Genomic DNA, 56,586 nt, shown 5'->3' with positions numbered 1-56,586 from the left:
AATTAACGCCTCTTCAAAGGAGAGTATTAGTTGAAAAGCATTTAATTAGTCCTAACCTTGCAGGCACAGAATATGGAGCATGTCTATTATCAGAAAGCGAACATATTAGTGTTATGCTTAATGAAGAAGACCACATTAGGATACAGTGCTTATTTTCAGGGTTGCAGTTATCAGAGGCCCTTCAAAGTGCCAATCAAATAGATAATTGGATAGAGGAAGAGGTTGAATATGCTTTTGATGAATCACTTGGATATATAACGAGCTGCCCTACTAACGTTGGTACAGGATTGAGGGCTTCCGTAATGCTTCACTTACCGGGACTCGTTTTAACGAAAAGAATTAGCCGCATTATACAAGTAATTCAAAAATTAGGGTTAGTAGTAAGAGGAATATACGGTGAAGGTAGCGAAGCGTTAGGTAATATATTTCAAGTGTCAAATCAAATGACGCTAGGAAAATCTGAAGAAGATATTATTGCAGATTTAAAGAGTGTCATTCAACAAATCATACAGCAAGAAAAAATGGCTAGAGAATTAATTGTACAAAATTCAAGTATTGAGCTTGAAGATAAAGTTTATCGCTCTTATGGCATACTAGCAAACAGTCGTTTAATTCAATCTGCAGAAGCGGCCACTTGCTTATCAGATGTACGACTTGGTATTGATTTAGGATATATAAAAGGTGTATCGAGAAATATTTTGACTGAGCTAATGGTTCTTACACAACCAGGCATTTTACAACAATATGCAGGCGGACCTTTAGGACCAGAAGAAAGAGATTATCGAAGAGCAACCTTAATCCGTGAGCGATTACGTATTGAAAAAAACTAAGCGCAAGTAGGAGGCGATTTCTATGATGTTTGGAAGATTTACAGAAAGAGCACAGAAAGTATTAGCTTTATCTCAAGAGGAAGCAATTCGTATTGGGCATAATAATATTGGAACAGAACACATTTTACTTGGGCTTGTACGCGAAGGTGAAGGAATTGCAGCAAAAGCGTTAATTGCTCTTGGATTAAGTCCAGAGAAGGTTCAAAAAGAGGTAGAAGCGTTAATTGGACGCGGAACAGAAGCTTCTCAAACTGTACATTATACACCGCGTGCTAAAAAGGTTATTGAGTTGTCTATGGATGAAGCTCGTAAATTAGGTCATTCTTACGTTGGAACAGAACATATCTTACTTGGTTTAATCCGTGAAGGTGAAGGTGTAGCAGCACGTGTTTTAAATAACTTAGGTGTTAGCCTAAATAAGGCAAGACAACAAGTATTGCAACTTCTCGGAAGTAATGAAGCAAGTTCAGGTCACCAAGGTGGTTCTTCAACGAATGCAAATACACCAACACTGGATAGCTTAGCACGTGATTTAACAGTTGTTGCACGTGAAAATCGTCTAGATCCTGTTATCGGTCGTGGTAAAGAAATTCAACGTGTAATTGAAGTTTTAAGCCGTAGAACAAAAAACAATCCTGTATTAATTGGAGAACCTGGTGTAGGTAAAACGGCAATTGCAGAAGGATTAGCACAACAAATTGTAAATAATGAAGTTCCTGAAACATTAAGAGATAAGCGTGTTATGACACTAGATATGGGTACAGTTGTAGCTGGAACGAAATATCGTGGTGAATTTGAAGATCGTTTAAAGAAAGTTATGGATGAAATCCGTCAAGCTGGAAATATTATTCTATTTATTGATGAACTTCATACATTAATTGGTGCAGGTGGAGCAGAAGGTGCAATTGATGCATCGAACATTTTAAAACCATCTTTAGCACGCGGAGAGTTACAATGTATCGGGGCGACAACCTTAGATGAATATCGTAAATATATTGAAAAAGACGCGGCTTTAGAAAGACGTTTCCAACCAATTCATGTTGATGAGCCAAGTTTAGACGAATCAACTCAAATCTTGAAAGGTTTACGTGATCGTTACGAAGCGCATCACCGTGTATCTATTACAGATGATGCAATCGATGCAGCTGTAAAGCTTTCAGACCGCTATATTACAGATCGTTTCTTACCAGATAAAGCAATTGATTTAATTGATGAAGCCGCTTCAAAGGTTCGCTTACGCTCTTATACAACACCACCAAATCTAAAAGAGCTTGAAGTAAAGCTTGAGGAAATTAGAAAAGAAAAAGATGCAGCTGTGCAAAGTCAAGAATTTGAAAAAGCTGCTTCCTTACGTGATATGGAACAACGCTTACGTGAAAAGTTAGAAGATACGAAGCGTCAATGGAAAGAGCAACAAGGAAAAGAAAACTCAGAAGTGACAGTAGAAGATATTGCAAATGTCGTTTCTACGTGGACTCGTATACCGGTTTCTAAACTTGCACAAACAGAGACTGATAAATTATTAAACTTAGAATCCATTCTTCACAACCGTGTTATTGGTCAAGATGAAGCGGTAGTAGCTGTAGCGAAAGCTGTTCGTCGTGCTAGAGCAGGATTGAAAGATCCGAAACGTCCGATTGGTTCATTTATTTTCTTAGGACCAACAGGTGTAGGTAAAACAGAACTAGCAAGAGCATTAGCAGAATCTATGTTCGGTGATGAGGATGCAATGATTCGCATCGATATGTCTGAGTACATGGAGAAGCATTCGACTTCTCGTTTAGTTGGATCTCCTCCAGGATATGTTGGATATGAAGAAGGTGGACAATTAACAGAAAAGGTTCGCCGTAAGCCATATTCAGTTGTCCTATTAGATGAAGTAGAGAAAGCTCATCCTGATGTGTTTAACATTTTACTACAAGTATTAGAAGATGGTCGCTTAACGGATTCTAAAGGGCGTACAGTTGATTTCCGTAATACAATTGTTATTATGACATCTAACGTTGGTGCAGATGCGTTAAAACGTAATAAACATCTTGGATTTAACGTACAAGATGAGAGCCGCGATTATTCAGATATGAAAGGTAAAGTAATGGATGAACTGAAAAAGGCATTTCGTCCAGAATTCTTAAACCGTATTGATGAAATTATCGTGTTCCATATGCTTGAGAAAAAACATATTCAAGAGATTGTAACACTTATGGTGAATCAGTTAGTGAAGCGCTTAAAAGAGCAAGAGATTGAATTGCATTTAACAGAAGGAGCGATTTCAGCCATTGCTGATAAAGGATTTGACCGAGAATACGGTGCTCGTCCGCTTCGTAGAGCAATTCAGAAACATGTAGAAGATAGACTATCGGAAGAACTTTTAAAAGGTGCTATTGAGAAAGGACAAAAAGTTATCTTTGATGTTGAAGGGGAATCATTTGTCATTCATAGTGCTGAAAAGGTAAAATAAGTATAGACAAACTAAGAGGGCTACGAGATAGCCCTCTTTCTTGTACGAGAAGGATAAATTGTTTATAGATGAAAGTGAAGTGAAATATAAAACGATATGGCTAAAAAGAAAACAAAATTCACATGTCAAGAGTGTGGTTATCAGTCACCAAAATATATGGGGAAATGCCCTGGTTGTGGTCAATGGAATACGCTTGTTGAAGAGATGGAACCGGTTGTATCATCAAGACGCCTTAATTATGCCAATGCAATTCAATCGGAAGTAACAAAACCAAGACGCCTAACAGAAGTAGAAACAAAATCTGAGGCACGTATTGAAACAAAATTCCAAGAGTTTAACCGTGTACTTGGTGGTGGGATTGTAGATGGATCCTTAGTACTTATTGGTGGAGATCCTGGGATTGGGAAATCAACATTGTTATTACAAATTTCATCGCAATTAGCAGATTCTTCATATGATGTACTATACATATCAGGTGAGGAGTCAGCAAAGCAGATTAAACTTCGTGCAGATCGTTTGCATGTAAAGGGTAGTAATCTATTTGTTGTAGCAGAAACGGATCTACAGCGAATTGCAGCGCACATTGAAGAGATGAATCCAGCTTTTGTTGTTATTGACTCTATTCAAACGATACATTTACCTGAAGTGACGTCAGCCCCAGGAAGTGTAGCGCAAGTACGTGAATGTACAGCGGAATTAATGAAACTTGCAAAAACGAAAGGAATTCCTATTTTTATCGTCGGACATGTAACAAAAGAGGGGGCAATTGCAGGACCTCGTATGTTAGAACATATGGTCGATGCAGTTCTTTACTTTGAAGGAGATCGTCATCATACATATCGTATTTTGCGAGCTGTGAAGAATCGTTTTGGTTCCACGAATGAAATGGGTATTTTTGAAATGAAAGAGCTTGGTCTTGCGGAAGTCTTAAACCCTTCTGAAATTTTTCTTGAGGAAAGACCCGTTGGAGTCGCAGGATCAACAGTAGTTGCCTCAATGGAAGGAACAAGACCAGTTTTAGTAGAAATACAAGCATTAATCTCCCCTACTAGTTTTGGAAACCCTCGAAGAATGGCGACGGGAATTGATCATAACCGTGTATCGCTTATTATGGCAGTGCTAGAAAAAAGAACAGGTTTATTATTGCAAAACCAAGACGCATATTTAAAAGTAGCAGGTGGTTTGAAATTAGATGAACCAGCAATTGATTTAGCTGTGGCTTTAAGTATTGCTTCAAGTTTTAGAGATAAACCTACGACACCAACTGATGCAGTAATAGGAGAAGTAGGATTAACTGGAGAAATAAGAAGAGTATCAAGAATTGAACAACGTGTACAAGAAGCAGCTAAATTAGGATTCCAACGTGCTATTATTCCTAGAAAAAATTTGGGGGGATGGACAATTCCGGATGGGATTGAGGTAGTAGGTGTATCTAATTTAGGGGAAGCGCTTCGTTTGACATTAGGAGGCTAGGCTATGGAAGAAAACAAGCAACGTGTCAAAAGTATGATTAATATTTTACAGCTCGTGGCCCCAGGAACACCACTGCGCGAAGGGATAGATAATGTGCTTCGCGCACAAACAGGGGGACTAATTGTTCTTGGGTATAATGAACAAATTAAAAGTATTGTTGATGGGGGATTTCACATTAATTGTGCATTCTCTCCTGCTAGTTTATACGAATTAGCAAAAATGGATGGGGCACTTATTTTAAATGAAACTGGAAGTAAAATTTTAATTGCAAATGCACAGTTAGTTCCAGAGGCATCTATTGATTCTATTGAAACAGGTATGCGCCACCGGACGGCAGAGCGTGTAGCAAAGCAGACAGGTAGTCTCGTTGTGGCTATTTCACAAAGACGTAACGTAATTACACTATATCAAGGGAATTTACGTTATACACTAAAGGATATAGGTGTTATTTTAACAAAGGCAAACCAAGCTATTCAAACGTTAGAAAAATATAAGGCTGTATGGAATGATGGTATTACGAATTTGGGCATTCTAGAATTTGAAGAAGTCGTTACAATGTCCGAGGTGGTTCATGTGTTACATAGTGTTGAAATGGTACTGCGGATTAAAAATGAAATATTGAGCTATATTCATGAGCTAGGAACAGAAGGTAGGTTAATTCGTTTACAACTTACAGAACTACTAGCTGATTTAGAGGCAGAGGCAGCGTTATTAATTAAAGATTATTATCAAGAAAAAACACAAGACCATCATCAAATTTTGAAAAAGTTACAAGATCTTGCGAATACACAACTTCTAGAGGATAGCGATTTAGTTAAATTGCTTGGCTACCCAGGACAAATGAGTTTAGAAGAAAGTGTGACGCCGAGAGGATACCGAATCACAAGTAAAATTTCGCGCGTTCCGCCACTTATCATTGAAAATTTAATTAATCGATTTAAGACCTTGCAAGGTGTTTGTCGAGCAACTATTAATGAATTGGATGATGTGGAAGGAATTGGAGAAGTCAGGGCGAAGAAAATACGAGAAGGCCTAAAAAGAATCCAAGAGCATCTCTATATGAGTAGACACAATTAAGAATATTACATTGATTCCATAATATAACGACACTAGAACATTTTTGGTATATGATATGGTATATTGGTAAATAAAACTATTTATAAAAAAACACGTCCGCTTTTGCATTCGGCGTTTTGATTAGCGAAACAATGGTTAATAATGAGTAGGAGGTGGTTCGATGTTAAAACGGATTGTACAGCTCTTCTTTCTAGTAATTGGCGGAGCGTTAGGGATTTACTTAATCCCAAAAGTTATTAATGTATTAGACATCGGTGCTGTTCCATTATTGGAAGGATCGTATGTTCGTGCAATTATTGGTGCAATTATTTTATTTTTAACAACATTTTGGCTTGTAGATTATATTGTTCAACTTATTAAGCATATTGAAGAGGCTCTTGTAAAGGCGCCTGTAGCGGATGTTTTATTTGGTACATTAGGATTAATCTCTGGTCTTATTGTTGCATATTTAATTTTAATACCAATTCGTGAATTTACAATTCCAGTTATTAGTACAGTGTTGCAAGTGTTCTTTACTCTTTTACTTGGATATTTAGGATTCCAAGTAGGGTTTAAAAAGAGGAATGAATTGCTAGGATTATTTACATTACCACAACGTGGGAAGAAGAAAAATAATAATAGTGAGAATGAAGAAACTGAGGTAGAAGAATCTACAACTCATTGGAAAATTCTCGATACGAGTGTAATTATCGATGGGCGTATTGCTGATATTTGCCAAACAAAGTTTTTAGAAGGAACAATTGTGATTCCACAATTCGTGTTAGAAGAACTTCAGCACATTGCCGATTCTTCTGATGCTTTAAAGCGTAATCGTGGTCGCAGAGGATTAGATATTTTAAATCGTATTCAAAAAGAGATGCCAATTCCGGTAGAAATTTATGAAGGCGATTTCGATGATATTCAAGAAGTGGATAGCAAACTTGTAAAGTTGGCGAAAATCACTGGTGGAACGGTAGTAACGAATGATTTCAACTTAAACAAAGTTTCTGAATTACAAGGGGTAACGGTGTTAAATATTAACGATTTAGCTAATGCAATTAAACCTGTTGTACTCCCAGGTGAAGAACTGAGTGTTTATGTTGTCAAAGATGGAAAAGAACAAAATCAAGGTGTTGCATATTTAGATGATGGCACGATGATTGTAGTAGAAGATGGTAGAGAATATGTAGGTTCACAACTCAATGTGCTTGTTACTAGTGTGTTACAAACATCGGCTGGGCGTATGATTTTCGCCAAACGTAAATTATTAGAAAAAGCATTATAAGTAGAGGATTATTAATATGTATACATTAATTATTCCAGCAGCTGGTCAAGGTAAGCGGATGGGTGCTGGTAAAAACAAGTTGTTCTTACTTATTAATGAAGTACCGATTATTGTGCATACGTTACGTGCTTTTGAAAAAGATAAAGCATGCAAAAGTATTATTATGGCAATTAACGAAGAAGAACGTCCGTATTTTGAAGAATTAATGCAGAAGTACCCGATTGAAAAGCCAGTACAATTTATTCAGGGCGGAGCCGAAAGACAAGATAGTGTATATAACGCCATTCAGTATACTAGTGATGTTGAGTATGTTCTTGTACATGACGGCGCGCGTCCATTTGTAACGAATAAAGTAATTCAAGATGTATTAACTGCAGCGGAAAAATATGGAGCGTCCATTTGTGCGGTACCAGTGAAAGATACAGTTAAGAAAGTAGAGCAGGGTATCGTTGTCGAAACGGTAGAAAGATCTCAGCTTAAAGCTGTACAAACACCACAAGGGTTCGCTGTTTCTCTTTTGTTAGAAGCTCACAGAAGTGCAAAACAGGGTTGTTTCCTTGGTACAGATGATGCAAGCCTCGTAGAACGTATCGGGAAGCAAGTAGGTGTAGTAGAGGGGAGTTACTATAATATTAAAGTGACGACTCCAGAGGATTTATTAATTGCTGAAAGTTTTCTTCATGTTCAAAAGAAATGACAGTGATGATTATAGCGAAAAAAAGCTCGGCAACAGCCGGGCTTTTCTTTATAAGGATAGCGATATAATATAGAATCATAAAGCACTGTAGTTTAGCTTGAGGAGGATGTAAAAAATGTTTCGAATTGGACAAGGTTTTGATGTGCATGAGTTTGCGGAAGGTAGACCGTTAATTATTGGTGGAATTACAATTCCTCATGAGAAAGGATTAATTGGTCATTCAGATGCAGACGTATTGTTACATACGATTGCGGATGCGTGTTTAGGTGCAATTGCAGCTGGGGATATTGGAAAGCATTTCCCTGATACAGATCCTGCTTTTAAAGATGCTGATTCAGCTGTATTGCTGCAAAAGGTTTGGGAATTTGTACGTGAACAAGGTTACGAGTTAGGGAATCTAGATTGTACAATTATTGCTCAAAAGCCAAAGATGGCACCACATATTGAAAGTATGCGTAAACGTATTAGTGAACTATTAGAAACGTCTATTGACAATATCAATGTAAAGGCAACAACAACAGAAAAATTAGGATTTACAGGTAGAGAAGAAGGAATCGCTTCTCAAGCAGTTGTTTTATTACAGAAAAAATAATGGTTTTTAATTCGTAAGATGGATAATCACATTTTTTTGGTGTACAATTATAGAATGTGTTGACATTAAGAATGGAAGGTGTACCAATTATGGAAAAGCAAGTGAGAGTGCGCTATGCGCCAAGTCCAACAGGACACTTACATATCGGAAATGCGCGTACGGCATTATTTAATTATTTATTTGCTCGTCATCAAGATGGTAAGTTTATTATTCGTATTGAAGATACTGATGTGAAACGTAATGTTGCTGGTGGAGAAGAAAGCCAATTAAAATACTTGAAATGGCTCGGTATGGACTGGGATGAAGGTGTTGATGTTGGTGGTGAATTTGGACCATATCGTCAAACAGAGCGTTTAGATATTTATAAAAAATTATATGAAGATTTATTAGAGCGCGGTTTAGCTTACAAATGTTATATGACAGAAGAAGAGCTAGAAGCAGAGCGTGAAGGGCAAATCTCTCGTGGTGAAACACCGCGTTATGCTGGAAACCACCGTGATTTAACTGAGGAGCAAATGAAGGGATTTGAGGCTGAAGGCCGCATTCCGAGTATTCGTTTCCGTGTACCGGTTGATCGCGACTACACGTTTAAAGATATCGTAAAAGATGAAGTTGCATTCCATTCAAATGATTTCGGTGATTTCGTTATCGTGAAAAAAGATGGAATTCCAACTTATAACTTTGCGGTAGCAGTAGATGATCACTTAATGGAGATTACACATGTACTTCGTGGTGATGATCATATTTCAAATACGCCAAAACAAATGATGATTTACGAAGCTTTCGGTTGGGATATTCCGCAATTTGGTCATATGACTTTAATTGTAAACGAAAGCCGTAAAAAGTTAAGTAAGCGTGATGAATCTATTATTCAATTTATTGAGCAATATAAAGAGCTTGGATATCTTCCAGAAGCAATCTTTAACTTTATTGCACTATTAGGTTGGTCGCCAGTAGGAGAAGAGGAAATCTTCTCTCAAGATGAGTTTATCAAAATGTTCGATGCAGCTCGTTTATCAAAATCGCCTGCATTATTTGATTCTCAAAAACTAAAATGGATGAACAACCAATATATGAAAAAGCAAGACTTAGATATGGTGGTAGAGTTAAGTTTACCGCATCTAGTGAAAGCTGGACGTATAGGTGAAACTCTAAGTGAACAAGAACAAGCTTGGATTCGTGATGTAATTGCGTTATATCATGAACAAATGAGTTTTGGAGCTGAAATTGTAGAGCTTTCTGAAATGTTCTTCAAAGATCATGTTGATTATGAAGAAGAAGGACAAGAAGTATTAAAAGGTGAACAAGTACCAGAAGTACTTCGTGCATTTGCGGGTCAAGTAGAAGCACTAGAAGCGATGGAACCAGCAGCAATTAAGGCGGCTATTAAAGCAGTGCAAAAGGAAACAGGTCATAAAGGTAAAAACTTATTTATGCCAATCCGTGTTGCAACTACTGGTCAAACACATGGCCCAGAGCTTCCTAATGCTATTGCACTTCTTGGAAAAGAAAAAGTTTTAAATCGTCTTCAAAAAGTAATTGGTTAACATTTTCTAGATTTAGAAATATAATAAGTATACTTAAAACCTAATAAGGAAAAGCGACGAGAAGGAGAAGTAGAAAATCAGGCTTTTTACAGAGAGAACCACCTTTAGGCTGGAAGTGGTTTATAAGCGGATTTTTGAAATGCCCCTTCGAGTCTTCTGCTGAACAGCGAATTGTTTTGTGAAACGTCTTAGGGCGTAAAGTAAGCAGAAGCGGTGTACACCGTTATCATAGATGAGTTTGAGGCTTTTTTTAGCCTAAACAGAGTGGAACCGCGCTTATAAGGCGTCTCTGTCAATATGACAGAGGCGTCTTTTTTTATACCGTAAAAGTGGATATGAGTATAAGTTTTATCCCTGTGTATAAAGGTTTAGGGGGATAAGTAGGGAGTAAAGGGAGTTAGTTCACTCGAAAAAGCAGCCCATAAAGGGGAGGGAACATCGATGTTTAAGAGGCTTCGGGAAGATATTGAAGTCGTTTTTGAACAGGATCCAGCGGCAAGAAGTTATTTCGAAGTCATTTTGACTTACTCTGGATTACATGCAGTTTGGGCCCATCGAATTGCACATGCTTTTTATAAAAAGAATTTCTTCTTTATTGCACGTTGGATCTCACAAGTTAGTCGTTTCTTTACTGGTATTGAGATTCATCCAGGAGCAACAATTGGTCGTCGTTTTTTCATAGACCATGGAATGGGGGTTGTAATTGGAGAAACGTGCGAAATTGGTGATAATGTAACGATCTATCAAGGTGTTACATTAGGTGGTACGGGTAAAGAAAAGGGGAAGAGGCATCCTACAATTCAGGATAATGTACTAATTGCAACAGGTGCTAAAGTACTAGGTTCTATTACAGTTGGGGAGAATTCTAAAATTGGAGCAGGGTCTGTCGTATTAAAAGAAGTGCCTGCACATTCTACAGTTGTAGGTATACCTGGCCGAGTCGTTATTCAAAATGGAGTAAAGATCGGTCAAGAATTAAATCATTCTGACCTTCCAGACCCAATTTTTGATAAGTTAAAGGTCATGGAAGTAGAACTTGATAAATTGAAAAAACAACTTGAAGTAAAGGTAGAAAGGAAGGATAAAAATGACTATTCACATTTATAATACGTTAACGCGTCAAAAGGAAGAGTTTACTCCATTAGAAGAAAATAAGGTAAAGATGTATGTGTGTGGACCTACAGTTTATAACTATATTCACATTGGGAATGCAAGACCACCTATGGTATTTGATACGGTACGCCGTTATTTAGAATATAAAGGGTATGATGTGCAGTATGTATCTAACTTTACTGACGTAGATGATAAATTAATTAAAGCAGCAAATGAATTAGGTGAAGATGTGCCGACAATTGCTGACCGTTTCGTTGAAGCGTATTTTGAAGATGTAACGGCACTAGGTTGCAAACATGCAACAGTTCATCCGCGTGTAACGGAAAATATGGATATCATTATTGAATTTATTCAAGAACTTGTGAATAAAGGATATGCATATGAATCAGAAGGTGATGTGTACTTTAGAACGAAGGAATTTGAAGGATACGGTAAATTATCGCATCAACCAATCGCCGACTTACGTCACGGTGCGCGCATTGAAGTAGGAGAAAAGAAACAAGACCCTCTTGATTTTGCTTTATGGAAAGCTGCGAAAGAAGGAGAAATCTTCTGGGAAAGCCCTTGGGGGAAAGGTCGTCCAGGCTGGCATATTGAATGCTCAGCAATGGCGCGTAAATACTTAGGAGATACAATCGATATTCATGCTGGTGGTCAAGACTTGGCATTTCCTCATCATGAGAATGAAATTGCGCAGTCTGAGGCATTAACAGGAAAAACATTTGCACGTTATTGGATGCACAATGGATATATTAATATTAATAATGAGAAGATGTCTAAGTCACTGGGGAACTTCATTTTAGTTCACGATATCATTAAGCAATATGATCCACAGCTAATTAGATTCTTTATGCTATCGGTACATTACCGTCACCCAATTAATTTCAGTGAAGATTTACTACAAAGCACAAATAATGGACTGGAAAGAATTAAAACGGCTTACGGTAATTTAAAACACCGTATGGAAAGTAGTACTGATTTAACAGATCATAATGAAAAATGGTTAGCGGAACTGGAAAAATTCCAGACTGCATTTGAAGAAGCAATGAATGATGACTTCAACACTGCTAATGCAATCACTGAGTTATATAATGTAGCAAATCATGCAAATCAATATTTACTGGAAGAACATACGTCTACAGTTGTAATTGAAGCATACGTAAAACAACTTGAAACATTATTTGATATTTTAGGGTTAGAATTAGCGCAAGAAGAGTTGCTTGATGAAGAAATTGAGGTACTTATTCAAAAGCGCATTGAAGCTCGTAAAAATCGTGATTTTGCGTTATCGGATCAAATTCGCGATGATTTAAAAGACCGTAATATTATTTTAGAAGATACCGCTCAAGGTACAAGATGGAAAAGAGGATAAGAATGATTGATGCAAAGCAATTAAACAGCTTAGCGTTAGCATATATGGGTGATGCGGTATATGAACAATATATCCGCTATCACCTACTTCAAAAAGGGAAAGTTCGTCCTAATCAATTGCATCGATTAGGGACAAGCTTTGTTTCGGCAAAAGCACAGGCGAAAGTTGTTTATCATTTATTAGAGACAGCATTTTTAACAGAGGAAGAAGAGGCGGTACTAAGAAGAGGGCGTAATGCAAATTCAGGTACTGTCCCGAAAAATACTGATGTACAAACATATCGATATAGTACAGCCTTTGAAGCGCTAATTGGCTATCATCACTTATTAAATAATCGTGAAAGATTAGACGAAATTGTATATAAGGCAATTGCTGTTTTAGAAGAAAAGGAAGGGGGCACATCATCATGAGTAGTGAATATATTATCGGACGTAACCCTGTAATTGAAGCGTTACGCTCAGGAAGAGATATTAATAAAATTTGGATCGCGGAAGGTGCTGCCAAAGGACAGATACAAATTGTACTAGCACTAGCGAAAGAAAATAAGATTATTTTACAACATGCACCAAAGAAGAAATTAGATCAATTAGTTGAGGGGAACCATCAAGGTGTAATTGCTCAAGTGGCTGCATATCAATATGCTGAGCTGGAAGATCTATTTAAAGTGGCAGAGAAGCGTAACGAAGATCCGTTCTTCTTAATTTTAGATGAAATTGAAGACCCGCATAACCTAGGTTCTATTATGCGTACTGCGGATGCAACAGGAGCTCATGGAATTATTATTCCGAAAAGAAGAGCTGTGGGACTTACTGCATCAGTTGCGAAAGCATCGACTGGAGCAATTGAATATATTCCTGTTGCACGTGTAACGAATTTATCTCGTACAATCGATGAATTAAAAGAACGTGGACTTTGGATTGCTGGTACAGATGCAAAAGGGAAAACGGATTACCGTAATTTAGATGGTAAAATGCCAATTGGATTAGTAATTGGAAGTGAAGGAAAAGGTATGAGTCGTATTATTGGTGAAAAATGTGATTTCTTAATTACTTTACCGATGGTCGGTAAAGTTACATCCTTAAATGCTTCAGTAGCCGCAAGTTTGTTAATGTATGAGGTATATCGTAAGCGTCACGAAATTGGTAAATAAAAAATGAACGATATTTTAATCGTTGACGGTTACAACATTATCGGAGCTTGGGGAGACTTGAAGAAACTACGGGATGTAGATTTGCAATCATCAAGAGATGCACTGATTGATAAGATGGCGGATTACCAAGGATACACAGGTACAAAGGTAATGATAGTCTTTGATGCTTATACAGTCCAAGGTATTGAAAAAAAGATGAAACAATCGCGTGTGGAAGTCATATTCACGAGGAAGAATCAAACTGCAGATGAAAAGATAGAGCAGCTTGCGATTGAGCTTAGAAATATAAATACGCAAATATATGTTGCGACTTCTGATTATACGGAACAATGGGTTATATTTGCGCAAGGTGCTCTTCGGAAATCTGCACGTGAATTGGAGTTGGAAGTACAAGCGATGGAGCAACAAGTAAGAAGGCGTACACAAGACACAAAAGAAAAGCAACCCGCCATGCGAAAGATATTTAGTAAAGATATTACAGAAAAATTAGAAAAATTAAGAAGAGGAGAGCGTTGAAGCATTGACGCTCTTTATCTTTTTACTGTATAATATTGCTAAATAAATAGCGGTCGGAGGGATCAAGGTGGAAGCAGGCTTCGTAAGTGTAGGCGACGTTACATTTCGTGATTTAGAGGATGAGGCAATCGTTGAGTTAGTTCGAAAAGGTAATACTGACGCTCTAGAATATTTGATTCACAAATATAAGAACTTTGTTCGCGCGAAATCAAGATCTTATTTCTTAGTGGGTGCCGATCGAGAAGATATTGTTCAAGAAGGTATGATTGGATTGTTTAAAGCGATTCGTGATTATAAAGAGGACAAGCTGTCTTCATTCAAAGCATTTGCTGAACTGTGTATCACTCGGCAAATTATTACCGCTATTAAAACAGCAACAAGGCAAAAACATATTCCGTTAAATTCATATGTGTCTTTAGATAAGCCGATTTATGATGAGGAATCTGATCGGACATTATTAGATGTTATTTCGGAAGCGAAGGTAACGGATCCTGAAGAAATGATTATAAGTCAGGAAGAATATACAGACATAGAATCTAAAATATCTGAATTATTAAGCGATTTAGAAAGAAAAGTGCTTTCTTTATATCTAGATGGTCGTTCTTATCAAGAGATTTCGGAACAGTTAAATAGACATGTGAAATCTATTGATAACGCTTTACAGAGGGTGAAGCGGAAATTGGAACGATATATGGAAATGAGAGAGAGTACCACTTTAAATTCATAACAAATGCTACAGGTGTAAAAAATCACCTGTTTTCTTTTTGTAGAGAGTGCAAAAGGCATGTCATTGACATTGTCTTTTGTTGTATGATACATTTTTAGGGACATAATGTTACAAGGTTGGTGTAACTAATGAGAAAAAAAGTTGTACTCTCATGTGAAGAGTGTAAAAATCGAAACTACTCTACGATGAAAGATACGAGCTCAGTAGAGCGACTTGAAATAAAGAAGTTTTGTAAAACATGCAATCAGCATACAGTTCACAAGGAAACAAAATAAATAATTGAAATAATAAACTGGAGGTCCCGTAGATGCGTTTAACGAACTTTTTCGGCGATGTAGGTCGCGAAATGAAAAAAGTAAGTTGGCCTAAAAAAGATGAATTACTCCGTTCAACAGCGACTGTTATCGCTACAGTTGTCTTCTTTGCGATTTTCTTCGCAGTGGTTGATATGGGCATTTCTTCTTTAATTCGGTTAATTCTTGGTTAATTCTTGAATAAGAAGCACTTATCCATGATATAATGTTATTTATAAGAACTGTGTAAAAGCCCGGTGAACGGGTTTTTTCATTTGCGCAAAAAAATGTACGTCAGGGAGGGAAGGACGCTCGTCCTAAATGAATGGAAAAAAGTTGGTATGTTGTCCATACTTATTCTGGATATGAAAATAAAGTAAAAGCAAACCTAGAGAAACGTGTAGAATCAATGGGTATGCAAGATAAAATTTTCCGTGTTGTTGTCCCGGAAGAAGTAGAAGTAGAAATGAAAAACGGTAAAGAAAAATTAATGAAAAGAAAAGTGTTCCCAGGTTATGTATTAGTAGAGTTAATCATGACTGATGACTCTTGGTATGTTGTACGTAACACGCCAGGTGTAACTGGGTTCGTTGGTTCTTCTGGTTCTGGATCTAAACCATCACCTTTATTAGAAGAAGAAGTGGTTACCATTATGAAGCATATGGGAATGGACAACGAAGTGGTTGATTTCGACTTTGAACTTCATGAGACAGTGCGTGTAAATGAGGGGCCATTCGCAGATTATACAGGTGCTATTGAAGAAATTGATGTGGAGAAGAAAAAGGTTAGCGTGCTTGTGGACATGTTTGGTCGCGAGACTCCAGTTGAGCTTGACTTCCATCAAATTGAAAAATTATAAAATGAAACTTGAAATGAATTGTAAAAAGTGATAATATCTTTTAAGTCAGTACGTCTTCGTTATCGGAGACGTTTTTTGAAAGATTTTATCCTTACAGATAAAATATGACGTGGGAGGGCAAATCACTGTCCAATTGACCACATCACGGACTTAAGGAGGTGTGTCTCGTGGCTAAAAAGGTAATTAAAATGGTAAAGCTTCAAATTCCTGCAGGTAAAGCTAACCCAGCTCCACCAGTTGGTCCAGCATTAGGACAAGCAGGTGTTAACATCATGGGCTTCTGTAAAGAGTTTAACGCTCGTACAGCTGATCAAGCTGGTCTTATCATCCCTGTTGAAATTACGGTATTTGAGGACCGTTCATTCACTTTCATTACTAAAACTCCTCCTGCTGCTGTTCTTCTTAAGAAAGTAGCTGGTATTGAGTCTGGTTCTGGTGAACCAAACCGTAATAAAGTGGCAACTGTTAAGCGTGATAAAGTACGCGAAATCGCTGAAACTAAAATGCCTGACCTAAACGCTGCTAGTGTAGAAGCTGCAATGCGTATGGTTGAAGGTACTGCACGCAGTATGGGCATCGTTATCGAAGACTAATTCGATTTGTTTTTAAAAAAGGTTGCGGGTCTGGAATTCCAATTCGCAACCTTTATTATCGTAAATGATTATCGTTTTTAAATAAATGGATGGCGCGCATCCTCAGGTTATACCTGAAAATAAGCGTAAACGTGGGAGGTTATTCCGCTAAAACCACATTCGAGGAGGAAATAAAAATGGCTAAAAGAGGTAAAAAGTACGTAGAAGCTGCAAAGCTTGTTGATCGTGCAACTGCTTACTCTGCAACAGAAGCAGTAGAATTAGTAAAGAAAACAAACACAGCTAAATTTGATGCGACTGTAGAAGTTGCATTCCGTTTAGGTGTTGACCCTAAGAAAGCTGACCAACAAATCCGTGGTGCAGTTGTTCTTCCACACGGTACTGGTAAAGTACAACGTGTATTAGTATTCGCTAAAGGTGAAAAGGCTAAAGAAGCTGAAGCTGCTGGAGCTGACTTCGTAGGCGATGCTGATTACATCGGTAAAATCCAACAAGGTTGGTTCGATTTCGATGTAGTAGTAGCAACTCCTGACATGATGGGTGAAGTTGGTAAACTTGGTCGCGTATTAGGACCTAAAGGTTTAATGCCAAACCCTAAAACTGGAACAGTTACTTTCGATGTAACTAAAGCTGTTAACGAAATCAAAGCTGGTAAAGTTGAATACCGCGTTGATAAAGCTGGTAACATCCACGTTCCAATCGGTAAAGTATCTTTCGAAGATGCTAAATTAGTAGAAAACTTCGGAACAATTGCTGACACTTTACAAAAAGTTAAGCCAGCTGCTGCAAAAGGTACTTACATGAAGAACGTAACAGTTGCTTCTACAATGGGACCTGGCGTACGTGTAGACGTTTCTACATTAGCGTAAAATTTGGAAGTTGACTTCATAAAGAAGTTTTTATATAATCATTTATGTTGTGAATTTAATTAGTGTACCGTAGACAGTAGGTGTCAATAGACTTAATTTCCTACCTAGGTGTTAATATACGAAACGGAAATTTTTTCTGTGACTATATGCCTCCATGTCTACAAGTTGGGCATGGAGGTTTTTAGTGCACTTTCGGTACATCTTCTATATAATCTACAGGAGGTGTAATAACATGAGCAAAGTAATCGAAACTAAACAACAAGTTGTAACTGAAATCGCGGACAAACTTCGCGAAAGTAAATCTACAATCGTTGTTGACTACCGTGGTTTAACAGTTTCTGAAGTAACAGAATTACGTAAAAACTTACGTGAAGCTGGCGTTGAGTTCAAAGTTTACAAAAACTCTTTAACTCGTCGTGCTGCAGAGTCTGCTGAAATGGCTGAGTTAAACGAATTCTTAACAGGACCAAACGCAATCGCGTTCAGTAACGAGGATGTAGTTGCTCCTGCGAAAGTATTAAATGACTTCGCTACAAAACATGAAGCTTTAGAAATTAAAGCTGGTGTAATCGAAGGTAAACTTGTAACACTTGATGAGGTTAAAGCTATCGCTACTCTTCCATCACGTGAAGGCTTACTTTCTATGCTTCTTAGCGTTCTTCAAGCTCCAATCCGTAACCTTGCACTTGCTACTAAAGCAGTTGCAGAACAAAAGGAAGAGCAAGGCGCTTAATTTTTTAAAAGATAATTACTTGTTATCTATAAAACAATACAAACCTATTTAAGGGAGGATATTTACAATGACTAAAGAACAAATCATTGAAGCAGTTAAATCTATGACTGTATTAGAACTTAACGACTTAGTAAAAGCTATCGAGGAAGAATTCGGCGTAACTGCTGCTGCTCCTGTAGCTGTAGCTGGTGGCGCTGGTGAAGCTGCTGCTGAGAAAACTGAATTTGACGTAGTACTTGCAAGTGCTGGCGCTCAAAAAATCAAAGTTATCAAAGCTGTACGTGAAATCACTGGTCTTGGCTTAAAAGAAGCTAAAGAATTAGTTGACAACACTCCAAAAGCAATCAAAGAAGGCGTTTCTAAAGAGGAAGCTGAAGAAATGAAAGCTAAACTTGAAGAAGTTGGCGCTGCTGTAGAAGTTAAGTAATTAACTTTTGATGCTTTAAAAAAAGCTCGCTCTCATGCGAGCTTTTTTTTTAACTGTAAAGAAAAGAGGTGGCCATATGGCAGACCATTATTTTTCTAACGACCCTTCTAGTAAAAGTGATCGTAAGCGATGGGAATTTACACTTCGTGGATCTCGATTAACTTTCTTATCTGACCGTGGGGTGTTCTCGAAAAACGAAGTGGACTTTGGTTCTCGTCTTTTAATTGAAGCGTTTCAAGTGCCAGATATTAAAGGTGATATATTAGACGTAGGTTGTGGATATGGACCAATTGGTTTATCGTTGGCGAAAGAGTTTCAAGACCGTAAAGTTCACATGGTGGATGTGAATGAAAGGGCGCTTGAGCTTGCGAAAGAAAATGCCGCTAACAATAGAATTGGAAATGTACACATTTTTCAAAGTAGCGTCTATGAAAATGTAGATGGTATGTATGCTGCTATTCTATCTAATCCTCCAATTCGTGCAGGTAAAGATATCGTGCATGAGATTTTAGAAAAGGCTGTAGAGTATTTAGTTCCAGGTGGAGAGTTGTGGATTGTTATTCAAAAGAAGCAAGGTGCACCATCTGCGCTGAAGAAACTAGAGGAAGTATTTTCTGAAGTCGAAGTTGTAGAAAAGAAAAAAGGATATTATATCATAAAATCAAAAAAACGTTGACGGTTATTTTTGGCTATGTTAACATTATACAATGCCAATATATGATTTTCTGCGTTGAGAAAGATGTATATTTTTGTTTCTCTTGGAAAAGATAGTAAAATCAGCAGATTATGAAACAGAATGATGGTTTTCTTATAGAAGCCATTTTTCTTTTTTGAGCAGGTAGAAAGACTCAACGTATTTATCTTTAAGAGAAAAAAACTACGCTAATAGCAGTAGTTGTATTTATTTGTGATTTTGCACAAATTTTTTTGTGCATTTATAATACTCATGATTTGAGGGGTGAAGCAGTTGACAGGTCAACTAGTTCAATACGGACGCCACCGCCAACGAAGAAGTTATGCCCGTATTAGTGAAGTATTAGAGTTACCAAATCTTATCGAAATTCAAACCTCTTCTTATCAGTGGTTTCTTGATGAGGGTTTGCGAGAAATGTTCCAAGACATTTCTCCGATCGAAGACTTTACGGGAAATCTATCGCTTGAATTTATCGACTACAGCTTAGGTGAACCTAAATACTCTGTAGACGAATGCAAAGAGCGTGATGTGACGTATGCAGCACCACTTCGTGTAAAAGTGCGTCTAATCAACAAGGAAACTGGTGAAGTAAAAGAACAAGATGTGTTCATGGGAGATTTCCCACTCATGACAGAGACTGGAACATTCGTAATTAACGGTGCAGAACGTGTTATCGTTTCCCAGTTAGTTCGCTCTCCAAGCGTATACTATAGTGGCAAAGTGGATAAAAACGGAAAACGTGGTTTTACTGCTACTGTAATTCCAAACCGCGGAGCTTGGTTAGAGTATGAGACAGATGCTAAGGATGTTGTATATGTGCGTATTGACCGTACGCGTAAACTTCCTGTAACTGTTTTGTTACGCGCATTAGGGTTTGGCTCTGATCAAGAAATCACCGAGCTTTTAGGTGATAACGAATACTTAAGCAACACATTAGAAAAAGACAACACAGATAGCACAGAAAAAGCATTGCTTGAAATTTATGAGCGTCTACGTCCTGGTGAACCACCAACAGTAGAAAATGCTAAGAGCTTACTTGTGTCTCGTTTCTTCGATCCAAAGCGCTACGATTTAGCAAATGTAGGTCGCTATAAGATCAACAAGAAGTTACACATTAAAAACAGATTGTTTAATCAACGTTTAGCTGAAACATTAGTGGATCCAGAAACTGGTGAAATTTTAGCGGCGGAAGGAACAATCTTAGATCGTCGTACACTTGATCGCATTTTACCTTACTTAGAGAAAAACATTGGATTCAAAACAGCGAAACCAATGGGTGGAGTGGTAGAAGGCGATGTTGAGCTGCAATCTATTAAGATTTATGCTCCTGAGTCAGAAGGCGAACGCGTAATTAATGTAATTGGTAATGCAAATATTACTCGTGATGTAAAACACATCACACCGGGTGATATCCTTGCTTCTATCAGTTACTTCTTCAACCTACTATACAAAGTGGGGGATACAGATGATATCGACCATTTAGGAAACCGTCGTCTGCGTTCTGTTGGAGAACTATTACAAAATCAATTCCGTATCGGTCTTTCTCGTATGGAACGTGTTGTTCGTGAGAGAATGTCGATTCAAGATACAAATGCAATTACACCACAAGCGTTAATTAACATTCGCCCGGTTATTGCATCTATTAAAGAGTTCTTCGGAAGTTCTCAGTTATCTCAGTTCATGGATCAAACAAACCCATTAGCAGAGTTAACTCACAAACGAAGACTATCTGCATTAGGACCCGGTGGTTTAACGCGTGAGCGCGCAGGCTTTGAAGTACGTGACGTTCACTACTCTCACTATGGTCGTATGTGTCCGATTGAAACACCAGAGGGACCAAACATCGGTTTGATTAACTCATTATCATCGTTCGCGAAAGTAAATGAGTTTGGTTTCATTGAAACACCATACCGTCGTGTTGATCCAGAATCTGGTCTTGTAACAGGGCAGGTTGATTACTTAACAGCAGATGAAGAAGATAATTATGTTGTAGCCCAAGCGAATATGAAATTATCTGAAGAAGGAGAATTCCTTAGCGAAGATATCGTAGCTCGTTTCCGTGGTGAAAACATTGTCACAAATAAAGAACGCATCGACTACATGGATGTATCTCCAAAACAAGTAGTGTCAGCAGCGACAGCTTGTATTCCGTTCTTAGAAAACGATGACTCTAACCGCGCACTTATGGGAGCGAACATGCAACGTCAGGCGGTTCCGTTAATGAATCCGGAATCTCCGATTGTAGGTACAGGTATGGAGTACGTATCAGCAAAAGACTCAGGTGCTGCAGTAATCTGTAAACACCCTGGTGTTGTTGAACGCGTAGAAGCACGTGAAGTTTGGGTACGTCGCTATGTAGAAGTTGACGGTCAAACAGTAAAAGGCGACTTAGATCGCTACAAAATGCAAAAATTCATTCGTTCTAACCAAGGAACTTGCTACAACCAACGTCCAATCGTAAGTGTTGGAAATGAAGTTGTAAAAGGTGAGATTCTTGCGGATGGTCCTTCTATGGAATTAGGTGAACTAGCACTTGGACGTAACGTGCTTGTTGGCTTCATGACTTGGGACGGTTATAACTACGAGGATGCGATCATTATGAGTGAGCGCCTTGTAAAAGATGATGTGTACACTTCTATTCATATTGAAGAATATGAGTCAGAAGCTCGTGATACGAAGCTTGGACCAGAAGAGATTACACGTGACATTCCAAACGTTGGGGAAGATGCATTACGCAACCTTGACGAGCGCGGTATCATTCGCGTTGGTGCGGAAGTAAAAGATGGAGATTTACTTGTTGGTAAAGTAACACCTAAAGGTGTAACAGAATTAACAGCTGAAGAACGTCTATTACATGCTATCTTTGGAGAAAAAGCACGTGAAGTACGTGATACATCACTACGTGTACCACACGGTGGTGGCGGTATTATCTTAGACGTAAAAGTATTCAACCGTGAAGATGGCGATGAATTGCCACCAGGCGTGAATCAACTTGTACGTGCATATATCGTTCAAAAACGTAAAATCTCTGAAGGTGATAAGATGGCCGGACGTCACGGTAACAAAGGTGTTATCTCTCGTATTTTACCAGAAGAAGATATGCCTTACTTACCAGACGGTACGCCAATCGATATCATGTTAAACCCATTAGGGGTACCATCTCGTATGAATATCGGTCAGGTATTAGAGCTTCATCTTGGTATGGCAGCAAGATACCTTGGTATTCACATTGCAACACCAGTATTCGATGGTGCTCGTGAGGAAGATGTTTGGGGCACGATTGAAGAAGCTGGTATGGCAAATGACGCGAAAACAATCCTGTATGACGGACGTACTGGTGAACCATTCGATAACCGCGTATCTGTTGGTGTCATGTATATGATCAAACTTGCGCACATGGTTGACGATAAACTTCATGCTCGTTCTACTGGACCATACTCACTTGTAACGCAGCAGCCTCTTGGAGGTAAAGCTCAGTTCGGTGGACAGCGTTTCGGTGAGATGGAGGTTTGGGCACTTGAAGCTTACGGTGCTGCTTATACTCTTCAAGAAATCTTAACAGTGAAGTCTGATGATGTTGTTGGACGTGTTAAGACGTATGAAGCAATTGTTAAAGGCGAAAATGTTCCAGAACCAGGCGTTCCTGAATCATTCAAAGTATTGATTAAAGAGCTGCAAAGTTTAGGTATGGACGTTAAAATGATGTCTAGCGACGATAAAGAAATCGAAATGCGTGATACAGAAGATGACGATGATCATCAATCAGCAGATAAATTGAATGTCGAAGTTGAGACAACTAAAGAATAATTGGGATAACCTGTAGACTAAAAGGGAGGTAGGCCCCTTGATAGATGTAAATAACTTTGAATATATGAAGATTGGACTTGCTTCACCTGACAAGATTCGTTCTTGGTCATACGGTGAAGTTAAGAAACCAGAAACAATTAACTATCGTACGTTAAAGCCTGAAAAAGATGGCTTGTTCTGTGAGCGTATTTTCGGACCACAAAAGGACTGGGAATGTCATTGCGGAAAATACAAACGTGTACGTTATAAAGGTGTAGTTTGTGATCGATGTGGCGTTGAAGTAACGCGTGCAAAAGTTCGTCGTGAACGTATGGGTCATATCGAATTAGCTGCTCCTGTATCTCATATTTGGTATTTCAAAGGTATCCCGAGCCGCATGGGACTTGTCTTAGACATGTCCCCTCGCGCGCTTGAAGAAGTAATTTATTTCGCTTCTTATGTTGTAACAGAAAGTGGAGATACACCACTTGATAAGAAGCAATTACTTTCTGAAAAAGAATACCGTGCATATCGTGATCGATATGGTAGCACATTCCAAGCTGCTATGGGTGCGGAAGCGATTAAAAAGCTACTACAAGACATCGATTTAGATAAAGAAGTAGACTTCTTAAAAGAAGAATTAAAAACAGCGCAAGGACAACGCCGTACTCGTGCTATTAAACGTCTAGAAGTATTAGAAGCATTCCGTAACTCTGGAAATCACCCATCTTGGATGATCCTAGATGTTCTTCCAGTTATCCCGCCAGAACTACGCCCAATGGTACAGTTGGATGGTGGACGTTTTGCTACTTCTGACTTAAACGACTTATACCGTCGTGTAATTAACCGTAATAATCGTTTAAAACGTCTATTGGACTTAGGTGCACCAAGCATCATCGTTCAAAACGAAAAACGTATGTTACAAGAAGCTGTAGACGCATTAATCGATAATGGTCGCCGTGGCCGTCCAGTTACTGGACCAGGTAACCGTCCATTAAAATCACTATCTCACATGCTTAAAGGTAAACAAGGACGTTTCCGTCAAAACTTATTAGGTAAACGTGTTGACTACTCTGGCCGTTCTGTAATCGTTGTAGGACCGAACTTAAAGATGTACCAATGTGGATTACCGAAAGAAATGGCGCTTGAATTGTTTAAGCCTTTCGTTATGAAAGAGTTAGTTGGAAAAGGTTTAGCACACAACATTAAGAGTGCTAAACGTAAAATCGAGCGTGTACAACCTGAAGTTTGGGACGTTTTAGAATCTGTGATCAAAGAGCATCCAGTACTTCTAAACCGCGCACCAACACTTCACCGTCTTGGTATCCAGGCGTTTGAACCTACATTAGTAGAAGGTCGCGCAATTCGTCTTCACCCACTTGTATGTACTGCATACAACGCGGACTTTGACGGTGACCAAATGGCAGTTCACGTACCGTTATCATCAGAGGCACAAGCAGAAGCTCGTATTCTTATGTTAGCGGCACAAAACATCTTGAATCCAAAAGACGGAAAACCAGTTGTTACTCCATCTCAGGATATGGTATTAGGTAACTACTACTTAACACTTGAGCGTGAAGGCGCAATCGGTGAAGGTATGGTCTTCAAAGATGCAAACGAAGCAATACTTGCATACCAAAATGGATATGTACATCTGCACACACGTGTTGCAGTTGCTGCAAGTTCAGTAAATAATGTAACATTTACTGAAGAGCAAAAAGGTAAGCTTCTATTAACAACAGTTGGTAAATTAATATTTAACGAAATTTTACCAGAGTCGTTCCCTTATATTAATGAACCGACAAACTCAAACCTTGAAAAAGAAACACCAGCGGAGTATTTCGTTGAAAAAGGTGCGAACATTAAAGAAATTATTGCTAGTCGCGAAGAAGTGGCGCCATTTAGCAAGAAGATCCTTGGTAACATCATTGCGGAAGTATTCAAACGTTTCCAAATTACGGAAACATCTCGCATGCTTGACCGCATGAAAAACTTAGGATTTAAGTACTCTACAAAAGCTGGTATTACAGTTGGGGTATCTGACATTCTTGTATTAGGCGAAAAAGATGAAATTCTCCATGAAGCACAAGCAAAAGTAGATAATGTAATTAAACAATTCCGTCGCGGTTTAATCACGGAAGAAGAACGTTACGATCGCGTTATCTCTATTTGGAGTAATGCAAAAGATGTTATCCAAGGAAAACTGATGAAATCCTTGAATAAACGCAACCCAATCTTCATGATGAGTGATTCCGGTGCCCGTGGTAATGCATCAAACTTTACTCAGCTTGCTGGTATGCGTGGTCTGATGGCCAATCCATCTGGTCGTATTATCGAACTTCCAATTAAATCAAGTTTCCGTGAAGGTTTAACAGTACTTGAGTACTTCATCTCTACGCATGGTGCGCGTAAAGGTCTTGCCGATACAGCACTTAAAACTGCCGATTCTGGTTACTTAACACGTCGTCTTGTAGACGTTGCACAAGATGTAATTGTCCGTGAAGATGATTGTGGAACAGATCGTGGTCTATTAATTGGTGCGATTAAAGAGGGTAATGAAGTAATTGAGTCATTATATGATCGTCTTGTTGGACGTTTTGCAAGAAAAACTGTAAAACATCCTGAAACAGGTGAAGTATTAGTTAGTGAAAACCAACTAATTACTGAAGATATCGCTCATATCGTTGAAAATTCGGGTGTTGAAACTGTAAACATTCGTTCAGCGTTCACGTGTAACACTCGCCACGGTGTATGTAAGAAGTGTTACGGTCGTAACTTAGCAACTGGTACAGACGTAGAAGTAGGAGAAGCGGTAGGTATTATCGCAGCTCAATCTATCGGTGAGCCAGGTACACAGTTAACGATGCGTACGTTCCATACAGGTGGGGTTGCCGGAGATGATATCACTCAAGGTTTACCTCGTATCCAAGAGATCTTCGAAGCTCGTAACCCGAAAGGTCAGGCAGTTATCAGTGAAATCGATGGTGTTATCGCAGCGATCAACGATGTTAAAGATCGCCAAGAAGTAGTTGTACAGGGTGAAGTTGAAGCTCGTACGTATGCTATTCCTTACGGTGCGCGTCTGAAAGTAACTTTAGGACAGCCGATTAGCCACGGTAAAGAGTTAACAGAAGGTTCTATTGATCCGAAAGAATTACTAAAAGTAACGGACATTACGGCGGTTCAAGAATACTTACTACGTGAAGTTCAAAAAGTATACCGTATGCAAGGGGTAGAAATTGGTGACAAACACGTAGAAGTAATGGTACGTCAAATGTTACGTAAAGTTCGTGTAAGTGACGCGGGTGAAACAGATGTATTACCAGGAACACTACTAGATATCCATCAGTTTACTGATGCGAATGCGAAGGTGTTACTGAAAGGTAAACAACCAGCAACGGCTAGACCTGTTCTGCTTGGTATTACAAAAGCTTCACTTGAAACTGATTCATTCTTATCTGCAGCATCGTTCCAAGAAACGACACGTGTCTTAACTGATGCAGCGATTAAGGGTAAACGCGATGAGCTTCTAGGATTGAAAGAAAATGTTATTATCGGTAAACTTGTTCCTGCTGGAACGGGTATGAATCGTTATCGCAAAGTGGATCTTGTAAAAACAACACAAGGTGACATGAATGTAGAAAACGATGAAGTTTATGTGGAACAGTAAAATTTTCCGTCGTAAATTTTGTATAAAAACAGTTAATCCTAGTTGACATTGTATGAGTCAAAATGTTACTATAATCAAGGTTGCTCCTGAACGATGCTTTGGAGGATATTTATATGTCTTATCAAAAAGTGTCAAATGCTGAAAATGTAGTCGTTGGTCATAAACGTACATTGGAGGCAATCAAAAATGGTATAGTTAAAGAAGTTGTTATTGCGGAAGATGCTGATATGCGGTTAACCCATATGATCATTCGTACTGCCTTGCAACATAACATACCCATAACCAAAGTTGAATCAGTTCGTAAGCTTGGAAAAGTTTCGGGGATTCAAGTGGGAGCTTCAGCAATAGGAATAATAAGTTAAAACTGTTTTTGTGAGGAGAGAGCATTTGCTCTTCCTTGCAAAAACTTTGTTTTCAACTAATAATGAACCACCTGGATATGTGGTCATACAAACATGCGAAGGGAGGATAATCAAATGCCTACTATTAACCAATTAGTGAGAAATGGTCGTACTGATAAAGTATGGAAATCTAAATCACCTGCGTTAAACAAAGGGTTCAACTCTTTAAAGAAAAAATCAACTGATATCTCTGCACCTCAAAAACGTGGTGTATGTACTCGTGTTGGTACAATGACTCCAAAGAAACCTAACTCAGCGTTACGTAAATACGCTCGTGTACGTTTAACAAACGGTATCGAGGTTACAGCTTACATCCCAGGTATCGGTCATAACCTACAAGAGCATAGCGTAGTATTAATTCGCGGTGGTCGAGTAAAGGATTTACCAGGGGTACGTTACCACATCGTTCGTGGTGCGCTTGATACAGCTGGTGTTGACAAACGTATGCAAGGACGTTCTAAATATGGTACTAAGCGACCAAAACCTGCTAAAAAATAATAAACTTATAATGAAAGGAGGAACTCAATATGCCTCGTAAAGGACCTGTTGCGAAACGTGACGTGTTACCAGATCCAATGTACAAGTCTAAGCTAGTAACACGCCTTATCAACAAAATGATGGTTGACGGTAAAAAAGGTAAATCTCAAACAATTCTTTATAACGCTTTCGATATCGTTCGTGAACGTTCAGATAAAGACCCTATGGAAGTATTCGAGCAAGCTCTTAAGAACATCATGCCTGTTCTTGAAGTACGTGCTCGTCGTGTTGGTGGTGCTAACTACCAAGTTCCAGTTGAGGTTCGTCCAGAACGCCGTACAACTTTAGGTCTTCGCTGGTTAGTAAACTATGCTCGTCTTCGTGGTGAAAAAACTATGGAAGAGCGTCTAGCTTACGAAATCTTAGATGCAGCTAACAACGCTGGTGCATCTGTTAAGAAACGTGAAGACACTCATAAAATGGCAGAAGCTAACAAAGCATTTGCTCATTACCGTTGGTAGGATTCAACGTAAAATAAATGTAAGCATAAACCGCTTTATTTGTCGCTTATGGAAGTGTGGAGAGGGAGAATGCCTCTCCCTTTCGTTGGGCGCTCGTTTTACATAATGAGGGTACTGGACATACTGACATGTGTAACAATATAAAGTGGCTTTTTTGCTACTTAAAATAAAAAAATCCAATCCATATATGGAAGGAGCAAGACACCAAATGACAAGAGAGTTCTCTTTAGAAAACACTCGTAATATTGGTATCATGGCTCACATCGATGCTGGTAAAACAACAGCAACTGAGCGTATTCTGTATTATACAGGACGTATTCATAAAATCGGTGAAACTCATGAAGGTGCATCTCAGATGGACTGGATGGAGCAAGAGCAAGAGCGTGGTATCACAATTACTTCTGCTGCAACTACAGCTCAATGGAAAGGTCACCGTGTAAACATCATTGACACTCCAGGACACGTAGACTTCACAGTAGAAGTAGAACGTTCTTTACGCGTACTTGATGGTGCGGTAGCAGTACTTGATGCACAATCTGGTGTAGAACCACAAACAGAAACTGTTTGGCGTCAGGCTACTACTTACGGTGTACCTCGTATCGTATTCGTTAACAAAATGGATAAGATTGGTGCAGATTTCTTATACTCTGTAGGAACAATCCACGATCGTTTACAAGCAAACGCACACCCAATTCAGTTACCAATCGGTGCTGAAGATGAGTTCAATGGTATCATTGACCTTGTTGAAGAATGTGCTTACATGTACGGTAACGATTTAGGAACAGACATCGAGCGTGTTGAAATTCCTGAAGAGCACAAAGAATTAGCTGCAGAATACCGTGGAAAACTTATTGAAGCGGTAGCTGAGCTTGATGAAGAAATGATGATGAAGTACCTAGAAGGTGAAGAAATCACTGTAGAAGAGCTTAAAGCTGGTATCCGTAAGGCTACAACTTCTGTAGAATTCTTCCCAGTAATCTGTGGTTCTGCATTCAAAAATAAAGGTGTTCAAATTCTGTTAGACGCAGTTATCGACTACCTACCATCTCCATTAGACGTACCAGCTATTAAAGGTACTCTTCCGGATACAGATGAAGAAATCGAACGTAAGTCTAGCGATGAAGAACCATTCGCAGCTTTAGCATTCAAAATCATGACTGACCCTTATGTTGGTAAGTTAACGTTCTTCCGTGTGTATTCTGGTGTGTTAAACTCTGGATCATACGTGAAAAACTCAACTAAAGGTAAGCGTGAGCGTGTAGGTCGTATCCTACAAATGCACGCTAACAGCCGTGAAGAGATTTCAACAGTTTACGCTGGTGATATCGCTGCTGCTGTAGGTTTAAAAGATACTACTACTGGTGATACTCTTTGTGATGAGAAGAGTCTTGTTATCCTTGAGTCTATGGAATTCCCAGAGCCAGTTATCTCTGTAGCTATCGAACCAAAATCTAAAGCTGACCAAGATAAAATGGGTACAGCATTATCTAAGCTTTCTGAAGAAGATCCAACATTCCGTGCTCACACTGACCAAGAAACTGGCCAAACAATCATCGCTGGTATGGGTGAACTTCACCTTGATATCATCGTTGACCGTATGCGTCGTGAATTCAAAGTGGAAGCAAACGTTGGTGCTCCTCAGGTAGCATACCGTGAGACTTTCCGCGCTGCTGCGAAAGTTGAAGGTAAGTTCGCTCGTCAATCTGGTGGTCGTGGACAATTCGGTCACGTTTGGATTGAGTTTGAACCTAATGAAGAAGGTAAAGGTTTTGAATTCCAAAACAAAATCGTCGGTGGTGTAGTTCCACGTGAATACATCCCAGCTGTTGGAGCGGGTCTTGAAGACTCACTTAAAAATGGTGTACTAGCTGGTTATCCACTAGTTGACATCAAAGCTGCGTTAGTTGACGGATCTTACCATGATGTCGATTCATCTGAGATGGCGTTCAAAATCGCTGCATCTATGGCACTTAAAGCTGCGGTTTCTAAATGTAGCCCAGTAATTCTTGAGCCAATGATGAAAGTTGAAGTTGTAATTCCTGAAGAGTACATGGGTGACATTATGGGCGACGTAACATCTCGTCGTGGACGTGTAGAAGGTATGGAAGCTCGCGGTAACGCACAAGTTGTTCGCGCTATGGTTCCACTTTCTGAAATGTTCGGTTATGCAACGGCATTACGTTCTAACACTCAAGGACGCGGAACATTCTCAATGACATTTGATCATTATGAAGAAGTACCGAAGTCTGTTTCTGAAGAAATTATTAAAAAAAATAAAGGTGAATAATTGATTTTTATCGATTGTTCAAGTATAACTACTTATGTAAGCTTAGAAAGTGGGACGTAAGTTTCACTTTCTAGTCTAAATATAAAATAACCTATATAAACTAAGGAGGAATTTAGAATGGCTAAAGCTAAATTCGAACGTTCTAAACCCCATGTTAACATCGGTACAATCGGCCACGTTGACCATGGTAAAACTACATTAACTGCTGCGATCACTACAGTTCTTGCAAAAGCTGGTGGTGCTGAAGCACGCGGATACGATCAAATCGACGCTGCTCCAGAAGAAAGAGAGCGCGGAATCACAATCTCAACTGCACACGTTGAGTACGAAACTGAAACTCGTCACTATGCACACGTTGACTGCCCAGGTCACGCTGACTATGTTAAAAACATGATCACTGGTGCTGCTCAAATGGACGGCGGTATCTTAGTAGTATCTGCTGCTGATGGCCCAATGCCTCAAACACGTGAGCACATCCTTCTTTCTCGTCAAGTAGGTGTTCCTTACATCGTTGTATTCTTAAACAAATGCGACATGGTAGACGACGAAGAATTATTAGAATTAGTAGAAATGGAAGTTCGCGACCTATTATCTGAATACGGATTCCCAGGCGACGACATTCCTGTAATCAAAGGTTCTGCTCTTAAAGCTCTTCAAGGAGAAGCTGATTGGGAAGCAAAAATCATTGAATTAATGACTGAAGTTGATGCTTACATCCCAACTCCAGAACGTGAAACTGACAAACCATTCTTAATGCCTATCGAGGATGTATTCTCTATCACAGGTCGTGGTACAGTTGCAACTGGTCGTGTAGAGCGCGGAATCGTTAAAGTTGGTGACGTAGTAGAAATCATCGGTCTTGCTGAAGAAAATGCTTCTACAACTGTAACTGGTGTAGAGATGTTCCGTAAACTTCTTGACCAAGCTCAAGCTGGAGACAACATCGGTGCTTTACTTCGTGGGGTTGCTCGTGAAGACATCCAACGTGGACAAGTTCTTGCTAAAACTGGCTCTGTAAAAGCTCACGCTAAATTCAAAGCTGAAGTTTTCGTATTATCTAAAGAAGAAGGTGGACGTCACACTCCATTCTTCGCTAACTACCGTCCTCAGTTCTACTTCCGTACAACTGACGTAACTGGTATCATCCAATTACCAGAAGGTACTGAAATGGTAATGCCTGGTGACAACATCGAAATGACTATCGAACTTATCGCTCCAATCGCTATCGAAGAGGGAACTAAATTCTCTATTCGTGAAGGTGGACGTACAGTAGGTTACGGTGTAGTTGCTACTATCGTTGAGTAATCTTAACTGATATAAAAAAACCCAAGGGATTTTCCCTTGGGTTTTTTGTTTGTATTTATATGATGAATGAAATGATTTTTTTATATTTTGACGAGTTTCTTCTATAATAATACAAAATCAATAAAACTAAAATCCAGAAACTGTAAAAAGAATTCTGTGGGATGAAAACTTGAAATTCTTTAAAGTGCCATGTATAATAGCAAAAGTAGAGAAAAGCAGATGCAAACAAAAAGATGCTTGCATCTAGACGAATAACATTGTATAATAGACAATGTTGGTCTTTGACTGCGATGAAGTGGAAGGTTGCTGACACACCCGGCCGCTTTGCCATGGCATGGTGTGGGGAAATTTCCATGGAGAAGGTCTATTTTAGAAATAGGCGAACGAAGGAGGGAAAATAATGGCAAAAGAAAAAATTCGTATCCGTTTAAAAGCTTATGATCACCGTATTCTTGATCAATCAGCTGAGAAAATTGTAGAAACAGCTAAGCGTTCTGGGGCAACAGTTTCTGGTCCGATCCCATTACCAACTGAGAAGACTATTTACACAATTCTTCGTGCTGTTCATAAGTACAAAGATTCTCGTGAGCAATTCGAAATGCGCACACACAAACGTTTAATCGATATCGTGAGTCCTACTCCACAAACAGTAGATTCATTAATGCGTTTAGACTTACCGTCTGGTGTAGATATCGAAATCAAACTATAATTCATATAACTTAAAAATGTAGGAGGTGTAACTCATGACCAAAGGAATCTTAGGAAGAAAGATCGGTATGACTCAAGTATTTGCTGAGAACGGTGAGTTAATCCCAGTAACAGTTATCGCTGCTAATCCAAACGTTGTTCTTCAAATGAAAACAACTGAAACTGATGGCTACAATGCAATCCAGTTAGGATTTGAAGATAAACGTGAAAAGTTAACTAACAAACCTGAACAAGGCCACACTGCTAAAGCATCTACAACTCCTAAGCGCTTCATTCGCGAAATCCGCGATGCAGACGTGGACGGATTAGAGGTTGGTCAAGAGGTAAAAGTTGAAGTTTTCGCTGCAGGTGAAATCGTTGACGTAACAGGAATTTCTAAAGGTAAAGGTTTCCAAGGTGTTATCAAACGCCACGGACAATCTCGCGGACCTATGTCTCATGGTTCTCGCTATCACCGTCGTCCAGGTTCAATGGGCCCAGTTGCTCCGAACCGTGTATTCAAAGGCAAAAAACTTGCTGGACGTATGGGTGGAGACCAAGTTACTATCCAAAACTTAGAAATCGTTCAAGTTGACGCTGAGCGCAACTTATTACTAGTAAAAGGTAACGTTCCAGGTGCTAAGAAATCTCTTGTAGTTGTTCAAGGCGCTGTGAAGGTTAGCAAATAATTCACAATAGGAAGGAGGAATTCCAATGCCAAAAGTTACTGTATATAACCAAACTGGTTCACAGGTTGGTGAAATCGAATTAGCTGAAGCTATTTTCGGTATCGAACCAAATGAAGCTGTACTTTTCGAAGCTGTAATGATGCAACGTGCATCTTTACGTCAAGGTACACACAAAGTAAAAACTCGTTCTGAAGTTCGTGGTGGTGGTCGTAAACCATGGCGTCAAAAAGGAACTGGACGTGCTCGTCAAGGGTCTATCCGCTCTCCTCAATGGCGTGGTGGTGGTACGGTATTCGGACCTACACCAAGAAGCTATGCGTACAAACTTCCTAAGAAGGTTCGTCGTTTAGCAATCAAATCTGCATTAGCTACTAAAGTAGTTGAGAACAACATTGTAGTTCTTGAAGACCTAGTGTTAAATGCACCAAAAACAAAAGACATGCTAGCAGTACTTAAAGGATTAACTGTTGAGAAGAAAGCTCTTATCGTAACTGCTGATGCAAACGAATCTGTAGAGTTATCTGCTCGCAATATCCCTGGAGTAACAGTAATCACTGCTGATGGCGTAAACGTTTTAGACGTGCTTCATCATGATAAGCTAATCATGACAAAAGCGGCAGTGGAAAAAGTAGAGGAGGTGCTTGCATAATGAGAGATCCTCGTGATATCATTAAGCGCCCAGTTATCACTGAACGTTCTATGGAAATGATGGCTGAAAAAAAATACACGTTCGATGTGGACGTTAAATCTAATAAAACAGAAGTTAAAGATGCTCTTGAAGCGATCTTTGGTGTTAAAGTAGAAAAAGTGAACATCATGAACTACAAGCCGAAAGCAAAACGCGTTGGTCGTCACGCTGGTTTTACTAGCCGTCGTCGTAAAGCAATCGTTAAGCTAACTGCTGACAGCAAAGAAATCGAAATCTTCCAAGGTGTTTAATTCTTACTAAAGAAGGAGGGAAATTGAGATGGGAATTAAAAAGTATAATCCAACTACTAACGGTCGTCGTAATATGACTACGAATGATTTCGCTGAAATCACGACTGACAGACCAGAAAAGTCATTACTTGCTCCTTTAAGCAAGAAGGCTGGTCGTAATAACCAAGGTAAAATTACTGTACGTCATCAAGGTGGCGGACATAAGCGTCAATACCGTATCATCGACTTTAAGCGTAACAAAGATGGAATTCCAGGACGCGTTGCTACGATCGAATACGATCCAAACCGCTCTGCGAATATCGCATTAATTAACTACGTTGACGGTGAAAAACGTTACATTCTTGCTCCTAAATCTTTAGAAGTAGGTATGGAAGTTATGTCTGGCCCAGAAGCTGACATCAAAATCGGTAACGCATTACCATTAATCAACATTCCAGTAGGTACTGTTGTTCATAATATCGAGCTTAAGCCTGGCCGTGGCGGACAATTAGTTCGTTCTGCTGGTACTTCTGCTCAAGTACTTGGTAAAGAAGGTAAATACGTACTTGTACGTTTAACTTCTGGTGAAGTACGTCTTGTATTATCTGCTTGTCGCGCTTCAATCGGTCAAGTAGGTAACGAACAGCACGAACTTATCAAAATCGGTAAAGCAGGTCGCTCTCGCTGGTTAGGTAAACGCCCAACAGTTCGTGGTTCTGTAATGAACCCGGTTGATCACCCACACGGTGGTGGTGAAGGACGTTCTCCAATCGGACGTAAGTCTCCAATGTCTCCATGGGGTAAACCAACTCTTGGATTCAAGACTCGTAAGAAAAACAAAGCGTCTGACAAATTCATCGTTCGTCGTCGTAAAAAATAATGGGATTGTAGTACGGTTCATTTCTAGAACCGTACGCCAATCACGAAGGGAGGCACCAAAATGGCTCGTAGCTTAAAAAAAGGACCATTTGTCGATGATCACTTAATGAGCAAAATGGAAAAATTAGTTGCATCTGAGCAAAAACAAGTTGTTAAAACTTGGTCTCGCCGTTCAACAATCTTCCCTCAGTTCATCGGACACACAATCGCTGTATATGATGGTCGTAAACACGTACCTGTGTACATCACTGAGGATATGGTTGGCCATAAGTTAGGTGAATTCGCACCAACTCGTACGTATAAAGGTCACCTTGCTGACGATAAGAAAACTAGAAGATAATGAGAGGAGGCACTTCAATGCAAGCTAAAGCAGTAGCGAGAACAGTTCGTATTGCTCCTCGTAAAGTTCGTTTAGTAGTAGACTTAATCCGAGGTAAGCAAGTGGGTGAAGCGATTGCTATCCTTAACCACACACCAAAAACTGCTTCTCCAGTTGTAGAGAAAGTTTTAAAATCTGCAATCGCAAATGCAGAGCACAATTATGAGATGGATATTAACAACCTAGTTGTTGAAAAAGTTTTCGTTGACGAAGGTCCAACGTTGAAACGTTTCCGTCCACGTGCAATGGGTCGTGCAAGCCAAATTAACAAACGCACAAGCCACATTACAGTTGTGGTATCAGAAAAGAAGGAGGGATAATCGATGGGTCAAAAGGTTAATCCAATTGGTCTTCGTGTCGGCGTTATCCGTGACTGGGAATCTCGTTGGTTCGCAGAGAAAGATTATGCTACATTACTACATGAAGACATCAAAATCCGTGAGTACATTACTGTACGCTTAAAAGATTCTGCTGTTGCTAAAGTAGAAATCGAACGTGCAGCAAATCGTGTAAATGTTACAATTCACACTGCAAAACCTGGTATGGTAATTGGTAAAGGTGGTACTGAAGTTGAAGCACTTCGTAAAGCTCTTAACCAATTAACAGGCAAGCGTGTACACATCAACATTTTAGAAGTTAAGAGAGCTGATCTTAACGCTAAATTAGTAGGCGAAAACATCGCTCGTCAATTAGAAAACCGTGTATCATTCCGTCGTGCACAAAAGCAAGTTATTCAACGTGCTATGCGTGCAGGTGCTAAAGGTATTAAAACACAGGTTTCTGGTCGTCTTGGCGGAGCTGATATCGCTCGTGCAGAATCTTACAGTGAAGGAACTGTTCCACTTCATACACTTCGCGCTGATATTGACTATGCAGCAGTTGAAGCTGATACAACATACGGTAAATTAGGCGTAAAAGTATGGATCTACCGTGGAGAAGTCCTTCCTACAAAAAAGAAAGCTTCTGAGGAAGGAGGAAAATAATATGTTAATGCCAAAACGCGTAAAATATCGTAGAGAGCATCGTGGTAAAATGCGTGGTCGTGCAAAAGGTGGAACTGAAATTGCTTTCGGTGAATTCGGTTTACAAGCACAAGCTGCTTCATGGATTACAAACCGTCAAATCGAAGCTGCTCGTCGTGCAATGACTCGTTACATGAAACGTGGCGGTAAAGTATGGATTAAAATTTTCCCTTCTAAACCTTACACTGCAAAACCTCTAGAAGTACGTATGGGTTCCGGTAAAGGGGCACCAGAAGGCTGGGTAGCAGTAGTAAAACCTGGGAAAATTATGTTCGAAATCGCGGGTGTATCTGAAGAGGTAGCACGCGAAGCATTACGTCTTGCAGCTCACAAGTTACCTGTGAAATGTAAATTCGTAAAACGTGAAGAAAATGGTGGTGAATCTAATGAAAACTAATGATATTCGTGAATTAACCACTGCCGAAATCGAAACAAAAGTTAAAGCTTTAAAGGAAGAATTGTTCAATCTTCGCTTCCAACTTGCTACAGGACAATTAGAGAATCCAACTCGCATTCGTGAAGTGCGTAAAGCAATTGCTCGTATGAAAACTGTAGTTCGTGAAAGAGAGATCGGAATTAATCGATAAATTGAGGGGAGGTTTGCATAGTGAGCGAACGTAACCAACGCAAAGTTTATACTGGTCGTGTTGTGTCTGACAAAATGGACAAAACGATTACAGTTTTAGTTGAAACTTACAAAACTCATTCCTTGTACGGAAAACGTGTTAAGTATTCTAAGAAGTACAAAGCCCATGATGAGCAAAACCAAGCGAAACTTGGCGATATCGTTAAAATCATGGAAACTCGCCCGCTTTCTGCTACTAAGCGTTTCCGTTTAGTTGAAATCGTTGAAGAAGCGGTTATTATCTAAATAGACGAATCGGAATTTTTAGTCCGAAGGGAGGTTTCATAACATGATCCAACAAGAATCTCGTTTGAAAGTTGCTGACAACTCTGGTGCACGTGAACTTTTAACAATTAAAGTATTAGGCGGCTCTGGTCGTAAATATGCTAACATTGGTGACATTATCGTTGCTACGGTAAAACAAGCAACACCAGGTGGCGTTGTTAAAAAAGGTGACGTTGTTAAAGCAGTAGTGGTACGTACGAAGAGCGGAGCTCGTCGTCCGGACGGTTCTTATATCAAATTTGATGAAAACGCAGCGGTTATCATCAAAGACGATAAGAGCCCACGTGGTACTCGTATCTTCGGACCAGTAGCTCGTGAATTACGTGATAGCAACTTCATGAAGATCGTTTCTTTAGCTCCAGAAGTTCTATAATTTAAGGTATTGCCTTGCTAAGGAGGTGCAGAATTAAGATGCATGTAAAAAAAGGTGATAAAGTACAGGTAATCACTGGAAAAGACAAAGGAAAACAAGGCGTTATCCTTGTGGCTTTCCCAAAGCAAAACCGTGTTATCGTTGAGGGTGTTAACATCGTTAAAAAACACTCTAAGCCATCTCAATTAAATCCACAAGGTGGAATTATTACTAAAGAAGCACCTATTCACGTTTCTAACGTTATGGTTTTAGATCCGAAAACAGGTGAACCTACTCGCGTAGGCTTCAAAGTAGAAGATGGTAAAAAAGTTCGTATTGCAAAAAAATCTGGTGAATTATTAGATAAATAATTTTCTTAAGAAAGGAGGTCACTTCATTGAATCGCCTTAAAGAGAAGTTCCAAAAGGAAATTACTCCTGCTCTAGTGAGCAAGTTTAACTATAAATCTGTGATGGAAGTACCGAAAATCGAAAAGATCGTAATCAACACTGGTGTTGGTGACGCGGTATCTAACTCAAAAGCTTTAGACAATGCAGTAGAAGAATTAACACAAATCGCAGGTCAAAAACCTGTTGTAACTCGTGCTAAAAAATCAATCGCTGGTTTCCGTCTTCGTGAAGGTATGCCAATCGGTGCGAAAGTAACTTTACGCGGCGAGCAAATGTATGAGTTCTTCGACAAATTAGTATCAGTTTCTTTACCACGTGTACGTGATTTCCGTGGTGTTTCTAAGAAATCATTCGATGGTCGTGGGAACTACACATTAGGTGTTAAAGAGCAACTTATCTTCCCTGAGATTGATTATGATAAAGTAAGCAAAGTCCGCGGTATGGACATCGTAATCGTTACTACAGCGAAAACTGATGAAGAAGCTCGTGAACTTTTAACACAATTCGGTATGCCATTCCAAAAATAATGGAAACCAACGCTAAGTAGAGGAGGCGAAAACGTGGCTAAAAAATCTATGATAGCGAAACAAAAGCGTACTCCTAAGTTTAAAGTACAAGAGTATACACGTTGCGAACGCTGCGGTCGTCCGCATTCTGTATACCGCAAATTTAAGCTTTGCCGTATTTGTTTCCGTGAACTTGCATATAAAGGTCAAATTCCTGGTGTTAAAAAAGCTAGTTGGTAAAACCCACAAATGGGAAGGAGGTAAAACACATGGTGATGACAGATCCAATTGCAGACATGCTTACTCGCATCCGTAATGCGAACATGGTACGTCATGAGAAATTAGAGGTTCCTGCTTCTAAAATCAAAAAAGAGATCGCTGAACTTTTAAAACGTGAAGGTTTCATTCGTGATGTAGAATACATCGAGGATAACAAACAAGGTATCCTTCGTATTTTCCTGAAATATGGTGCAAACAATGAACGTGTAATCACTGGATTAAAACGTATCAGTAAACCTGGCTTACGCGTTTACGCTAAAGCTGATGAAGTACCACGTGTACTTAACGGATTAGGTATCGCTCTTGTTTCTACATCTAAGGGAGTAATGACAGACAAAGACGCTCGTCAATTACAAACTGGTGGAGAAGTAGTAGCATACGTTTGGTAATATATATTTAAAACGAACGGAGGTGTGACCACATGTCTCGTATTGGTAAAAAGATTCTTGAAATCCCTGCAGGTGTTACTATTACAATTGCAGAAGACAATACTGTAGCAGTAAAAGGCCCTAAAGGTGAATTAACTCGTAAATTCAATGCTGATATGTCTATCAAAATTGAAGAAAATACACTAACAGTTGAGCGTCCATCTGAACAGAAGGAACACCGTGCATTACACGGTACAACTCGTGCTTTAATCGGAAACATGGTTGAAGGTGTAACTACAGGTTTCGCACGCGGACTTGAATTAGTCGGTGTTGGTTACCGTGCTCAAAAACAAGGAGATAAACTTGTATTAAGCGTAGGTTATTCTCATCCAGTAGAAATGACTCCGGAAGCAGGTCTTGAAGTTGAAGTACCTGTACCAACTAAAATCGTAATCAAAGGTATCGACAAGCAACGTGTTGGCGAATTTGCTGCTAACATCCGTGCTGTACGTGCTCCTGAGCCTTATAAAGGTAAAGGTATTCGTTACGAAGGCGAAGTTGTTCGTCGTAAAGAAGGTAAAACTGCTAAGTAAACCCGTTAGGTGAGAGAAAGGAGTGACAAGAATGATCACTAAAGCTGATAAAAATGCGACTCGTAAGAAAAGACATGCACGTGTACGTGCTAAACTTACTGGTACTGCAGAACGTCCACGTTTAAACGTGTTCCGTTCTAACCAACATATTTACGCTCAAGTTATTGATGATGTAAATGGTGTAACGTTAGTAAGTGCATCTACTCTTGATAAAGACCTTGCTCTTAACGGTACTAGCAATACTGAAGCTGCTACGAAAGTAGGAGAATCAGTTGCTAAGCGTGCTGTAGAGAAAGGCGTTAAAGAAGTAGTATTCGATCGCGGTGGTTACTTATACCATGGCCGTGTTAAAGCTCTAGCTGAGGCTGCTCGTGAGGCTGGATTACAATTTTAATGGTCAAAGGAGGGAAAATTGATGCATCGCATTGACCCAAGTAAATTAGAACTTGAAGAACGTGTAGTTACGATAAATCGTGTCGCGAAAGTTGTTAAGGGTGGTCGTCGTTTCCGCTTTGCTGCACTAGTTGTAGTTGGCGATAAAAACGGTCATGTTGGATTCGGTACTGGTAAAGCACAAGAGGTACCAGACGCAATCCGCAAAGCTATCGAAGACGCTAAGAAAAACTTAATCGCTGTACCATTAGTTGGTACAACAATTCCACACACAATCAACGGTCATTTTGGAGCTGGTGAAGTATTCTTAAAACCTGCTGCTGAAGGTACTGGTGTTATTGCTGGTGGACCTGTTCGTGCGGTACTTGAATTAGCTGGTGTACAAGATATTCTTTCGAAATCTCTTGGTTCTAACACACCAATCAACATGATTCGCGCTACTGTGAACGGATTAAGCGAACTTAAGCGCGCTGAAGATGTTGCAAAATTACGCGGTAAATCTGTAGAAGAGCTACTAGGTTAAGGAGGGAAAACAAATGGCGAAAAAGTTAGAAATTACCCTCACTCGTAGTGTAATTGGTCGTCCACAAGATCAACGTGCGACGGTAGAAGCTTTAGGTCTTAAAAAGTTGAATTCAACTGTAGTTAAGGAAGAAACTCCTGCTATTCTTGGTATGATCAACAAAGTTTCTCACCTTATAACTGTAACAGAAGCTTAAGGATAACTCATTAATATAAGGAGGTGCCTGGGAATGAAACTTCATGAATTAAAACCTGCAGAAGGTTCTCGTAAAGTACGTAACCGTGTCGGTCGTGGTATCGGTTCTGGTAACGGTAAAACTGCTGGTAAAGGTCATAAAGGACAAAACGCACGTTCTGGTGGCGGTGTTCGTCTTGGCTTCGAAGGTGGTCAAACTCCATTATTCCGTCGTTTACCAAAACGCGGCTTCACAAACATTAACCGTAAAGAGTTTACTATTGTAAACTTATCAACGTTAAATCGTTTTGAAGATGGTACAGAAGTAACACCTGAATTATTGCTGGAAACTGGCGTTATCAGCAAGTTAAACGACGGTGTTAAAATTCTTGCAAGCGGCGCAGTAGAGAAAAAATTAACTGTTAAAGCGCACAAGTTCTCTTCAAGTGCTAAAGAAGCAATTGAAGCAGCTGGCGGATCAGTTGAGGTGATCTAATGTTTCGTACAATCTCCAACTTTATGCGCGTTGCTGAGATAAGACGTAAAATATTATTCACTTTAGCGATGTTAATCGTATTCAGGATTGGCACGTTTATCCCAGTGCCATTTACAAATGGAGACGTACTGAAAGCACAAGATCAATTAAATGCCTTAGGTATCCTAAATACATTTGGCGGTGGCGCCTTGAAAAACTTCTCCATCTTCGCGATGGGAATCATGCCGTATATTACAGCATCCATCATCGTGCAATTATTGCAGATGGATGTTGTTCCTAAATTTTCGGAATGGTCGAAGCAAGGTGAAATGGGCCGTCGTAAACTAACGCAATTCACGCGTTACTTTACAATTGTTCTTGCGTTTATTCAGGGGTTTGGTATGTCAATCGGTTTTAACGGTATGGTAGGTGGGCAATTAATTTTGAATCCTGGTTGGAGCACTTATTTATACATTGCTACGGTACTGACTGCTGGTACTGCATTTTTAATGTGGTTAGGTGAACAGATTACAGCTAAAGGTGTAGGTAATGGTATTTCCATCCTTATCTTTGGCGGTATTGCCGCAGCGATCCCAAGTGTTATATCTCAAGTGTATCAACAACAGTTTCAAAATATCGGAGATCAATTGTTCATGAGTATCGTTAAAGTTGCATTGATCTTACTAGCTGTGCTAGCGGTTATTGTTGGTGTTATTTTCATTCAACAGGCTGTTAGAAAGATCCCAATTCAATATGCGAAGCGTGTAACAGGAGGGAATGGGAATCATGCTGGAGCACAAAACACACATTTACCGCTTAAGGTAAATAGTGCGGGTGTTATTCCAGTCATTTTTGCTGTTTCATTCTTAATTACGCCTCCAACTATTGCACAGTTCTTCCCGAATCATGATGTATCGCAGTGGATCATTGCAAACTTTAACTATTCTCACCCAGTGGGAATGATCATATATGTTGCGCTCATTGTAGCCTTCACATATTTCTATGCGTTTGTTCAGGTTAATCCAGAGCAAATGTCAGAGAATCTAAACAAACAAGGTGGATATGTTCCAGGTATTCGTCCGGGTAAGAATACGGAACAATATCTAACAAAAATCTTGTATCGTTTGACCTTTGTAGGATCAATTTTCCTAGCAGCGATTGCAATCTTACCAGTTATCTTTACGAAATTGGGAAATCTTCCTCCATCTGCACAGATTGGTGGAACGAGTATGTTAATCGTTGTCGGCGTTGCTTTAGAAACAATGAAGCAGCTAGAAAGTCAACTGGTAAAACGCCATTACAAAGGGTTTATCAAGCAATGAGTAAGTGGGAAGAATTGTCTTCCCTACATGCTCATGTACTCTGAGGGGGAACAAGGATGAACTTAATTTTAATGGGGCTTCCTGGTGCTGGTAAAGGTACACAAGCCGAACAGATTGTTGCCAAGTATAACATCCCTCACATTTCAACAGGAGATATGTTCCGTGCAGCTATGAAGGCTGAAACTGAAATGGGTCTACAAGCAAAATCTTTTATTGATAAAGGTGCACTTGTTCCAGATGAAGTTACAATCGGAATCGTTCGTGAACGTTTAAGTCAAGAAGACTGCGTAAGAGGTTTCTTACTAGACGGTTTCCCACGAACTGTTGCACAAGCATCAGCTCTTGAAGAGATTATGAAAGATCTTGGTAAAAAAATCGACTATGTTTTAAACATTAATGTGGATTCAGGGTTGTTATTAACACGCCTTACAGGCCGTCGCATTTGTAAAGAGTGCGGTGCGACTTACCACTTAGAATTCAATCCACCAGCAAAAGCTGATGTGTGCGATAAATGTGGTGGCGAATTATATCAACGCTCTGATGACAATGAAGAAACTGTGGCAAATCGTTTAGATGTAAATATTAAGCAAACAAAACCTTTGCTTGATTTCTACGAGGAGCTTGGTTACTTACAAAGCATTAATGGTGAGCAAGATATCAATAAAGTATTTGCTGATATCGATGTTCTCATCGGAGGCTTAGCGTAATGATCATCTGCAAAACTCCTCGCGAGATAGAAATCATGCGAGAAGCTGGCAGGATCGTTGCTTTAACTCATCAAGAGTTGAAACAGCATATTACTCCAGGAATTACAACGAAAGAGCTCGATCAAATAGCGGAAAAGACGATTCAAAAATATGGTGCTACGCCATCTTTTAAAGGATACAACGGATTTCCGGGGAGCATATGTGCTTCTGTAAATGAAGAGCTTGTACACGGAATTCCAGGGAAGCGCAAGCTCGAAGAGGGCGATATCATCAGTATCGATATTGGTGCGAAATACAATGGGTACCATGGAGATTCTGCATGGACGTATCCAGTTGGAAACATTTCTGAATCTGTTCAAAAGCTACTTGATGTCACAGAAAAATCGTTGTATCTTGGTCTAGAACAAGTAAAACCAGGCGAAAGATTATCAAATATCTCACATGCGGTTCAAACCCATGCTGAAGAGAATGGGTTCTCGATCGTTAGGGAGTATGTTGGTCACGGAATCGGGCAAGACTTACATGAGGACCCTCAAATCCCGCACTATGGTCCACCAAATAGAGGCCCTAGATTAAAGCCGGGAATGGTCATCTGTGTCGAGCCGATGGTGAATCAAGGAAGACGATATGTAAAAACACTATCTGATGACTGGACAGTGGTAACGGTAGATGGTAAATGGTGTGCACACTTTGAGCACACGATTGCTCTTACAGAAGCAGGATACGAAATCCTTACCACTTTATAAGTAGCTGGCTCTCCGGGATTTCAGAGCAGTGTAAAATGTTACTGATTTGAAGAAGGGAGAACTATTGAATGGCTAAAGATGATGTAATTGAAGTCGAAGGTACCGTTCTTGAAACGTTGCCAAATGCTATGTTCAAAGTAGAATTAGAGAATGGGCATGTCGTATTGGCTCACGTTTCTGGTAAAATCCGTATGAACTTCATTCGTATTTTACCAGGAGACAAAGTTACGGTAGAATTATCTCCGTACGATTTAAATCGTGGTCGTATTACGTACCGTTTTAAATAATATAGCACTCCGTAATCTTTAAGGAGGTTCGAGACATGAAAGTAAGACCGTCAGTTAAACCAATCTGCGAAAAATGTAAAGTTATTCGTAGACGTGGAAAAGTAATGGTTATTTGTGAAAACCCTAAACATAAACAAAAACAAGGTTAATCAGAAGGAGGTGCATTCAGAATGGCACGTATCGCAGGTGTAGATATTCCTCGAGACAAACGCGTTGTTATTTCTTTAACTTACGTATTCGGCATTGGTCGCACAACTGCTGAAAAAATTCTAACTGAAGCTGGTATTTCTTCAGAAACACGAGTTCGTGATTTAACGGAAGACGAACTAGGACGTATCCGTGATATCATCGATCGTATTAAAGTTGAGGGAGACCTTCGTCGTGAAGTATCTCTTAACATTAAACGTCTAATGGAGATCGGTTCTTACCGTGGTCTTCGTCACCGTCGTGGTTTACCAGTTCGTGGTCAAAACTCTAAAAACAATGCTCGTACACGTAAAGGTCCACGTCGTACAGTAGCAAATAAAAAGAAATAATAAGTAAAGGAGGTTGAACTAACAATGGCACGTAAAACAAACACTCGTAAAAAACGTGTGAAAAAGAATATTGAAGCTGGTATAGCTCATATTCGTTCTACTTTCAACAACACAATCGTAACACTTACAGATACTCATGGTAACGCACTTTCTTGGTCTAGTGCTGGTGCACTTGGTTTCCGTGGATCTCGTAAGTCTACTCCATTCGCTGCGCAAATGGCTGCTGAAGCTGCTGCTAAAGTTGCAATGGAGCACGGTTTAAAAACTTTAGAGGTTACTGTTAAAGGTCCTGGTGCTGGTCGTGAAGCTGCAATTCGTGCTCTTCAAGCTGCAGGTCTAGAAGTAACAGCAATTAGAGATGTTACTCCAGTTCCTCATAATGGATGTCGTCCACCAAAACGTCGTCGTGTGTAATTTTTCTGTATAGAATTTTCCCTTTTGTCTATAATGGATATGATGCATTATCGAGAAATTTCGTACAGAAACATCGCTTGTTGTGCACAATCGGGAACTGCCTAAGGGGGACTTTCGGTTAGACAGGGGGTATCCCTTTGTTTAACCGGGGTTTCGACGTTTTGAAGGAGGGTTTAGTTAATGATTGAAATCGAAAAGCCGAAAATCGAAACGGTTGAACTTAACGAAGATGCTAAATATGGTAAATTCGTAATTGAACCGCTTGAGCGTGGATATGGTACTACTTTGGGTAACTCCTTACGTCGTATTCTTTTATCCTCACTCCCTGGTGCCGCTGTTACTGCTATCCAAATCGATGGCGTATTACATGAATTTTCAACAGTTGAGGGCGTAGTAGAAGACGTTACGACGATCATCTTAAACTTGAAAAAGTTAGCTCTTAAAATCTACTCTGAAGAAGAGAAGACGTTGGAAATTGATGTGCAGGGCGAAGGTATTGTCACAGCTGCTGATATTACTCACGATAGTGATGTAGAAATCTTAAATCCAGATTTACACATTGCAACGTTAGCAAAAAATGCGCATTTCCGCATGCGTTTAACTGCAAAGCGTGGCCGTGGGTATACGCCAGCTGATGCAAATAAAAGCGAAGATCAACCAATAGGAGTAATTCCTATTGATTCTATTTATACTCCAGTATCACGTGTGACTTACCAAGTGGAAAAGACACGTGTCGGACAAGTGGCTAATTATGATAAGCTTACGCTTGATGTATGGACGGATGGAAGCATCGGGCCAAAAGAAGCTATCTCTTTAGGTGCCAAAATCTTAACTGAGCATTTAAATATCTTTGTTGGTTTAACTGATGAAGCACAAAATGCTGAGATTATGGTCGAGAAGGAAGAAGATCAAAAAGAGAAAGTTCTTGAGATGACTATCGAAGAACTAGATCTTTCTGTTCGTTCTTATAATTGCCTAAAACGTGCAGGAATTAATACTGTACAAGAGCTTGCGAACAAAACAGAAGAAGATATGATGAAAGTTCGTAACTTAGGACGTAAATCCTTAGAAGAAGTTAAACATAAACTTGAGGAATTAGGTTTAGGTTTACGTAAAGACGACTGAGGATTTAAACCCATCAACAAAGGAGGGAACTACGAATGGCATACAGAAAATTAGGCCGTACAAGTGCGCAACGTAAAGCTATGTTACGTGATTTAGCTACTGATTTAATTATCAACGAGCGCATCCAAACGACAGAAACTCGTGCAAAAGAACTTCGTTCTGTAGTGGAAAAAATGATCACTTTAGGTAAACGCGGAGATCTTCACGCTCGTCGTCAAGCAGCAGCTTTCATTCGCAATGAAGTAGCTAACGCTGAGACTGGTCAAGATGCACTTCAAAAATTATTCGCTGATGTAGCTCCACGCTATGCTGAGCGCCAAGGCGGATACACTCGTATTGCAAAAATTGGTCCACGTCGCGGAGACGCAGCACCAATGGTAATTATCGAGTTAGTATAATGATAATTAAAAGGGCAGGACAGTTCTTTTCAAGAAACTGGTCATGGCCCTTTTTTTTAAATATAAAAATAGGCTAACTTGGCGAAGGAAAGGGTGCCTTGTATTGAAAAAAGAGAAACTTCGGACAGAGAATATATCATTTCAATATCCTGGGGCAGCCACTTATGCATTAAAAGATGTTTCATTTTCCTTGTATGAGGGAGAATGGGTATCTGTTATTGGACAAAATGGTTCAGGGAAGTCTACACTTGCAAAATTATTGAATGGTTTGTTTTTGCCGGAAGCAGGGACTATTACAGTAAATGATACAATGGTTTTATCAGAGGAAACGGTATGGGATGTTCGAAAACAAATTGGGATGGTATTTCAAAATCCAGATAATCAATTTGTTGGAACGACAGTGCAAGACGACGTTGTTTTTGGCTTAGAGAATATCGGAATGCCAAGAGAGAAAATGGTAGAAAGATTAGATCAGGCCCTCAAACTTGTCCGTATGGAAGATTTTCTTAATGATGAACCTCATTCGTTATCTGGTGGGCAAAAGCAGCGAGTGGCAATAGCAGGCGTTTTAGCACTTCAGCCATCTATTTTGATATTAGATGAAGCAACGTCAATGCTAGATCCTCAAGGGAGACGTGAAGTAGTAGAAACGGTTAGACAACTTGTTAATCAAAAAGGTATTACCGTGTTATCAATTACGCACGATTTAGAAGAAGCGGCGCAATCAGACCGTGTCATTATTTTAAATAAGGGAGAAATATTAGAGGAAGGGACTCCAAAGCAAATATTCAAGTCCTCTCATATGCTCCAAGAAATTGGATTAGATGTACCATTTTCAGTGAAAATAGCAGAATTATTAAAAAGAAATGAAATTCTCTTGCAAAATACGCATCTTACAATGGAAAGCTTGGTGAACGAACTTTGGAGATTACATTCCAAAAAGTAGAACATCGTTATCAATATAAAACTCCATTTGAAAGACGCGCACTTTATGATGTAGACGTGTCGTTTCCAAGTGGGGGCTATTATGCCATTATCGGTCATACTGGTTCAGGTAAGTCGACGATGATTCAACATTTAAATGGTTTATTGCAGCCGACGAATGGCACAGTTCAAATTGGTGAACATTTCATTTCGGCAGGAAAGAAAGAAAAAAAGCTAAAGCCACTACGTAAAAAGGTAGGGGTTGTCTTTCAATTCCCAGAACATCAGTTGTTTGAAGAGACTGTGGAGAAGGATATTTGTTTCGGCCCTACTAATTTTGGGGTATCTGTAGAAGAAGCGAAGCAAAAGGCAAGAGAGGCAATTGAACTTGTAGGGTTAGAGCCAGAACTGTTAACACGTTCACCGTTTGAGTTAAGTGGTGGGCAAATGAGGCGTGTTGCGATAGCGGGTGTATTGGCGATGGAACCCGAAGTGCTTGTATTAGATGAACCTACAGCAGGACTAGATCCAAAAGGGCAGAATGAACTTATGGAGATGTTTTATAAGCTGCATAAGGAAAAAGGTCTTACAGTTATCCTAGTAACACATAATATGGAGGATGCTGCTAAGTATGCGGAGCAGATTGTAGTCATGCATAAAGGAACGGTCTTTTTGCAAGGAAGTGCAGAGGAAGTATTTTCACATGCTGATGAACTAGAGAAAATTGGCGTGGATCTTCCTATGTCTTTAAAGTATAAACGTGCAATTGAAGAGAAGTTTGGCATTTCAATCCCAAAGGCTACCTTATCTTTAGAGGATCTTACTCATGAAGTTGTGCAGGTGTTACGAAAAGGTGGTCATGAATCATGCAGCAGTTGATTATTGGAAGATATATTCCAGGGAAGTCTCTTATTCATCAACTTGATCCACGTACGAAGCTGCTGATTGTCTTTTTATATGTATTTGTTGTTTTCTTAGCAAATAATGCGATTTCATATGGATTTTTATTTTTATATGCACTCATTGCTTTATTTTTTGCAAAAGTGCCGATTCGTTATGTACTTTCGGGCTTAAAACCAATTCTATGGATTTTTCTTTTTACATTTTTCCTGCATATTTTTACAAATAAAGAAGGGGAAGTACTATTCCAGCTTGGTTGGTTTTCGATACATGAAAAAGGATTAGAGCAAGGGATATACATTTCTATACGATTCTTCGTTATTATTTTAATGACGACATTATTAACGTTAACGACGACACCTATTGAGATTACAGATGGTTTGGAGACGTTATTAAAGCCGTTGAAACGTATAAAAGTTCCTGTTCATGAAATCGCATTAATGATGTCAATTTCTCTTCGTTTTATTCCGACATTAATGGATGAAACAAGTAAAATAATGAAGGCACAAGCTTCACGTGGTATTGATTTCGCAGGAGGACCGATAAAAGATAGGATAAAAGCTATTATCTCACTACTCGTTCCTCTATTTATCAGTGCTTTTAAGCGTGCTGAGGACTTAGCAATTGCTATGGAAGCACGTGGGTATCAAAATGGCGAAGGACGTACTAAATTTAGGCAACTACGCTGGAAAACAAGCGATACAGTAACGATTATAAGCTTACTTTGTTTAGCTTGTATTTTGGCATGGGTGCGATCGTAATGGAGAATAGAGAAATGGATAGAATAAAATGTACGGTTGCATATGATGGCATGCATTTTTGTGGTTATCAAATTCAGCCGCAGCATCGTACTGTTCAACAAGAGATTGAGAAAGCTTTGCAGAAATTGCATAAAGGAGAACTTGTTCGTGTTCAGGCATCGGGCAGAACGGATTCTACTGTTCACGCTAAAGGACAAGTCATACACTTTGATACACCGTTGTCTCTTGAAGAGTGGCAATGGAGTAATGCATTAAACACAATGTTGCCAGATGATATTGTTATCAGACAGGTAGAGAAAAAAACAGAAGAATTTCATGCGCGTTACGGTGTCGAGAGAAAAGAATATCGTTATCGTGTATTATTATCAAAGACTGCGGATGTATTCCGTAGAAATTACGTATATCAATATCCATATCCGCTCGAAATAAGCTCTATAAGAAAAGCGATTCCTTATTTTATTGGAACGCATGATTTCACTTCTTTTTGTTCGGCAAAAACTGACAAAAAAGATAAAGTGCGAACGATTTATGAAATTGAGTTAATTGAGCAAGGCGATGAATTAATTTTTCGTTTTGTAGGTAATGGATTTTTATATAATATGGTCAGAATTATTGTTGGTACGTTACTTAGCGTAGGGCAAGGAAAGCTTGATCCTGATAGCATTTCAGAGATTTTAGCGAAACAAAATCGTCAGTTTGCTGGAAAGATGGCTCCAGGTCATGGACTTTACTTATGGCAGGTAAACTATAACAACTAATCCTGGTGTAACATTTGCTTGACATTAGAAACTCAAAAGTATATCATAACATATGGTATTGTTTCTAAAACCACGATTAGCCCCGGAAGGAAATCGTGTTTAAGATAAACAATAGATTTTTTCTATGGAAAAGATAACGAGGAGGGAAACACATGCGTACGACTTTTATGGCAAAAGCTAACGAAGTTGAGCGTAAATGGTATGTGGTTGATGCTGAAGGTCAAACTTTAGGTCGCCTATCTACTGAAGTAGCATCTATTTTACGCGGTAAAAACAAACCTACATTTACACCACACGTTGACACGGGTGATCATGTAATTATTATTAACGCTGAAAAAATTCATTTAACAGGTAATAAATTAAACGATAAAATTTACTACCGTCACACTAACCACCCAGGTGGACTTAAACAAAGAACAGCTCTAGAAATGCGTACAAACTACCCTGTACAAATGTTAGAGCTTGCAATTAAAGGGATGCTTCCAAAAGGACGTTTAGGACGTCAAGTATCTAAGAAATTAAACGTGTATGCTGGAGCAGAGCATCCACACCAAGCACAAAAACCAGAAGTTTACGAACTTCGCGGATAATCAATTAAAGGAGGGCTTACTTTGGCACAGGTTCAATACTATGGCACTGGACGTCGTAAGAGTTCAGTAGCGCGCGTACGCCTAGTTCCAGGCGAAGGACGCGTTATCATTAACGGTCGTGATTTTGAAAACTATATCCCATTTGCTGCATTACGTGAAGTAGTGAAACAACCTCTAGTTGCAACAGAAACTTTAGGTAACTACGATGTACTTGTAAACGTAAATGGTGGTGGATACACTGGTCAAGCTGGTGCTATTCGTCACGGTATTTCTCGCGCTTTATTAAAAGCTGATCCAGAATACCGTCTAACACTAAAACGTGCAGGTCTATTAACTCGTGACGCACGTATGAAAGAGCGTAAAAAATACGGTCTTAAAGGCGCACGTCGTGCACCTCAGTTCTCAAAACGTTAATTTTTGCGAACTACAAACCCCAACCATTTTGGTTGGGGTTTTTTTATGTTTCATTCCTCTTTTGTAATTTTTGTAGTTTGGAATATTTTAGTGCTATTCTCTCGCGTATGCTTCTTCTTTAGAAGTTTAGACTAATACGTATTAGGGAGGTTTATAAGTGCTATGAATGTCATTGTCAGCTTACAAGAAAAACAAAAAGAAAAGCAGTTGAAATATGAACGGAAGATGCTGCGAGAATTATCATTAAAAACATTACGTTCAAATATTAGGGATGCCTTTCAGATGCAGGAACTTCATCGTCAGTATGAAGATTACTGTATTGAATTAGGGATAGAATCGTATTTATTAGGAGCGAGATACAGTAAGTTTGGTTATTATGGTGAATCATTCTTTGATGTAAAATATAGAGCCTTAGAAGAAGAGCAACAATTAACGGAAACACTATTTCAATTTTTAACGAGCATGACTATGCGGGAAATTAAGTTACAAGATGAGGAATTACTTTTTGAATCTTGCCAGCAGTTTATCGGCTTATGGTGGCAGGAAGGATATGAAAAAGGTGAAAGAAGATATCGATTAAAGCTTCATTAAGACAAGCATAAACTTTCCTCTTGTCCCATATAAGTAATTAGAGGGACTAGCTGGAGGAGGAAAGGTATGAAGAGAATTCGAATTATCTCTTTTGCACTCGCTGCGGTTGTTTTGTTTTTTTTAGTTAAACAAGAATTTCAAATTACAAAATCGTGGCGAGCTTGGAATTTACCCTTGTCGGGGAAAGTGATTGTATTGGATGCTGGGCATGGTGGGCCAGACGGAGGGGCTGTTGGTGGAAAAGATATTATAGAAAAAGATATTACGCTTGAGATTACAAAGAAGGTACAAGATTATTTACAAGAACAAGGTGCACTAGTTATTTTAACACGTGAGGGAGATTATGATTTAGCTCAGAAAGATACAAAATCATATAGTAGACGTAAAGCAGAGGATTTAAAAAAGCGTGTAGAGATTATTAATAAGCCTGATGTAGACTTTTTTGCGAGTATTCATTTAAATGCTTTAACTAGCAGTGGATCGAAAGGCGCACAAACGTTCTACTACCGTTCTTCGGTTGAAAATGAACGTGCTGCGAAATTTATACAAGCTGAATTGAGAACGAGTTTAGAGAATACGAATCGTTCTGCTAAAACAATTTCTCATGTGTATTTATTAAAGTATGCGAAAACACCAGGTGCTTTAATTGAAGCTGGCTTTTTATCGAATGTAAACGAAAGGTATATGTTAAATTCGGAGAAATATCAGCAAAAGGTAGCGGCTGCAGTATATCGTGGTATATTACGTTATTTCACGGAAAAAGGGAATCCTCCAGAATAAGGAGGATTTTTTGAGTTTCTCTCGTTAACGAAGTTTTCCGAAAATATGTTATACTGGAAATGTAAACGCATTTATTTCAAAAATAAAGAGAGATAAATTTAATTAACATTACGTTATTTTTCATACAGGGGGCTGGGCTAACAATGGTAACGAAAGAGCAAGTAGTGGAAGCGTTAGAAGGGATTGTAGATCCGTTTTTACATAAAACGTTAAAAGAAACAGGTGCAATTAAAGAGGTAACAGTTAAGCCTGAGAAGGAACATGTAAGTGTTAAAATTGCAATTGTAAAAACCGGTACAGCGGAACAAATGCAATTGCAATCTGGAATTGTAAAGTTAGTAAAAGAACTAGGGGCAGCAACAGTAGGGCTTCGCTTTGCAGAATTTACAGAAGAGGAATTAGCTCAGTTTGCACCGGAACAGGAAGAAGAGCAAACTGAATCTTTATTGTCACCAAATTCAAAAACAACATTTTTAGCAGTGGCGAGTGGAAAAGGTGGAGTCGGAAAATCAACAGTTTCTGTTAACCTTGCCATTGCTTTAGCTCGTTTAGGTAAAAAGGTTGGTATCATTGATGCTGATATTTATGGTTTTAGCGTACCGGATATGATGGGGATAGAAAAACGTCCTGTTGTAAGAGGAGATAGAATCATTCCAGTGGAGCGTCTAGGTGTAAAGGTAATTTCAATGGGATTCTTTGTAGAAGATAATGCACCGGTTATTTGGAGAGGCCCTATGCTTGGGAAAATGTTAAATCACTTCTTTACAGAAGTAGAGTGGGGCGATTTAGACTATTTAGTTTTAGATTTACCACCGGGTACAGGTGATGTTGCGCTAGACTTACATTCAATGTTGCCAGCTTGTAAAGAGATTATTGTAACAACGCCACATCCAACAGCGGCATTTGTGGCAGCGCGTGCTGGAGCCATGGCTTTACGTACAGAACATAGTATTCTTGGTGTTGTTGAAAATATGGCGTATTTTGAAAGTAAAACAACTGGTGAAAAAGAATATGTGTTTGGAAGAGGTGGAGGAGATAAATTAGCTACAGAACTTCAAACAGAAGTACTTGGCCGAATCCCGCTTCAACAACCTGATTGGAATAAAGATGACTTTGCGCCTTCAGTATATGAAGATACACATACGACGGGTCTTATTTATCGTACGATAGCTGAGACAGTAATTGATAAAATAGCTGTCACACAAAAATAAAATAATAATGAGTGGACGATACATATATTGTCCACTCATTATTATAATTATTATTTTTACTGTTGCTCCTTTTTACCGTCTTGGGAACCACCTTCACCGCCTGCTTCTTTTTTATCAGATCCACTTTTTTCGGCCTTTTGTACACCTTTACTAATAATATCAATCATCTTAGCTTGGAAGAGTGGGCTTTCAGCAGTTTCTGTTAGTACTTGTTGTAAATATTGGCGGTATTCTTTGCTCTTCATTGTTTGTAACATCATTTTTTCTACTTCAGGATTTTTCATAATTTCTATAACGCCTGCTTGGTATTCAGGGTCTTTTAGTAATGTTTTCATTAAGGTTGTTTGTTCTTTTCCCATACTTTTAGCGAATTTCGATGAGAACTCAGGGTCTTTAAAGAGCTTTTCCCAGAATTGTTGCCCTTTGTCGGATACCATTGCATCTTCAATCGTTTTCTTTACTACTGTTTCATCTAGTATGAGTGCTTGTTTCATTTTTTCATCAGTTAACACATCTTGAATGGCTTTCTTACCTTGATCGGTTTTTAAAATATCAACAATCATTTTCTTCGTTTGATCGTAATCAAGTTCGGACTTTGCTTCTTTTCCTTGTGCACATGCTACAAGTACAAGAAATAGAAAAGAAGAAGTCAAAACGAGCAGCATCCGTTTCATAAGTTGGAACTCCTTTCAACACAGTTCTCTCTTTTTAATATAAATATCTTTAAGGAATTTATACATGAACATGGCTAGCTTTTTGAAATTGTCATTGATACAATTTAATTAGAAATATAAGGATAATGGGGGATGTGTTGTGAATAGCCGCAAGTGGGTACGACTGTTTTTTACGACGTTGTTTCTTGGTGGGATTAGCACGGTCATTATTGGATTTGTTTTGGAGTGGGACAAGTACGTTAAATTTTTTCAAAATTTCGACGGAAAGGAGATTTTAGCAGTTTCCTTCTGGTTGATGGGTGTAGGATTTATTTTTAGTGTTATAAGTCAAATGGGGTTCTTTGCCTATTTAACAATCCATCGTTTTGGACTGGGGATGTTTAGGTCACCTTCTTTATGGAATGCAGTCCAGCTCTTCTTTATTGCATTCGTTTTATTTGATTTCGTGTATTTAAGATCCATATTGATTGCAAATGGGGAAGTTTCGTTAGGGAATAACATACTTGTTGCAGGTGTATTATTTATGTTTGGGGCGATTGTTGCTTACATAAAAAGTAAAGAAACGAATAGAAAGGCATTTGTGCCCGCTTTGTTCTTTATGGTTGTTGTAACAATTCTTGAGTGGGTACCAGCGCTTCGTATTAATGACACAGATTGGTTGTATTTAATGGTGATACCACTTTTATTATGTAATGCATATCAGTTACTTATATTACATCGTTTAATTGGAAAGGCGAGTAAGTCGGCTTAAGTAAGAGAGATTTTTGAGTTTTTATGCAGGGTGGTTGTACGAATATAAATATCGGGATGAAAAAAGCTCTACTACCTTAATGATAGGTAGTAGAGCTTTTTATGTGTGAAGGCACGAGGGAAAAGAATTACCTTACATCTTTACTTTTTGTACTTGTGTTAGAAATAAGTTGTGATACCGATATTTGCTCATATCCGTCACTCTTTAATTTTTGCAGAAGCAGTGGTAAAGCTTTATTTGTTTGAAGGGCAGAATCGGATGCATGTAATAAGACGATATCTCCACCTTTTAAATTAGTAGAGACATTGGAAACGATATTGTTTACACCTGGGTTTTTCCAGTCGTTTGAGTTATTACTCCAATGGACGATGGTGTATCCGAGTGATTCTGCTATTTTAAGTGTTGCTTTGTTAAAGTCTCCACTAGGTGGACGTAATAGTTTGACTTGTTTCACACCAAGTTTTGTAAAAACATCTTGTGCTCGTAAAAGATCTCTTCGTATTTCATTTGCCTCTAGAGAAGTGTAGGACGTGTAATTATAGCCCATACTACCGATTTCATGTCCATCTTTTATGATGCGTTCAACAACATCAGGATGTCTTTCTGCCCATGCAGCAGAAACGAAGAAGGTTGCATTCTTAATGTCTCTTTCTTTAAGTGTATCAAGGATTGGAATTGCTTTTTTGTCTCCCCAACTAATATCAAACGTGAATGCAACTTGTTTTTTAGAGGTGTCTCCTTTGTAAATAACTTTAGGTCCTGTCGCAGTTGAAAAAGCAGATTCATGTGAATATGTTTTTAAAAAGAGAAGCCATGCTGTAAATAAGGAAAGTATCACTATTAAGCTAATGTGTTTAAAAGCTCGTTTACTCGTAATAAAAAAGAAAAACATAATATTACGCCCCTTTGTCCAATCCTTTTCAGTTACATATATGCTTTAAATATTAAAAAGAGAACAAAGGATTAATATCGTAAGCAGTGGATATAATGAATGATAGGATTTTGATAAGTGAAAATGAGCGTAACGTTTATTGCTTTGTAAGAAATGATTGAGGTGAGGATTTGCTTGGGTTTATGTTAACAAAAGAAGAGAAAAAAGAAATGGAATACATATTGAAGAGAGAGTTAGAAGAACTGTTATTTGATTTTGAAGATGAACGTATTCATGACGTTGTAAAAAAGGCGATGGAAGAAAGATATAAAATCATTTTTTGTTTGTTTCGAAGAGTCGCTAATGCAGAAGAGTGTATGCGTTATGTAAGGAAAAGAATTTTTTATTAAAAAGTGTTGACGTTAATGGTTATTATATGATAAATTAATAACCGTCGCTGATGCGGAAACGCAGAAAACGACAAAAAAAGAAATTGAAAAACTTAGTTGACATTGAAAAACGAAGATGTTAACATAAG

Annotated in this window: 72 protein-coding genes and 2 other annotated features (1 of these 74 only partly in view); of the genes, 70 read left to right on the top strand and 2 right to left on the bottom strand. The window is 39.0% G+C overall.

Annotation, left to right across the window (positions count from 1 at the left end):
• The 68 genes from DN392_RS26175 to DN392_RS25840 form a co-directional block, all read left to right on the top strand.
• On the top strand, positions 1-830 hold the 3' portion of the coding sequence (locus DN392_RS26175; RefSeq protein WP_061672638.1) for a protein-arginine kinase McsB. It extends 235 nt beyond the left edge of the window; 830 of the gene's 1,065 nt are visible here — the last part of the coding sequence; the start codon falls outside the window, past its left edge; it ends in the stop codon at positions 828-830.
• 22 nt (positions 831-852) lie between these two features.
• A complete protein-coding gene (gene clpC, locus DN392_RS26170) occupies positions 853-3,288 on the top strand; it encodes an ATP-dependent protease ATP-binding subunit ClpC (protein ID WP_000971181.1) in 2,436 nt (811 codons plus the stop codon).
• A 96-nt stretch (positions 3,289-3,384) separates the two neighbouring features.
• Positions 3,385-4,761 (top strand): DNA repair protein RadA, encoded by a 1,377-nt coding sequence (gene radA, locus DN392_RS26165; protein WP_001085204.1) that lies wholly within the window; start codon positions 3,385-3,387, stop codon positions 4,759-4,761.
• 3 nt (positions 4,762-4,764) lie between these two features.
• Positions 4,765-5,838, top strand: coding sequence for a DNA integrity scanning diadenylate cyclase DisA (disA, locus tag DN392_RS26160; RefSeq protein ID WP_000392165.1), 1,074 nt, complete (start codon positions 4,765-4,767; stop codon positions 5,836-5,838).
• Between the two features lie 160 nt (positions 5,839-5,998).
• On the top strand, positions 5,999-7,102 hold the full coding sequence (locus DN392_RS26155; RefSeq protein WP_000919686.1) for a PIN/TRAM domain-containing protein: 1,104 nt from the start codon (positions 5,999-6,001) through the stop codon (positions 7,100-7,102).
• Between the two features lie 16 nt (positions 7,103-7,118).
• Entirely contained in the window at positions 7,119-7,799 is a 681-nt protein-coding gene (ispD, locus tag DN392_RS26150; RefSeq protein ID WP_000288298.1) for a 2-C-methyl-D-erythritol 4-phosphate cytidylyltransferase, read from the top strand.
• A 115-nt stretch (positions 7,800-7,914) separates the two neighbouring features.
• Entirely contained in the window at positions 7,915-8,391 is a 477-nt protein-coding gene (gene ispF / locus DN392_RS26145) for a 2-C-methyl-D-erythritol 2,4-cyclodiphosphate synthase (protein ID WP_000488386.1), read from the top strand.
• 89 nt (positions 8,392-8,480) lie between these two features.
• A complete protein-coding gene (gltX, locus tag DN392_RS26140) occupies positions 8,481-9,938 on the top strand; it encodes a glutamate--tRNA ligase (protein WP_000415158.1) in 1,458 nt (485 codons plus the stop codon).
• Positions 9,939-9,985: 47 nt separating this feature from the next.
• Positions 9,986-10,232: a binding site (T-box leader), on the top strand.
• Positions 10,233-10,379: 147 nt separating this feature from the next.
• Positions 10,380-11,045: a serine O-acetyltransferase gene (gene cysE, locus DN392_RS26135; protein WP_000476500.1), complete on the top strand. Its 666-nt coding sequence runs from the start codon at positions 10,380-10,382 to the stop codon at positions 11,043-11,045.
• On the top strand, positions 11,026-12,423 hold the full coding sequence (gene cysS / locus DN392_RS26130; protein WP_000152265.1) for a cysteine--tRNA ligase: 1,398 nt from the start codon (positions 11,026-11,028) through the stop codon (positions 12,421-12,423). The genes cysE and cysS overlap by 20 nt, the downstream gene beginning before the upstream one ends.
• A 2-nt stretch (positions 12,424-12,425) precedes the next feature.
• A complete protein-coding gene (locus DN392_RS26125) occupies positions 12,426-12,833 on the top strand; it encodes a Mini-ribonuclease 3 (RefSeq protein WP_000564263.1) in 408 nt (135 codons plus the stop codon).
• A complete protein-coding gene (gene rlmB, locus DN392_RS26120; RefSeq protein WP_000093757.1) occupies positions 12,830-13,573 on the top strand; it encodes a 23S rRNA (guanosine(2251)-2'-O)-methyltransferase RlmB in 744 nt (247 codons plus the stop codon). Before DN392_RS26125 ends, rlmB begins: the two co-directional genes overlap by 4 nt.
• A 3-nt stretch (positions 13,574-13,576) precedes the next feature.
• Complete coding sequence (locus DN392_RS26115) at positions 13,577-14,089, top strand: NYN domain-containing protein (RefSeq protein WP_000997888.1); 513 nt, start codon at positions 13,577-13,579, stop codon at positions 14,087-14,089.
• A 67-nt stretch (positions 14,090-14,156) separates the two neighbouring features.
• The gene (locus DN392_RS26110; RefSeq protein WP_000387198.1) at positions 14,157-14,816 is read left to right on the top strand and encodes an RNA polymerase factor sigma-70; all 660 of its coding nucleotides are present in this window, start codon (positions 14,157-14,159) and stop codon (positions 14,814-14,816) included.
• A gap of 128 nt (positions 14,817-14,944) precedes the next feature.
• On the top strand, positions 14,945-15,091 hold the full coding sequence (gene rpmG / locus DN392_RS26105) for a 50S ribosomal protein L33 (RefSeq protein WP_002070160.1): 147 nt from the start codon (positions 14,945-14,947) through the stop codon (positions 15,089-15,091).
• 32 nt (positions 15,092-15,123) lie between these two features.
• On the top strand, positions 15,124-15,303 hold the full coding sequence (gene secE / locus DN392_RS26100) for a preprotein translocase subunit SecE (RefSeq protein ID WP_001241321.1): 180 nt from the start codon (positions 15,124-15,126) through the stop codon (positions 15,301-15,303).
• A 131-nt stretch (positions 15,304-15,434) separates the two neighbouring features.
• Complete coding sequence (gene nusG / locus DN392_RS26095) at positions 15,435-15,968, top strand: transcription termination/antitermination protein NusG (RefSeq protein ID WP_000415794.1); 534 nt, start codon at positions 15,435-15,437, stop codon at positions 15,966-15,968.
• Between the two features lie 167 nt (positions 15,969-16,135).
• Positions 16,136-16,561, top strand: a complete 426-nt coding sequence (gene rplK / locus DN392_RS26090) for a 50S ribosomal protein L11 (protein ID WP_001085872.1) — start codon at positions 16,136-16,138, stop codon at positions 16,559-16,561.
• 176 nt (positions 16,562-16,737) lie between these two features.
• On the top strand, positions 16,738-17,430 hold the full coding sequence (gene rplA / locus DN392_RS26085) for a 50S ribosomal protein L1 (protein WP_002096939.1): 693 nt from the start codon (positions 16,738-16,740) through the stop codon (positions 17,428-17,430).
• A gap of 49 nt (positions 17,431-17,479) precedes the next feature.
• Positions 17,480-17,623, top strand: a sequence feature (ribosomal protein L10 leader region).
• Between the two features lie 39 nt (positions 17,624-17,662).
• Entirely contained in the window at positions 17,663-18,163 is a 501-nt protein-coding gene (rplJ, locus tag DN392_RS26080; RefSeq protein ID WP_000048721.1) for a 50S ribosomal protein L10, read from the top strand.
• 67 nt (positions 18,164-18,230) lie between these two features.
• Entirely contained in the window at positions 18,231-18,590 is a 360-nt protein-coding gene (rplL, locus tag DN392_RS26075) for a 50S ribosomal protein L7/L12 (RefSeq protein WP_000159737.1), read from the top strand.
• A 76-nt stretch (positions 18,591-18,666) separates the two neighbouring features.
• The gene (locus DN392_RS26070) at positions 18,667-19,266 is read left to right on the top strand and encodes a class I SAM-dependent methyltransferase (RefSeq protein WP_000763288.1); all 600 of its coding nucleotides are present in this window, start codon (positions 18,667-18,669) and stop codon (positions 19,264-19,266) included.
• 291 nt (positions 19,267-19,557) lie between these two features.
• The gene (rpoB, locus tag DN392_RS26065) at positions 19,558-23,091 is read left to right on the top strand and encodes a DNA-directed RNA polymerase subunit beta (protein WP_000147550.1); all 3,534 of its coding nucleotides are present in this window, start codon (positions 19,558-19,560) and stop codon (positions 23,089-23,091) included.
• 37 nt (positions 23,092-23,128) lie between these two features.
• Positions 23,129-26,740 carry a DNA-directed RNA polymerase subunit beta' gene (gene rpoC / locus DN392_RS26060; protein ID WP_000567948.1) on the top strand — a complete coding sequence of 1,204 codons (3,612 nt, stop codon included), beginning with the start codon at positions 23,129-23,131 and terminating at the stop codon, positions 26,738-26,740.
• Between the two features lie 113 nt (positions 26,741-26,853).
• Entirely contained in the window at positions 26,854-27,102 is a 249-nt protein-coding gene (locus DN392_RS26055) for a 50S ribosomal protein L7ae-like protein (protein WP_000121828.1), read from the top strand.
• A 114-nt stretch (positions 27,103-27,216) separates the two neighbouring features.
• Positions 27,217-27,639, top strand: coding sequence for a 30S ribosomal protein S12 (rpsL, locus tag DN392_RS26050; RefSeq protein ID WP_001142341.1), 423 nt, complete (start codon positions 27,217-27,219; stop codon positions 27,637-27,639).
• 29 nt (positions 27,640-27,668) lie between these two features.
• A complete protein-coding gene (gene rpsG, locus DN392_RS26045; protein ID WP_001137489.1) occupies positions 27,669-28,139 on the top strand; it encodes a 30S ribosomal protein S7 in 471 nt (156 codons plus the stop codon).
• Between the two features lie 208 nt (positions 28,140-28,347).
• The gene (fusA, locus tag DN392_RS26040) at positions 28,348-30,426 is read left to right on the top strand and encodes an elongation factor G (RefSeq protein WP_000196381.1); all 2,079 of its coding nucleotides are present in this window, start codon (positions 28,348-28,350) and stop codon (positions 30,424-30,426) included.
• A gap of 117 nt (positions 30,427-30,543) precedes the next feature.
• Complete coding sequence (tuf, locus tag DN392_RS26035) at positions 30,544-31,731, top strand: elongation factor Tu (RefSeq protein ID WP_001029617.1); 1,188 nt, start codon at positions 30,544-30,546, stop codon at positions 31,729-31,731.
• Positions 31,732-32,131: 400 nt separating this feature from the next.
• Positions 32,132-32,440 carry a 30S ribosomal protein S10 gene (rpsJ, locus tag DN392_RS26030; RefSeq protein WP_001040595.1) on the top strand — a complete coding sequence of 103 codons (309 nt, stop codon included), beginning with the start codon at positions 32,132-32,134 and terminating at the stop codon, positions 32,438-32,440.
• Between the two features lie 34 nt (positions 32,441-32,474).
• Positions 32,475-33,107, top strand: coding sequence for a 50S ribosomal protein L3 (gene rplC, locus DN392_RS26025; RefSeq protein ID WP_149238114.1), 633 nt, complete (start codon positions 32,475-32,477; stop codon positions 33,105-33,107).
• 25 nt (positions 33,108-33,132) lie between these two features.
• Positions 33,133-33,756: a 50S ribosomal protein L4 gene (gene rplD, locus DN392_RS26020; RefSeq protein WP_001127258.1), complete on the top strand. Its 624-nt coding sequence runs from the start codon at positions 33,133-33,135 to the stop codon at positions 33,754-33,756.
• Positions 33,756-34,046: a 50S ribosomal protein L23 gene (gene rplW, locus DN392_RS26015; RefSeq protein WP_001205558.1), complete on the top strand. Its 291-nt coding sequence runs from the start codon at positions 33,756-33,758 to the stop codon at positions 34,044-34,046. The genes rplD and rplW overlap by 1 nt, the downstream gene beginning before the upstream one ends.
• Before the next feature lie 28 nt (positions 34,047-34,074).
• The gene (rplB, locus tag DN392_RS26010) at positions 34,075-34,905 is read left to right on the top strand and encodes a 50S ribosomal protein L2 (protein WP_000511583.1); all 831 of its coding nucleotides are present in this window, start codon (positions 34,075-34,077) and stop codon (positions 34,903-34,905) included.
• Positions 34,906-34,965: 60 nt separating this feature from the next.
• A complete protein-coding gene (gene rpsS, locus DN392_RS26005; protein WP_000124454.1) occupies positions 34,966-35,244 on the top strand; it encodes a 30S ribosomal protein S19 in 279 nt (92 codons plus the stop codon).
• Between the two features lie 17 nt (positions 35,245-35,261).
• Positions 35,262-35,603 (top strand): 50S ribosomal protein L22, encoded by a 342-nt coding sequence (gene rplV, locus DN392_RS26000; RefSeq protein WP_001148024.1) that lies wholly within the window; start codon positions 35,262-35,264, stop codon positions 35,601-35,603.
• A 3-nt stretch (positions 35,604-35,606) separates the two neighbouring features.
• Complete coding sequence (rpsC, locus tag DN392_RS25995) at positions 35,607-36,266, top strand: 30S ribosomal protein S3 (protein ID WP_000529958.1); 660 nt, start codon at positions 35,607-35,609, stop codon at positions 36,264-36,266.
• A gap of 1 nt (position 36,267) precedes the next feature.
• A complete protein-coding gene (gene rplP, locus DN392_RS25990) occupies positions 36,268-36,702 on the top strand; it encodes a 50S ribosomal protein L16 (RefSeq protein WP_000928969.1) in 435 nt (144 codons plus the stop codon).
• Positions 36,692-36,892: a 50S ribosomal protein L29 gene (gene rpmC / locus DN392_RS25985; RefSeq protein ID WP_000855718.1), complete on the top strand. Its 201-nt coding sequence runs from the start codon at positions 36,692-36,694 to the stop codon at positions 36,890-36,892. Before rplP ends, rpmC begins: the two co-directional genes overlap by 11 nt.
• A gap of 20 nt (positions 36,893-36,912) precedes the next feature.
• The gene (gene rpsQ, locus DN392_RS25980; RefSeq protein ID WP_000004106.1) at positions 36,913-37,176 is read left to right on the top strand and encodes a 30S ribosomal protein S17; all 264 of its coding nucleotides are present in this window, start codon (positions 36,913-36,915) and stop codon (positions 37,174-37,176) included.
• Between the two features lie 43 nt (positions 37,177-37,219).
• A complete protein-coding gene (gene rplN, locus DN392_RS25975; protein ID WP_000615912.1) occupies positions 37,220-37,588 on the top strand; it encodes a 50S ribosomal protein L14 in 369 nt (122 codons plus the stop codon).
• 38 nt (positions 37,589-37,626) lie between these two features.
• Complete coding sequence (gene rplX, locus DN392_RS25970; RefSeq protein ID WP_000558201.1) at positions 37,627-37,938, top strand: 50S ribosomal protein L24; 312 nt, start codon at positions 37,627-37,629, stop codon at positions 37,936-37,938.
• A gap of 26 nt (positions 37,939-37,964) precedes the next feature.
• Positions 37,965-38,504 carry a 50S ribosomal protein L5 gene (rplE, locus tag DN392_RS25965; protein ID WP_001080829.1) on the top strand — a complete coding sequence of 180 codons (540 nt, stop codon included), beginning with the start codon at positions 37,965-37,967 and terminating at the stop codon, positions 38,502-38,504.
• 33 nt (positions 38,505-38,537) lie between these two features.
• Complete coding sequence (gene rpsN / locus DN392_RS25960) at positions 38,538-38,723, top strand: 30S ribosomal protein S14 (RefSeq protein ID WP_001085700.1); 186 nt, start codon at positions 38,538-38,540, stop codon at positions 38,721-38,723.
• Positions 38,724-38,752: 29 nt separating this feature from the next.
• The gene (rpsH, locus tag DN392_RS25955) at positions 38,753-39,151 is read left to right on the top strand and encodes a 30S ribosomal protein S8 (RefSeq protein ID WP_000245511.1); all 399 of its coding nucleotides are present in this window, start codon (positions 38,753-38,755) and stop codon (positions 39,149-39,151) included.
• 32 nt (positions 39,152-39,183) lie between these two features.
• Positions 39,184-39,723, top strand: coding sequence for a 50S ribosomal protein L6 (rplF, locus tag DN392_RS25950; protein ID WP_000086550.1), 540 nt, complete (start codon positions 39,184-39,186; stop codon positions 39,721-39,723).
• A gap of 31 nt (positions 39,724-39,754) precedes the next feature.
• Entirely contained in the window at positions 39,755-40,117 is a 363-nt protein-coding gene (gene rplR / locus DN392_RS25945; protein ID WP_000628818.1) for a 50S ribosomal protein L18, read from the top strand.
• A gap of 21 nt (positions 40,118-40,138) precedes the next feature.
• Positions 40,139-40,639, top strand: a complete 501-nt coding sequence (gene rpsE, locus DN392_RS25940) for a 30S ribosomal protein S5 (RefSeq protein ID WP_000554646.1) — start codon at positions 40,139-40,141, stop codon at positions 40,637-40,639.
• A 13-nt stretch (positions 40,640-40,652) separates the two neighbouring features.
• Complete coding sequence (gene rpmD / locus DN392_RS25935) at positions 40,653-40,835, top strand: 50S ribosomal protein L30 (RefSeq protein WP_001085232.1); 183 nt, start codon at positions 40,653-40,655, stop codon at positions 40,833-40,835.
• Positions 40,836-40,868: 33 nt separating this feature from the next.
• Positions 40,869-41,309 carry a 50S ribosomal protein L15 gene (rplO, locus tag DN392_RS25930; RefSeq protein ID WP_000766083.1) on the top strand — a complete coding sequence of 147 codons (441 nt, stop codon included), beginning with the start codon at positions 40,869-40,871 and terminating at the stop codon, positions 41,307-41,309.
• Positions 41,309-42,610: a preprotein translocase subunit SecY gene (gene secY, locus DN392_RS25925; protein ID WP_000490119.1), complete on the top strand. Its 1,302-nt coding sequence runs from the start codon at positions 41,309-41,311 to the stop codon at positions 42,608-42,610. Before rplO ends, secY begins: the two co-directional genes overlap by 1 nt.
• A 56-nt stretch (positions 42,611-42,666) precedes the next feature.
• Positions 42,667-43,317: an adenylate kinase gene (locus DN392_RS25920; protein ID WP_001048998.1), complete on the top strand. Its 651-nt coding sequence runs from the start codon at positions 42,667-42,669 to the stop codon at positions 43,315-43,317.
• A complete protein-coding gene (map, locus tag DN392_RS25915) occupies positions 43,317-44,063 on the top strand; it encodes a type I methionyl aminopeptidase (protein WP_000582534.1) in 747 nt (248 codons plus the stop codon). The genes DN392_RS25920 and map overlap by 1 nt, the downstream gene beginning before the upstream one ends.
• Positions 44,064-44,131: 68 nt before the next feature.
• Positions 44,132-44,350 carry a translation initiation factor IF-1 gene (infA, locus tag DN392_RS25910; protein WP_001029884.1) on the top strand — a complete coding sequence of 73 codons (219 nt, stop codon included), beginning with the start codon at positions 44,132-44,134 and terminating at the stop codon, positions 44,348-44,350.
• Between the two features lie 35 nt (positions 44,351-44,385).
• Entirely contained in the window at positions 44,386-44,499 is a 114-nt protein-coding gene (rpmJ, locus tag DN392_RS25905; RefSeq protein WP_000868344.1) for a 50S ribosomal protein L36, read from the top strand.
• Between the two features lie 21 nt (positions 44,500-44,520).
• Entirely contained in the window at positions 44,521-44,886 is a 366-nt protein-coding gene (gene rpsM / locus DN392_RS25900; RefSeq protein WP_000090790.1) for a 30S ribosomal protein S13, read from the top strand.
• 24 nt (positions 44,887-44,910) lie between these two features.
• Positions 44,911-45,300 carry a 30S ribosomal protein S11 gene (gene rpsK / locus DN392_RS25895; RefSeq protein ID WP_000101797.1) on the top strand — a complete coding sequence of 130 codons (390 nt, stop codon included), beginning with the start codon at positions 44,911-44,913 and terminating at the stop codon, positions 45,298-45,300.
• A 180-nt stretch (positions 45,301-45,480) separates the two neighbouring features.
• A complete protein-coding gene (locus DN392_RS25890; protein ID WP_000569644.1) occupies positions 45,481-46,425 on the top strand; it encodes a DNA-directed RNA polymerase subunit alpha in 945 nt (314 codons plus the stop codon).
• Positions 46,426-46,460: 35 nt separating this feature from the next.
• Complete coding sequence (rplQ, locus tag DN392_RS25885; RefSeq protein ID WP_000331490.1) at positions 46,461-46,823, top strand: 50S ribosomal protein L17; 363 nt, start codon at positions 46,461-46,463, stop codon at positions 46,821-46,823.
• A 103-nt stretch (positions 46,824-46,926) separates the two neighbouring features.
• Entirely contained in the window at positions 46,927-47,769 is an 843-nt protein-coding gene (locus tag DN392_RS25880; RefSeq protein WP_000711780.1) for an energy-coupling factor ABC transporter ATP-binding protein, read from the top strand.
• Positions 47,745-48,626 (top strand): energy-coupling factor ABC transporter ATP-binding protein, encoded by an 882-nt coding sequence (locus DN392_RS25875; protein WP_000406519.1) that lies wholly within the window; start codon positions 47,745-47,747, stop codon positions 48,624-48,626. Before DN392_RS25880 ends, DN392_RS25875 begins: the two co-directional genes overlap by 25 nt.
• Positions 48,614-49,408, top strand: a complete 795-nt coding sequence (locus DN392_RS25870; protein WP_001186519.1) for an energy-coupling factor transporter transmembrane component T family protein — start codon at positions 48,614-48,616, stop codon at positions 49,406-49,408. The genes DN392_RS25875 and DN392_RS25870 overlap by 13 nt, the downstream gene beginning before the upstream one ends.
• 14 nt (positions 49,409-49,422) lie before the next feature.
• Entirely contained in the window at positions 49,423-50,166 is a 744-nt protein-coding gene (gene truA, locus DN392_RS25865) for a tRNA pseudouridine(38-40) synthase TruA (protein WP_002109135.1), read from the top strand.
• Positions 50,167-50,318: 152 nt separating this feature from the next.
• A complete protein-coding gene (gene rplM / locus DN392_RS25860; protein WP_001260795.1) occupies positions 50,319-50,756 on the top strand; it encodes a 50S ribosomal protein L13 in 438 nt (145 codons plus the stop codon).
• A gap of 21 nt (positions 50,757-50,777) precedes the next feature.
• The gene (rpsI, locus tag DN392_RS25855) at positions 50,778-51,170 is read left to right on the top strand and encodes a 30S ribosomal protein S9 (protein WP_000079986.1); all 393 of its coding nucleotides are present in this window, start codon (positions 50,778-50,780) and stop codon (positions 51,168-51,170) included.
• Between the two features lie 162 nt (positions 51,171-51,332).
• On the top strand, positions 51,333-51,761 hold the full coding sequence (locus DN392_RS25850; RefSeq protein WP_001101006.1) for a YbaK family protein: 429 nt from the start codon (positions 51,333-51,335) through the stop codon (positions 51,759-51,761).
• Between the two features lie 66 nt (positions 51,762-51,827).
• Complete coding sequence (gene cwlD, locus DN392_RS25845; protein WP_000822446.1) at positions 51,828-52,541, top strand: N-acetylmuramoyl-L-alanine amidase CwlD; 714 nt, start codon at positions 51,828-51,830, stop codon at positions 52,539-52,541.
• 143 nt (positions 52,542-52,684) lie between these two features.
• Positions 52,685-53,752 carry an Mrp/NBP35 family ATP-binding protein gene (locus tag DN392_RS25840; protein WP_000256610.1) on the top strand — a complete coding sequence of 356 codons (1,068 nt, stop codon included), beginning with the start codon at positions 52,685-52,687 and terminating at the stop codon, positions 53,750-53,752.
• A 56-nt stretch (positions 53,753-53,808) separates the two neighbouring features.
• Here DN392_RS25840 and gerD read toward each other — a convergent pair whose 3' ends face one another.
• Entirely contained in the window at positions 53,809-54,426 is a 618-nt protein-coding gene (gene gerD / locus DN392_RS25835) for a spore germination protein GerD (RefSeq protein WP_000827523.1), read from the bottom strand.
• A gap of 139 nt (positions 54,427-54,565) precedes the next feature.
• Here gerD and kbaA point away from each other — a divergent pair, with 139 nt between their 5' ends.
• Positions 54,566-55,177, top strand: coding sequence for a KinB signaling pathway activation protein KbaA (gene kbaA, locus DN392_RS25830; protein WP_001088512.1), 612 nt, complete (start codon positions 54,566-54,568; stop codon positions 55,175-55,177).
• Positions 55,178-55,304: 127 nt separating this feature from the next.
• On the opposite strand, the gene pdaB is transcribed toward kbaA, so the two are convergent.
• Positions 55,305-56,069, bottom strand: coding sequence for a polysaccharide deacetylase family sporulation protein PdaB (gene pdaB / locus DN392_RS25825; protein ID WP_000464699.1), 765 nt, complete (start codon positions 56,067-56,069; stop codon positions 55,305-55,307).
• A 170-nt stretch (positions 56,070-56,239) separates the two neighbouring features.
• Here pdaB and DN392_RS25820 point away from each other — a divergent pair, with 170 nt between their 5' ends.
• Positions 56,240-56,458 carry a hypothetical protein gene (locus DN392_RS25820; protein WP_000900297.1) on the top strand — a complete coding sequence of 73 codons (219 nt, stop codon included), beginning with the start codon at positions 56,240-56,242 and terminating at the stop codon, positions 56,456-56,458.
• Positions 56,459-56,586 lie beyond the last annotated feature (128 nt).

It is taken from the genome of Bacillus sp. BB51/4 (assembly GCF_008368845.1).
In the GTDB taxonomy this organism is placed as follows: Bacteria; Bacillota; Bacilli; order Bacillales; family Bacillaceae_G; genus Bacillus_A; species Bacillus_A wiedmannii.
This window is presented reverse-complemented; position numbering and strand designations above follow the sequence as displayed.

Coding starts and splice junctions, on each gene's coding strand:
- gltX (WP_000415158.1), top strand. CDS start 8,481: ATGGAAAAGCAAGTGAGAGTGCGCTATGCGCCAAGTCCAACAGGACAC.
- rpsH (WP_000245511.1), top strand. CDS start 38,753: ATGGTGATGACAGATCCAATTGCAGACATGCTTACTCGCATCCGTAAT.
- DN392_RS25920 (WP_001048998.1), top strand. CDS start 42,667: ATGAACTTAATTTTAATGGGGCTTCCTGGTGCTGGTAAAGGTACACAA.
- DN392_RS26155 (WP_000919686.1), top strand. CDS start 5,999: ATGTTAAAACGGATTGTACAGCTCTTCTTTCTAGTAATTGGCGGAGCG.
- rpsK (WP_000101797.1), top strand. CDS start 44,911: ATGGCACGTAAAACAAACACTCGTAAAAAACGTGTGAAAAAGAATATT.
- cysE (WP_000476500.1), top strand. CDS start 10,380: ATGTTTAAGAGGCTTCGGGAAGATATTGAAGTCGTTTTTGAACAGGAT.
- rplP (WP_000928969.1), top strand. CDS start 36,268: ATGTTAATGCCAAAACGCGTAAAATATCGTAGAGAGCATCGTGGTAAA.
- DN392_RS26070 (WP_000763288.1), top strand. CDS start 18,667: ATGGCAGACCATTATTTTTCTAACGACCCTTCTAGTAAAAGTGATCGT.
- DN392_RS25870 (WP_001186519.1), top strand. CDS start 48,614: ATGCAGCAGTTGATTATTGGAAGATATATTCCAGGGAAGTCTCTTATT.
- rpsL (WP_001142341.1), top strand. CDS start 27,217: ATGCCTACTATTAACCAATTAGTGAGAAATGGTCGTACTGATAAAGTA.
- DN392_RS26055 (WP_000121828.1), top strand. CDS start 26,854: ATGTCTTATCAAAAAGTGTCAAATGCTGAAAATGTAGTCGTTGGTCAT.
- rpmC (WP_000855718.1), top strand. CDS start 36,692: ATGAAAACTAATGATATTCGTGAATTAACCACTGCCGAAATCGAAACA.
- rplN (WP_000615912.1), top strand. CDS start 37,220: ATGATCCAACAAGAATCTCGTTTGAAAGTTGCTGACAACTCTGGTGCA.
- rpsG (WP_001137489.1), top strand. CDS start 27,669: ATGCCTCGTAAAGGACCTGTTGCGAAACGTGACGTGTTACCAGATCCA.
- secY (WP_000490119.1), top strand. CDS start 41,309: ATGTTTCGTACAATCTCCAACTTTATGCGCGTTGCTGAGATAAGACGT.
- ispF (WP_000488386.1), top strand. CDS start 7,915: ATGTTTCGAATTGGACAAGGTTTTGATGTGCATGAGTTTGCGGAAGGT.
- infA (WP_001029884.1), top strand. CDS start 44,132: ATGGCTAAAGATGATGTAATTGAAGTCGAAGGTACCGTTCTTGAAACG.
- nusG (WP_000415794.1), top strand. CDS start 15,435: ATGGAAAAAAGTTGGTATGTTGTCCATACTTATTCTGGATATGAAAAT.
- rpsS (WP_000124454.1), top strand. CDS start 34,966: ATGGCTCGTAGCTTAAAAAAAGGACCATTTGTCGATGATCACTTAATG.
- rplM (WP_001260795.1), top strand. CDS start 50,319: ATGCGTACGACTTTTATGGCAAAAGCTAACGAAGTTGAGCGTAAATGG.
- rplC (WP_149238114.1), top strand. CDS start 32,475: ATGACCAAAGGAATCTTAGGAAGAAAGATCGGTATGACTCAAGTATTT.
- DN392_RS25840 (WP_000256610.1), top strand. CDS start 52,685: ATGGTAACGAAAGAGCAAGTAGTGGAAGCGTTAGAAGGGATTGTAGAT.
- gerD (WP_000827523.1), bottom strand. CDS start 54,426: ATGAAACGGATGCTGCTCGTTTTGACTTCTTCTTTTCTATTTCTTGTA.
- pdaB (WP_000464699.1), bottom strand. CDS start 56,069: ATGTTTTTCTTTTTTATTACGAGTAAACGAGCTTTTAAACACATTAGC.
- rplF (WP_000086550.1), top strand. CDS start 39,184: ATGTCTCGTATTGGTAAAAAGATTCTTGAAATCCCTGCAGGTGTTACT.
- ispD (WP_000288298.1), top strand. CDS start 7,119: ATGTATACATTAATTATTCCAGCAGCTGGTCAAGGTAAGCGGATGGGT.
- rplR (WP_000628818.1), top strand. CDS start 39,755: ATGATCACTAAAGCTGATAAAAATGCGACTCGTAAGAAAAGACATGCA.
- rpmG (WP_002070160.1), top strand. CDS start 14,945: ATGAGAAAAAAAGTTGTACTCTCATGTGAAGAGTGTAAAAATCGAAAC.
- DN392_RS25890 (WP_000569644.1), top strand. CDS start 45,481: ATGATTGAAATCGAAAAGCCGAAAATCGAAACGGTTGAACTTAACGAA.
- cwlD (WP_000822446.1), top strand. CDS start 51,828: ATGAAGAGAATTCGAATTATCTCTTTTGCACTCGCTGCGGTTGTTTTG.
- rpsM (WP_000090790.1), top strand. CDS start 44,521: ATGGCACGTATCGCAGGTGTAGATATTCCTCGAGACAAACGCGTTGTT.
- disA (WP_000392165.1), top strand. CDS start 4,765: ATGGAAGAAAACAAGCAACGTGTCAAAAGTATGATTAATATTTTACAG.
- rpsC (WP_000529958.1), top strand. CDS start 35,607: ATGGGTCAAAAGGTTAATCCAATTGGTCTTCGTGTCGGCGTTATCCGT.
- rlmB (WP_000093757.1), top strand. CDS start 12,830: ATGAGTAGTGAATATATTATCGGACGTAACCCTGTAATTGAAGCGTTA.
- tuf (WP_001029617.1), top strand. CDS start 30,544: ATGGCTAAAGCTAAATTCGAACGTTCTAAACCCCATGTTAACATCGGT.
- rplL (WP_000159737.1), top strand. CDS start 18,231: ATGACTAAAGAACAAATCATTGAAGCAGTTAAATCTATGACTGTATTA.
- rplA (WP_002096939.1), top strand. CDS start 16,738: ATGGCTAAAAGAGGTAAAAAGTACGTAGAAGCTGCAAAGCTTGTTGAT.
- cysS (WP_000152265.1), top strand. CDS start 11,026: ATGACTATTCACATTTATAATACGTTAACGCGTCAAAAGGAAGAGTTT.
- rplO (WP_000766083.1), top strand. CDS start 40,869: ATGAAACTTCATGAATTAAAACCTGCAGAAGGTTCTCGTAAAGTACGT.
- rplD (WP_001127258.1), top strand. CDS start 33,133: ATGCCAAAAGTTACTGTATATAACCAAACTGGTTCACAGGTTGGTGAA.
- rpmJ (WP_000868344.1), top strand. CDS start 44,386: ATGAAAGTAAGACCGTCAGTTAAACCAATCTGCGAAAAATGTAAAGTT.
- fusA (WP_000196381.1), top strand. CDS start 28,348: ATGACAAGAGAGTTCTCTTTAGAAAACACTCGTAATATTGGTATCATG.
- rpsE (WP_000554646.1), top strand. CDS start 40,139: ATGCATCGCATTGACCCAAGTAAATTAGAACTTGAAGAACGTGTAGTT.
- map (WP_000582534.1), top strand. CDS start 43,317: ATGATCATCTGCAAAACTCCTCGCGAGATAGAAATCATGCGAGAAGCT.
- DN392_RS25850 (WP_001101006.1), top strand. CDS start 51,333: ATGAATGTCATTGTCAGCTTACAAGAAAAACAAAAAGAAAAGCAGTTG.
- rplQ (WP_000331490.1), top strand. CDS start 46,461: ATGGCATACAGAAAATTAGGCCGTACAAGTGCGCAACGTAAAGCTATG.
- rplB (WP_000511583.1), top strand. CDS start 34,075: ATGGGAATTAAAAAGTATAATCCAACTACTAACGGTCGTCGTAATATG.
- DN392_RS26125 (WP_000564263.1), top strand. CDS start 12,426: ATGATTGATGCAAAGCAATTAAACAGCTTAGCGTTAGCATATATGGGT.
- radA (WP_001085204.1), top strand. CDS start 3,385: ATGGCTAAAAAGAAAACAAAATTCACATGTCAAGAGTGTGGTTATCAG.
- truA (WP_002109135.1), top strand. CDS start 49,423: ATGGATAGAATAAAATGTACGGTTGCATATGATGGCATGCATTTTTGT.
- secE (WP_001241321.1), top strand. CDS start 15,124: ATGCGTTTAACGAACTTTTTCGGCGATGTAGGTCGCGAAATGAAAAAA.
- rplV (WP_001148024.1), top strand. CDS start 35,262: ATGCAAGCTAAAGCAGTAGCGAGAACAGTTCGTATTGCTCCTCGTAAA.
- rpsJ (WP_001040595.1), top strand. CDS start 32,132: ATGGCAAAAGAAAAAATTCGTATCCGTTTAAAAGCTTATGATCACCGT.
- rplW (WP_001205558.1), top strand. CDS start 33,756: ATGAGAGATCCTCGTGATATCATTAAGCGCCCAGTTATCACTGAACGT.
- clpC (WP_000971181.1), top strand. CDS start 853: ATGATGTTTGGAAGATTTACAGAAAGAGCACAGAAAGTATTAGCTTTA.
- rplJ (WP_000048721.1), top strand. CDS start 17,663: ATGAGCAAAGTAATCGAAACTAAACAACAAGTTGTAACTGAAATCGCG.
- rpmD (WP_001085232.1), top strand. CDS start 40,653: ATGGCGAAAAAGTTAGAAATTACCCTCACTCGTAGTGTAATTGGTCGT.
- rplX (WP_000558201.1), top strand. CDS start 37,627: ATGCATGTAAAAAAAGGTGATAAAGTACAGGTAATCACTGGAAAAGAC.
- DN392_RS26115 (WP_000997888.1), top strand. CDS start 13,577: ATGAACGATATTTTAATCGTTGACGGTTACAACATTATCGGAGCTTGG.